This is a genomic window from Nonomuraea angiospora, assembly GCF_014873145.1.
GTDB classification, from domain to species: Bacteria; Actinomycetota; Actinomycetes; order Streptosporangiales; family Streptosporangiaceae; genus Nonomuraea; species Nonomuraea angiospora.
On record NZ_JADBEK010000001.1, the window covers coordinates 4382966 to 4437511 of the forward strand.

General features: G+C 71.2%; 59 protein-coding genes, 1 pseudogene and 1 riboswitch (1 of these 61 running past the window's edge). Of the genes and pseudogenes, 36 read left to right on the plus strand and 24 right to left on the minus strand.

Annotated elements, in window-relative coordinates; genetic code table 11:
- The 7 genes from H4W80_RS19765 to H4W80_RS19795 form a co-directional block, all read left to right on the plus strand.
- Positions 1-452, plus strand: partial view of an FdrA family protein gene (locus H4W80_RS19765; protein WP_192786450.1) — the end only. The gene continues 889 nt to the left of window position 1, outside the view; only the last 452 of its 1341 coding nucleotides appear in the window; the start codon falls outside the window, past its left edge; its stop codon occupies positions 450-452.
- A complete protein-coding gene (locus tag H4W80_RS19770; RefSeq protein WP_192786451.1) occupies positions 449-1825 on the plus strand; it encodes a YlbE family protein in 1377 nt (458 codons plus the stop codon). The genes H4W80_RS19765 and H4W80_RS19770 overlap by 4 nt, the downstream gene beginning before the upstream one ends.
- A 121-nt stretch (positions 1826-1946) precedes the next feature.
- Positions 1947-3995, plus strand: a complete 2049-nt coding sequence (locus H4W80_RS60860; RefSeq protein ID WP_225963548.1) for a serine/threonine-protein kinase — start codon at positions 1947-1949, stop codon at positions 3993-3995.
- A gap of 41 nt (positions 3996-4036) precedes the next feature.
- Positions 4037-4609, plus strand: coding sequence for a TetR/AcrR family transcriptional regulator (locus H4W80_RS19780; RefSeq protein ID WP_192786452.1), 573 nt, complete (start codon positions 4037-4039; stop codon positions 4607-4609).
- Between the two features lie 52 nt (positions 4610-4661).
- Positions 4662-5846, plus strand: coding sequence for a Cmx/CmrA family chloramphenicol efflux MFS transporter (locus tag H4W80_RS19785; protein WP_192786453.1), 1185 nt, complete (start codon positions 4662-4664; stop codon positions 5844-5846).
- Positions 5843-6658, plus strand: coding sequence for an MOSC domain-containing protein (locus tag H4W80_RS19790; RefSeq protein WP_192786454.1), 816 nt, complete (start codon positions 5843-5845; stop codon positions 6656-6658). The genes H4W80_RS19785 and H4W80_RS19790 overlap by 4 nt, the downstream gene beginning before the upstream one ends.
- Positions 6659-6774: 116 nt before the next feature.
- On the plus strand, positions 6775-7986 hold the full coding sequence (locus H4W80_RS19795) for an MFS transporter (protein ID WP_225963549.1): 1212 nt from the start codon (positions 6775-6777) through the stop codon (positions 7984-7986).
- Here the strand turns inward: H4W80_RS19795 and H4W80_RS19800 are convergent.
- Complete coding sequence (locus H4W80_RS19800) at positions 7968-9536, minus strand: bifunctional 3'-5' exonuclease/DNA polymerase (protein ID WP_192786455.1); 1569 nt, start codon at positions 9534-9536, stop codon at positions 7968-7970. The genes H4W80_RS19795 and H4W80_RS19800 overlap by 19 nt on opposite strands.
- A gap of 21 nt (positions 9537-9557) precedes the next feature.
- Complete coding sequence (locus H4W80_RS19805) at positions 9558-11000, minus strand: metallophosphoesterase family protein (protein ID WP_420540603.1); 1443 nt, start codon at positions 10998-11000, stop codon at positions 9558-9560.
- A gap of 176 nt (positions 11001-11176) precedes the next feature.
- On the opposite strand from H4W80_RS19805, the gene H4W80_RS19810 reads away from it, so the two are divergent.
- Positions 11177-11596, plus strand: coding sequence for a hypothetical protein (locus H4W80_RS19810; RefSeq protein ID WP_192786457.1), 420 nt, complete (start codon positions 11177-11179; stop codon positions 11594-11596).
- A gap of 9 nt (positions 11597-11605) precedes the next feature.
- Here the strand turns inward: H4W80_RS19810 and H4W80_RS19815 are convergent, their stop codons facing one another.
- Positions 11606-13195: an FAD-binding oxidoreductase gene (locus tag H4W80_RS19815; RefSeq protein ID WP_192793613.1), complete on the minus strand. Its 1590-nt coding sequence runs from the start codon at positions 13193-13195 to the stop codon at positions 11606-11608.
- Between the two features lie 31 nt (positions 13196-13226).
- Between H4W80_RS19815 and H4W80_RS19820 the strand changes: the two genes are divergently transcribed.
- The 4 genes from H4W80_RS19820 (at position 13227) to H4W80_RS19835 (ending at position 16636) form a co-directional block, all read left to right on the plus strand.
- Positions 13227-13736 carry a TetR/AcrR family transcriptional regulator gene (locus tag H4W80_RS19820; protein ID WP_192786458.1) on the plus strand — a complete coding sequence of 170 codons (510 nt, stop codon included), beginning with the start codon at positions 13227-13229 and terminating at the stop codon, positions 13734-13736.
- 16 nt (positions 13737-13752) lie between these two features.
- Positions 13753-15252, plus strand: coding sequence for a glycerol-3-phosphate dehydrogenase/oxidase (locus H4W80_RS19825; protein ID WP_192786459.1), 1500 nt, complete (start codon positions 13753-13755; stop codon positions 15250-15252).
- Positions 15253-15363: 111 nt separating this feature from the next.
- Complete coding sequence (locus tag H4W80_RS19830; protein WP_225963551.1) at positions 15364-16224, plus strand: sucrase ferredoxin; 861 nt, start codon at positions 15364-15366, stop codon at positions 16222-16224.
- Positions 16225-16324: 100 nt separating this feature from the next.
- Positions 16325-16636 carry a WhiB family transcriptional regulator gene (locus H4W80_RS19835; RefSeq protein WP_080036407.1) on the plus strand — a complete coding sequence of 104 codons (312 nt, stop codon included), beginning with the start codon at positions 16325-16327 and terminating at the stop codon, positions 16634-16636.
- Between the two features lie 110 nt (positions 16637-16746).
- Here H4W80_RS19835 and H4W80_RS19840 read toward each other — a convergent pair whose 3' ends face one another.
- Entirely contained in the window at positions 16747-17154 is a 408-nt protein-coding gene (locus tag H4W80_RS19840; protein ID WP_225963552.1) for an NUDIX hydrolase, read from the minus strand.
- Positions 17155-17231: 77 nt separating this feature from the next.
- Between H4W80_RS19840 and H4W80_RS19845 the strand changes: the two genes are divergently transcribed.
- Positions 17232-17873, plus strand: coding sequence for a DinB family protein (locus tag H4W80_RS19845; protein WP_192786461.1), 642 nt, complete (start codon positions 17232-17234; stop codon positions 17871-17873).
- 29 nt (positions 17874-17902) lie between these two features.
- Here H4W80_RS19845 and H4W80_RS19850 read toward each other — a convergent pair whose 3' ends face one another.
- Together H4W80_RS19850 and H4W80_RS19855 are read right to left on the minus strand one after the other, a co-directional pair.
- Positions 17903-18136: a DUF397 domain-containing protein gene (locus H4W80_RS19850; RefSeq protein WP_127935054.1), complete on the minus strand. Its 234-nt coding sequence runs from the start codon at positions 18134-18136 to the stop codon at positions 17903-17905.
- 135 nt (positions 18137-18271) lie between these two features.
- Positions 18272-19153 carry a helix-turn-helix domain-containing protein gene (locus tag H4W80_RS19855; RefSeq protein ID WP_318786955.1) on the minus strand — a complete coding sequence of 294 codons (882 nt, stop codon included), beginning with the start codon at positions 19151-19153 and terminating at the stop codon, positions 18272-18274.
- A 231-nt stretch (positions 19154-19384) separates the two neighbouring features.
- Here H4W80_RS19855 and H4W80_RS19860 point away from each other — a divergent pair, with 231 nt between their 5' ends.
- Entirely contained in the window at positions 19385-19756 is a 372-nt protein-coding gene (locus tag H4W80_RS19860) for an ATP-binding protein (RefSeq protein ID WP_192786462.1), read from the plus strand.
- Between the two features lie 48 nt (positions 19757-19804).
- On the opposite strand, the gene H4W80_RS19865 is transcribed toward H4W80_RS19860, so the two are convergent.
- On the minus strand, positions 19805-20437 hold the full coding sequence (locus H4W80_RS19865; RefSeq protein WP_192786463.1) for a phosphoribosyltransferase: 633 nt from the start codon (positions 20435-20437) through the stop codon (positions 19805-19807).
- A 56-nt stretch (positions 20438-20493) separates the two neighbouring features.
- On the minus strand, positions 20494-21591 hold the full coding sequence (rsgA, locus tag H4W80_RS19870; protein ID WP_192786464.1) for a ribosome small subunit-dependent GTPase A: 1098 nt from the start codon (positions 21589-21591) through the stop codon (positions 20494-20496).
- 352 nt (positions 21592-21943) lie between these two features.
- On the opposite strand from rsgA, the gene H4W80_RS19875 reads away from it, so the two are divergent.
- The 3 genes from H4W80_RS19875 to H4W80_RS19885 all read left to right on the plus strand — a co-directional run bounded on the left by H4W80_RS19875 (position 21944) and on the right by H4W80_RS19885 (position 24610).
- Entirely contained in the window at positions 21944-22453 is a 510-nt protein-coding gene (locus H4W80_RS19875; RefSeq protein ID WP_318786956.1) for a sigma-70 family RNA polymerase sigma factor, read from the plus strand.
- Positions 22450-23160, plus strand: coding sequence for an anti-sigma factor family protein (locus H4W80_RS19880; protein WP_192786465.1), 711 nt, complete (start codon positions 22450-22452; stop codon positions 23158-23160). The genes H4W80_RS19875 and H4W80_RS19880 overlap by 4 nt, the downstream gene beginning before the upstream one ends.
- Positions 23161-23323: 163 nt before the next feature.
- Complete coding sequence (locus tag H4W80_RS19885; protein ID WP_192786466.1) at positions 23324-24610, plus strand: CHRD domain-containing protein; 1287 nt, start codon at positions 23324-23326, stop codon at positions 24608-24610.
- Positions 24611-24912: 302 nt separating this feature from the next.
- On the opposite strand, the gene glyA is transcribed toward H4W80_RS19885, so the two are convergent.
- The 4 genes from glyA to H4W80_RS19905 form a co-directional block, all read right to left on the minus strand.
- Positions 24913-26163, minus strand: a complete 1251-nt coding sequence (gene glyA, locus H4W80_RS19890) for a serine hydroxymethyltransferase (RefSeq protein WP_225963555.1) — start codon at positions 26161-26163, stop codon at positions 24913-24915.
- Positions 26164-26187: 24 nt separating this feature from the next.
- Positions 26188-26264: riboswitch (ZMP/ZTP riboswitch) on the minus strand.
- 96 nt (positions 26265-26360) lie between these two features.
- The gene (locus H4W80_RS19895; RefSeq protein WP_221520089.1) at positions 26361-27293 is read right to left on the minus strand and encodes a YihY/virulence factor BrkB family protein; all 933 of its coding nucleotides are present in this window, start codon (positions 27291-27293) and stop codon (positions 26361-26363) included.
- A gap of 57 nt (positions 27294-27350) precedes the next feature.
- A complete protein-coding gene (locus H4W80_RS19900) occupies positions 27351-27725 on the minus strand; it encodes a YccF domain-containing protein (RefSeq protein ID WP_185077754.1) in 375 nt (124 codons plus the stop codon).
- Between the two features lie 54 nt (positions 27726-27779).
- The gene (locus H4W80_RS19905) at positions 27780-28544 is read right to left on the minus strand and encodes a TIGR03084 family metal-binding protein (RefSeq protein ID WP_192793618.1); all 765 of its coding nucleotides are present in this window, start codon (positions 28542-28544) and stop codon (positions 27780-27782) included.
- Between the two features lie 55 nt (positions 28545-28599).
- Between H4W80_RS19905 and H4W80_RS62775 the strand changes: the two genes are divergently transcribed.
- From H4W80_RS62775 to H4W80_RS19925, 6 genes are all read left to right on the plus strand, one after another.
- Positions 28600-28725 carry a hypothetical protein gene (locus H4W80_RS62775; protein WP_264085992.1) on the plus strand — a complete coding sequence of 42 codons (126 nt, stop codon included), beginning with the start codon at positions 28600-28602 and terminating at the stop codon, positions 28723-28725.
- Positions 28726-28794: 69 nt separating this feature from the next.
- Complete coding sequence (locus tag H4W80_RS64575) at positions 28795-28881, plus strand: putative leader peptide (protein WP_350723228.1); 87 nt, start codon at positions 28795-28797, stop codon at positions 28879-28881.
- A 107-nt stretch (positions 28882-28988) separates the two neighbouring features.
- Positions 28989-30677: a nitrite/sulfite reductase gene (locus tag H4W80_RS19910; RefSeq protein ID WP_192786467.1), complete on the plus strand. Its 1689-nt coding sequence runs from the start codon at positions 28989-28991 to the stop codon at positions 30675-30677.
- On the plus strand, positions 30674-30817 hold the full coding sequence (locus H4W80_RS19915; protein ID WP_185077756.1) for an Insertion element protein: 144 nt from the start codon (positions 30674-30676) through the stop codon (positions 30815-30817). Before H4W80_RS19910 ends, H4W80_RS19915 begins: the two co-directional genes overlap by 4 nt.
- Complete coding sequence (locus H4W80_RS19920) at positions 30814-31542, plus strand: phosphoadenylyl-sulfate reductase (RefSeq protein ID WP_192786468.1); 729 nt, start codon at positions 30814-30816, stop codon at positions 31540-31542. Before H4W80_RS19915 ends, H4W80_RS19920 begins: the two co-directional genes overlap by 4 nt.
- Positions 31524-32318 carry a sirohydrochlorin chelatase gene (locus tag H4W80_RS19925; protein ID WP_192786469.1) on the plus strand — a complete coding sequence of 265 codons (795 nt, stop codon included), beginning with the start codon at positions 31524-31526 and terminating at the stop codon, positions 32316-32318. The genes H4W80_RS19920 and H4W80_RS19925 overlap by 19 nt, the downstream gene beginning before the upstream one ends.
- A gap of 7 nt (positions 32319-32325) precedes the next feature.
- On the opposite strand, the gene H4W80_RS19930 is transcribed toward H4W80_RS19925, so the two are convergent.
- A complete protein-coding gene (locus H4W80_RS19930; protein ID WP_192786470.1) occupies positions 32326-33069 on the minus strand; it encodes a DUF1707 SHOCT-like domain-containing protein in 744 nt (247 codons plus the stop codon).
- A 168-nt stretch (positions 33070-33237) separates the two neighbouring features.
- On the opposite strand from H4W80_RS19930, the gene H4W80_RS19935 reads away from it, so the two are divergent.
- Entirely contained in the window at positions 33238-34575 is a 1338-nt protein-coding gene (locus tag H4W80_RS19935; protein ID WP_225963556.1) for an ankyrin repeat domain-containing protein, read from the plus strand.
- A 30-nt stretch (positions 34576-34605) separates the two neighbouring features.
- Here the strand turns inward: H4W80_RS19935 and H4W80_RS19940 are convergent, their stop codons facing one another.
- From H4W80_RS19940 to H4W80_RS19955, 4 genes are all read right to left on the minus strand, one after another.
- The gene (locus H4W80_RS19940) at positions 34606-35178 is read right to left on the minus strand and encodes an HD domain-containing protein (RefSeq protein ID WP_185079406.1); all 573 of its coding nucleotides are present in this window, start codon (positions 35176-35178) and stop codon (positions 34606-34608) included.
- Positions 35179-35282: 104 nt separating this feature from the next.
- Positions 35283-35813 (minus strand): hypothetical protein, encoded by a 531-nt coding sequence (locus tag H4W80_RS19945; protein ID WP_192786471.1) that lies wholly within the window; start codon positions 35811-35813, stop codon positions 35283-35285.
- Positions 35814-36054: 241 nt separating this feature from the next.
- On the minus strand, positions 36055-36945 hold the full coding sequence (locus H4W80_RS19950; RefSeq protein ID WP_192786472.1) for a maleylpyruvate isomerase family mycothiol-dependent enzyme: 891 nt from the start codon (positions 36943-36945) through the stop codon (positions 36055-36057).
- The gene (locus tag H4W80_RS19955) at positions 36945-37502 is read right to left on the minus strand and encodes a sigma-70 family RNA polymerase sigma factor (RefSeq protein WP_318786957.1); all 558 of its coding nucleotides are present in this window, start codon (positions 37500-37502) and stop codon (positions 36945-36947) included. The genes H4W80_RS19950 and H4W80_RS19955 overlap by 1 nt, the downstream gene beginning before the upstream one ends.
- Positions 37503-37653: 151 nt before the next feature.
- Between H4W80_RS19955 and H4W80_RS19960 the strand changes: the two genes are divergently transcribed.
- Positions 37654-38079 (plus strand): OsmC family protein, encoded by a 426-nt coding sequence (locus tag H4W80_RS19960; RefSeq protein ID WP_192786474.1) that lies wholly within the window; start codon positions 37654-37656, stop codon positions 38077-38079.
- A gap of 112 nt (positions 38080-38191) precedes the next feature.
- On the plus strand, positions 38192-40312 hold the full coding sequence (gene glgX / locus H4W80_RS19965) for a glycogen debranching protein GlgX (protein ID WP_192786475.1): 2121 nt from the start codon (positions 38192-38194) through the stop codon (positions 40310-40312).
- Here the strand turns inward: glgX and H4W80_RS19970 are convergent.
- Positions 40266-40679, minus strand: a complete 414-nt coding sequence (locus tag H4W80_RS19970) for a hypothetical protein (protein WP_192786476.1) — start codon at positions 40677-40679, stop codon at positions 40266-40268. The genes glgX and H4W80_RS19970 overlap by 47 nt on opposite strands.
- Positions 40680-40842: 163 nt before the next feature.
- Between H4W80_RS19970 and H4W80_RS19975 the strand changes: the two genes are divergently transcribed.
- The 4 genes from H4W80_RS19975 (at position 40843) to H4W80_RS19990 (ending at position 43689) form a co-directional block, all read left to right on the plus strand.
- The gene (locus H4W80_RS19975; protein WP_192786477.1) at positions 40843-41340 is read left to right on the plus strand and encodes a GNAT family N-acetyltransferase; all 498 of its coding nucleotides are present in this window, start codon (positions 40843-40845) and stop codon (positions 41338-41340) included.
- Between the two features lie 99 nt (positions 41341-41439).
- Positions 41440-42174, plus strand: coding sequence for a pyrimidine reductase family protein (locus tag H4W80_RS19980; RefSeq protein ID WP_192786478.1), 735 nt, complete (start codon positions 41440-41442; stop codon positions 42172-42174).
- Positions 42158-43315 (plus strand): ATP-dependent DNA ligase, encoded by a 1158-nt coding sequence (locus tag H4W80_RS19985; RefSeq protein ID WP_192786479.1) that lies wholly within the window; start codon positions 42158-42160, stop codon positions 43313-43315. The genes H4W80_RS19980 and H4W80_RS19985 overlap by 17 nt, the downstream gene beginning before the upstream one ends.
- A gap of 56 nt (positions 43316-43371) precedes the next feature.
- Positions 43372-43689, plus strand: a complete 318-nt coding sequence (locus H4W80_RS19990; protein ID WP_318786958.1) for a hypothetical protein — start codon at positions 43372-43374, stop codon at positions 43687-43689.
- On the opposite strand, the gene H4W80_RS19995 is transcribed toward H4W80_RS19990, so the two are convergent.
- Complete coding sequence (locus H4W80_RS19995; protein WP_192786481.1) at positions 43655-44908, minus strand: flavin-dependent oxidoreductase; 1254 nt, start codon at positions 44906-44908, stop codon at positions 43655-43657. The two genes, H4W80_RS19990 and H4W80_RS19995, sit on opposite strands and share 35 nt — an antisense overlap.
- Positions 44909-45101: 193 nt before the next feature.
- On the minus strand, positions 45102-45809 hold the full coding sequence (gene pgeF / locus H4W80_RS20000) for a peptidoglycan editing factor PgeF (protein ID WP_192786482.1): 708 nt from the start codon (positions 45807-45809) through the stop codon (positions 45102-45104).
- A 95-nt stretch (positions 45810-45904) separates the two neighbouring features.
- Between pgeF and H4W80_RS20005 the strand changes: the two genes are divergently transcribed.
- Positions 45905-47344: an aldehyde dehydrogenase family protein gene (locus H4W80_RS20005; protein ID WP_192786483.1), complete on the plus strand. Its 1440-nt coding sequence runs from the start codon at positions 45905-45907 to the stop codon at positions 47342-47344.
- A gap of 19 nt (positions 47345-47363) precedes the next feature.
- Positions 47364-48239 (plus strand): tetratricopeptide repeat protein, encoded by an 876-nt coding sequence (locus H4W80_RS20010; RefSeq protein WP_192786484.1) that lies wholly within the window; start codon positions 47364-47366, stop codon positions 48237-48239.
- 50 nt (positions 48240-48289) lie between these two features.
- Here H4W80_RS20010 and H4W80_RS20015 read toward each other — a convergent pair whose 3' ends face one another.
- The gene (locus tag H4W80_RS20015; protein WP_192786485.1) at positions 48290-48670 is read right to left on the minus strand and encodes a hypothetical protein; all 381 of its coding nucleotides are present in this window, start codon (positions 48668-48670) and stop codon (positions 48290-48292) included.
- 263 nt (positions 48671-48933) lie between these two features.
- Between H4W80_RS20015 and H4W80_RS20020 the strand changes: the two genes are divergently transcribed.
- Positions 48934-49326 carry an NUDIX hydrolase gene (locus tag H4W80_RS20020; RefSeq protein WP_225963558.1) on the plus strand — a complete coding sequence of 131 codons (393 nt, stop codon included), beginning with the start codon at positions 48934-48936 and terminating at the stop codon, positions 49324-49326.
- A 610-nt stretch (positions 49327-49936) separates the two neighbouring features.
- Positions 49937-50053, plus strand: a pseudogene (locus tag H4W80_RS64915) (acyl-CoA dehydrogenase family protein); the annotation flags it as partial.
- Here the strand turns inward: H4W80_RS64915 and H4W80_RS20035 are convergent.
- Together H4W80_RS20035 and H4W80_RS20040 are read right to left on the minus strand one after the other, a co-directional pair.
- Positions 50054-50701 (minus strand): class F sortase, encoded by a 648-nt coding sequence (locus H4W80_RS20035; RefSeq protein ID WP_225963559.1) that lies wholly within the window; start codon positions 50699-50701, stop codon positions 50054-50056. It abuts the pseudogene before it with no gap.
- A gap of 616 nt (positions 50702-51317) precedes the next feature.
- Positions 51318-51758 carry a hypothetical protein gene (locus H4W80_RS20040; RefSeq protein WP_192786487.1) on the minus strand — a complete coding sequence of 147 codons (441 nt, stop codon included), beginning with the start codon at positions 51756-51758 and terminating at the stop codon, positions 51318-51320.
- Positions 51759-51925: 167 nt separating this feature from the next.
- Here H4W80_RS20040 and H4W80_RS20045 point away from each other — a divergent pair, with 167 nt between their 5' ends.
- On the plus strand, positions 51926-52120 hold the full coding sequence (locus H4W80_RS20045) for a hypothetical protein (protein WP_192786488.1): 195 nt from the start codon (positions 51926-51928) through the stop codon (positions 52118-52120).
- A 6-nt stretch (positions 52121-52126) separates the two neighbouring features.
- Entirely contained in the window at positions 52127-52936 is an 810-nt protein-coding gene (locus H4W80_RS20050; protein WP_192786489.1) for an MBL fold metallo-hydrolase, read from the plus strand.
- Between the two features lie 50 nt (positions 52937-52986).
- Here H4W80_RS20050 and H4W80_RS20055 read toward each other — a convergent pair whose 3' ends face one another.
- The gene (locus H4W80_RS20055) at positions 52987-54384 is read right to left on the minus strand and encodes a sensor histidine kinase (protein WP_225963560.1); all 1398 of its coding nucleotides are present in this window, start codon (positions 54382-54384) and stop codon (positions 52987-52989) included.
- Positions 54385-54546 lie beyond the last annotated feature (162 nt).

Genomic DNA, 54546 nt, shown 5'->3' on the forward strand with positions numbered 1-54546 from the left:
CGGTGCCCGAGTGGCCCTCCTGGCCCGCGTGGTCGGGCAAGCAGGGCCCGGCCAAGGCCATCAAGGGCATCTATTCCGGCGGGACGCTCAGCACCGAGGCCGCGCTGGTGGCCGGCCAGGGCGACTTCGTGGACTACGGGGACGACGCCTACACCAGGGGCCGGGCGCATCCCATGATCGACCCGACCCTGCGCGTCGAGGCGCTGGCCCGCGCCCAGGAGACGGACCTGGTGCTCATGGACGTCGTGCTCGGCCACGGCGCCGACCCCGACCCGGCCGCCTCGCTCGCGCACGCCGTGGCCCGCACCCCCGCCACCGTCGTGATCGCGCTCATCGGGACCGAAGGCGACCCGCAGGACCTGCACCGCCAGGCCGCCGCCTTCCGCGAGGCGGGCGCGGCCGTCTTCACCTCCAACGCCCAGGCCGCCCGGCACGCCAGGAGCCTCGTATGAGTCCGCTGTCCGCTCCGTCCCGCGTCGTCACGGTGGGCGCGGGCCTGCTCGACGAGGCGCTCAGGGCGCAGGCCGTCGAGACGACGCCGGTGTCCTGGCGCCCGCCGCTGCCCGGCACCGCCGAGGCCCTGGCCGCGGTGCTCGCCGACCCGCGCCGGCAGGCCGCGAACGAGCTGGCCGCGAGCAGGCTGACCTCCGCCCGCCCGCACCTGGTCGGAGTGCGCCGGGCCTCGGAGGTGCTGGCGCCGGGAACGTTCCTGCACGCGGGGCCGCCCATCACGTGGGAGCGCGCGTCGGGCCCGATGCGCGGCGCGCTGATCGGCGCGATGCTGCTGGAGGGCCTGGCCGCCGACGAGCACGAGGCGGGGCGCAGGCTGGCGGCGGGCGAGATCGCACTGCGTCCGTGCCACGAGCACGCCACCGTGGGCCCGATGGCGGGCGTGGTGAGCCCGTCCATGTGGCTGTTCGAGGTGCGCGACGACGAGCACGGCGGCACCGCGTACTGCTCGCTGAACGAGGGCCTGGGCAAGGTGCTCCGTTACGGCGCCTACGGGCCCGAGGTGCTGGAGCGGCTGCGCTGGATGGACGCGGTGCTCGGCCCCGCCCTGGCGGCGACGCTGGAGCGCACGGGGCCGATCGACCTGCGCTCGCTGATGGCGCAGGCCCTGCAGATGGGCGACGAGCTGCACAACCGCAACCGCGCCGCCACCTCGCTCCTGCTGCGCGAGCTGGCCCCGGCCGTGGTCGAGGCCGTCCCGGGGGCGGCCGCGGAGGTGCTGCGGTTCATCAACGGCAACGACCACTTCTTCCTGAACGGCGCCATGGCCGCCGCCAAGGTGAGCACCGACGCCGCCCGCGACGTGCCCGGCTCGTCCATGGTCGTCGCCATGGCCAGGAACGGCACCGACTTCGGCGTCCAGGTCTCGGGGCTGGGCGGGCGATGGTTCACGGGGCCGGCTGGCGTGCCCGACGGGCTCTATCTCGGCTCGTACGGGCCGGACGACGCGAACCCGGACATCGGCGACTCCACGATCACGGAGACCTCGGGGCTGGGCGGGTTCGCGATGGCGGCGGCGCCGGCCATCGTGCGGTTCGTGGGCGGCGAGGTGTCCGACGCGGTTCGGGCCACCCGTTCCATGTACGAGATCACGCTCGCGGAGCACCCGGTGTTCCAGATTCCGGGGCTCGGCTTCCGCGGCACGCCGGTCGGGATCGATGTAACTCTCGTCGCGAGAACGGGCCTGCTGCCCGTGGTCAACACCGGCATCGCGGGCCGCGTCCCGGGAACCGGTCAAGTAGGAGCAGGCCTGGTCAAACCCCCTGTAGAGGCATTCACCACTGCATTGATCGCATTGGCGGAACAAGCCATCTGAATGGCGATATTTCTGCAGGTCAAAGCTCTTGTAAGGATGCTCCAGCTTCCCTTGCGCATGCCCCGCCGATATCGTAACGAACCACTTTTAATCGCTCGTAGCGCGGGATGGGGGCGGGATCATGGCAGCCGACCGCTTGCTCAGCGGCCCCGGCGCGGAAGGAGGCGCCCCGAGCGGCGCCCCGCAGAGCCAGGGCCGTCTGATCGGCCGGCGTTACCGGCTCATGTCGCCTGTCGGCCGGGGCGGCATGGGCATGGTGTGGCACGCCCACGACGTCCTGCTCGACCGGGACGTGGCGGTCAAGGAGCTGATCCTCCCGTTCGGGCTCGACCACTCGGGCATGCAGGTGGCCCACCGGCGCGTGCTGCGCGAGGCCAGGTCGGCCGCGCGGCTGACGCATCCCGGCATCGTCACCGTGCACGACGTGGTCGAGGAGGACGGCCGCCCGTGGATCGTGATGGAGCTGGTCCGCGCGTGGTCCCTGGAGCAGGCCGTCCGCCAGAGCGGGCCGCTGCCGGTGCTGCAGGCGGCCGAGATCGGCATCCGGGTGCTCGACGCGCTCAGGCACGCGCACTCCGCGGGGATCCTGCACCGCGACATCAAGCCCGGCAACGTGCTGCTGACCCAGGACCGGGTGGTCCTGACCGACTTCGGCATCGCGGCCATCGAGGGCGACGTGACGATCACGCAGACCGGGCTGCTCATGGGGTCGCCCGCGTACATCCCGCCGGAGCGCCTGTCCGGGCAGGCGATCACGCAGGCGGCCGACCTGTGGTCGTTCGGCGCGACGCTGTACGCCGCGCTCGAGGGGCGGCCCCCGTACGAGGGGCCCGATCCGGTGGCGGTGCTCGGCGCGGTGCTCACGCAGGATCCGATCGCGCCCCAGCGGGCCGGCTCGCTGACGCCGGTGATCGAGGGCCTGCTGCGCAAGGACCCGGCCCAGCGGCTGACCTCCGACCAGGTCATCGAGATGCTGGAGGCGGTGCTGCGCGCGCACGGCTCCGTCCGGCCGCGCCCGGCCGAGCCGCCGCCCGTCACCGGGCCCGCTCCGGGGGACACGCCGGCCTCCGGGCTGCTGGAGTCCCCGTCGGGGCCCCATCTGGCGAACATGCCGTCGCGGATCGTGGAGACGCCCTCGGGTCCGATCCGGGTGCCGTACGACCCGCTGAGCAGCCCGTCCGGCGGTCACGCGATGCCGTACGACGGCCTGACGAGCCCCTCCGGCAGCCACCGGACCGACCAGCTGGTGCCGCCGCCGCCCGAGTTCGGCGGCCCGTCGGGGGCCCGGTCCGCTTTCGGCATGCCCTCGGGCCCGCACCGGGTCCCCAGGGGCCAGGGCGACGACTCCGGCCCGCAGCCCGCGCCGATCCTGCCGCTGACCACGGACAGCCGTACGTCCTCCACCGCCACTCCGTGGCCGCTGGCCTCGGCCGAGGACCTGCGCGAGCAGTCGCGTGACCTGTCGCGCGACCTCGGCCACAACCGGCTGGCCACGCTGCCCAGCACGGCTCCGCGCACCGGCAAGAGCCGGCGCAGGCCCGACGAGGACGACGGGACCTGGGTTCGCCGCGGGCGGCCGACGCCGCTCACGATCATCAGCGCGGTCCTGGCGGTGGCCGCCGTCGTGGCCGCGGTCGTGTTCTTCATGCCGAGCGGGTCGCCCTCCCAGGTGACGGCCACGCCGCGGACCGCGACGTCCGCATCCGCCGAACCCGGGAACGCCGAGCCCTCGCCGATACCGTCGGGCTACACCGAGCACGGCACGGCCGGGTTCGCCGCCGCCGTGCCCGCGGGCTGGAAGCCGGCGACGTCGGGCGGGGTGACCACGTTCAGCGGGCCGAAGGACTCCGGCATGCGGATCATGGTGCAGAAGGTGAGCCCGCAGACCGACGGAGGGCTGTCCGAGCTGGGCCGCCAGGAGGCCAAGGGCGGCGTGGAGGGCTACATCCAGGTGCAGCTCCAGGCCGTCGGCTACCGCGGCTGGCAGGCCGCCGACTGGGAGTACACCTACACCACGGCCAGCGGTGTCCCCATGCACGCGCTCACCCGGTACGTCACGATCGACGACATCACCGCGTACAAGATCACCTTCGATCTGCCCGAGCTCAAGTGGGACGACCAGGCGGAGACCCGCAAGGTGTTCCTGGACACGTTCCGGCGGGATGGCTGACGTATTGCACCACTCATTCCAAAACGGGTAATGTGCCAGATATGGGGCGACCAAGGAAGTTCGAGGAGGAACGCGCCGTCGAGGCGGCGATGCGCGCGTTCTGGTCCGCGGGCTTCGAGGCCACCTCGACGGCGGACCTGTGCGCGGCCACCGGGCTCGGGCGCAGCAGCATCTACAACACCTTCGCCAGCAAGCACGACCTGTTCGTGAAGGCCCTGAACCGCTACACAGAGCAGCGCAACGCCGCGCTCGCCGAGACGCTGGACGCCGACCTGCCGCTCAAGGAGAAGATCAGGACCGTCCTGTGGTGGGCCGTCGACCCCGAGCCCGGCGAGCCGCCCGGCTGCCTGGTGGTCAACTCGATGACCGAGCTGGCCCCGCACGACCCCGAGATCGCCGAGCTGCTGCGGCGTGACAACGACAGGCGGCGGGAGATGGTGCGCGCCGCCATCGAGACCGGCCGCTCGCGGGGCGAGATCGGCCAGGACCGGGACCCGCTCGCGCTGGCGCACTTCGTCTTCGCCACCGTCAGCGGCCTGCGCGTGGCCGCGCGGGGCGGGACGGACCGGGACGGGCTCGAGTCGATCGCGAAAACCGCCCTGGGCGTTTTCTGATCTTTTTTTACGCCGTCGTTTTGAACTGATCAATCCAAAAAGGAGGAACGCCATGCCCTTGGCCATCTACATATTGGGCCTTTCGATCTTCGCTCAGGGCACTTCCGAGCTCATGCTGGCCGGGCTGCTCCCGGAGATGGCCGCCGACCTGCGGGTGTCCGTGCCCGAGGCGGGGCTGCTGATCTCGGCGTTCGCCATCGGGATGCTGGTGGGCGCACCGGTGCTGGCCGTCCTCACGCTGCGCTGGCCACGGCGTACGGCGCTGCTGACGTTCATCGCGGTCTTCGTCCTGTCGCACGTCGCGGGCGCGCTGACGTCGAGCTACACCGTGGTGTTCGCCACCCGCGTCGTGGGCGCGTTCGTGTACGCGGGCTTCTGGGCCGTGGCGGCGAGCACGGCGGTCGGCCTGGTGCCCGCCAACGCCCGGGGCAAGGCGATGAGCGTGCTGGCCGGCGGCCTGACGGTCGCCACCATCATCGGGTTGTCCCTGGGCACGGTCATCGGCCAGCACCTCGGCTGGCGGGCCGCGTTCTGGGCGGTCGCGGCGCTGTCGGCGCTGGCCGGGGCGGGCGTGCTCGCCACCATCCCGGGCGGCCGCCCGGACGCCTCCGCGACCCCGCGCGTCTCCGTCGAGCTGCGCTCCATGATCAACCCCCGGCTCTGGCTCGCGTACGGCACGACCGCGCTGGCCACGGGAGCCCTGCTGGCCTCCTTCAGCTACCTGAGCGTGCTGCTGGTCGACACCACGGGCCTGGAGCCGGCCTGGGTGCCCGCGGTCCTGGCGCTCTACGGAGTCGGCTCGCTGATCGGGATCACCATCGGCGGCCGGACCGCCGACGCGCGGCCGTTCCCGTCCCTGTACCTCGGCGTCGCCGGCCTGATCGTCTGCTCGGTGGCGCTGGCCCTGACCGCGTCCGTCCCCGTGGCGGCCATCGCGATGATCTTCCTGCTGGGCGCGTTCGGCTTCGGCATGAACCCCGCCCTGAACACCCGCGTCTTCTCCCTGGCCAAGGACGCCCCCACCCTGGCGGCCGCGGTGAACGTCTCCTCCTTCAACGTCGGCATCACCGTCGGCCCCTGGCTCGGCGGGCTGGCCATCGGCGCGGGCCTCGGCTACCCGTCCGTCGCCTGGATCGGGGCCGCGATCGGCGTGCTCGCCCTGGCCACCGTGGCCGTGGCGGCCGCCCTGCACCGCTCGCCGGCGCCGGAGCGCGGTCGGGTACCTTCGGCCGTATGAAACTGGCGAGCATCCACTTCTACCCCGTCAAGTCCACCGCGGGGCACCAGGTTCACGAGGCCGAGGTGCAGCCGTGGGGGCTCGCCGACGACCGCCGCTACCTGATCACCGACGAGCACGGCGAGCTCCTGACGGCCCGTCAGGAGCCCCGCCTGCTGGCCTGCGTGGCCCGGGTCGAGGGCGGCTCGCTCACGCTGACCGGCCCGCACGCCGCCCCGCTGCGGGTCACGCCGACCGCCGTCACGTCCACGGTCGCCGTGGGGCGCACCCACGTGGAGCTCACCGACTGCGGCGACGACGCGGCGGACTGGCTGTCCGGGCTGGCGGGCCGGCCCGTCCGGCTCAAGTGGCTCGACGACCCGACCCGCCGGCCGGTCAATCCGGAGTACGGGCGGCCGGACGACCGGGTGAGCCTGGCCGACGGCTATCCGCTGCTGCTCACGTCCAGCGCCTCGCTCGCCCAGCTCAACGACTGGATCGTGGAGACCGCGCTGGAGCGCGGCGAGGAGGCGCCGCGGCCGCTGCCCATGCACCGGTTCCGGCCGAACGTGGTGATCGACGGCGTCGGCACGCCGTTCGCGGAGGACGAGTGGAAGCGGGTCCGCATCGGCGCGGTGGACTTCCGGGTGAGCAAGCTGTGCGACCGGTGCGTGCTGACCACGATCGACACCTCCACGTACACGAAGGGCAAGGAGCCCATCAGGACGCTTTCGCGGCATCGCAGGTGGGACGGCAAGGTGTGGTTCGGCGTCAACCTGATCCCGGACGTGCCCGGACGCATCGTCCAGGGAGATTCAGTCACCATTCACTGAAATATCGCCCTTTGGGGTGATGTCAGGGGCTATGCGAGACTTCACACGTGACCAGTGCCCCCACTACGCCCGCTGTCTCGTCCTCTGACCGAATTCGCGGCGTCCAGCGCCGCACCTTGGCCGTCCTGTCCGCGACGCAGATCGTGAGCGGGGTGGGGGTCGCCGTCGGGCTCGCGCTCAGCTCGGTGGTCGTGGACGAGCTCTCGGGCTCCACGGTGATCAGCGGCTTCGCGGGCACGGCGACCGTGCTCGGCGCGGCGCTGCTGGCCCTGCCCACGGCCAAGGCGTCGGGCAGCGGCGGCCGCCGGGCCGGTCTGTCGCTGGCGTACGCGGCGGCGCTGGCGGGCTGCCTGATCTCGGCGCTGGCGATCAGCCTGCGTACGTGGCCGCTGCTGCTGGCGGGCCTGGTGCTCGTGGGCGGCGGGAGCGCGGGCAGCCTGGCCGCGCGCTACTCGGCCACGGACCTGTCGCCCAAGGGCCGCTCGGCCAGGCACCTGTCACTGGTCGTCTGGGCCTCCACGATCGGCTCCGTGGCCGGCCCCAACCTGGCCAAGCCCACCGACCAGATCGGCATGCGGCTGGGGCTGGTGGAGAAGGCGGGGCCGTTCGTGTTCGCGGCGCTGGCGTTCGCGGTGGCGCTGGCCCTCATCTTCTGCCTGCTGCGCCCCGACCCGCTCACGCTGGCCCGCTCCCTGAACGACGGCCCGGCCGCCGCCCGCGGCTCCAAGGGGACGATCCGCACCGCCTGGCAGACCCTCCGCACCACCCCGATGGCCCGCCGCGCCCTCGTCATGATCGCGGTGAGCCACACGGCGATGGTGTCCGTCATGTCCATGACGCCGGTCAAGCTCCACCACGACGGCTCGAACCTGGACGTCATCGGCCTCGTGATCAGCCTGCACATCGCGGGCATGTACGTGCTGTCGCCGGTGGTGGGCTGGCTGGCCGACAAGGCGGGCAAGGTGCCGGTGCTCGTGCTCGGCATGGCCCTGCTGCTGAGCGCCGCCGCGCTCGCCGGCACGGCCGGACACGGGGTCTGGCAGGTGACGGCCGCGCTGGTGCTGCTCGGCCTCGGCTGGTCGTGCGGCCTGGTGGCGGGCTCGGCCCTCGTCACGGAGTCCGTCCCGCTCGAACGCCGCCCCGCCGTCCAGGGCCTCTCGGACCTGCTGATGAACGTCTGCGGCGCCACGGGCACGATCGTCGCGGGCGCCATCGTGGGGACGCTCGGCTACGGCGTGCTCGGCCTGGTCGTGGGGGTCATGGCGGCGCTCGCGGGCGTCTGGCTGACCGTCATCTGGCGCGCCGACCGTCACTTGGCGTCGGCGTAGGACGAGACGGCCACCGCCTCCATGGGAAAGCGCACCGGCGTCGCCCCGAACAGCAGCCGGGTGGCCTCGACCGCGGCCGACGCCACCGCGGCGATCACCTCCTCCGCCTGCTCGGCCGGGCAGTGGACCATCACCTCGTCGTGCTGGAAGAACACCAGCCGCGCCGGCTCCGGCAGCAGCCCGCGCAGCACCGCCATCAGCGCCAGCGCCCACTCGGCCGCCGTGGCCTGCACCACGAAGTTACGCGTGAACCGCCCGCGGTCCCGGGCCGCCCGCGCGCCCTCGGGCCCCGACACCAGCTCCTTCCACCGCGGCGAGGGCGGCGGGCTGGTGCGCCCGAGCCAGGAGCGCACGAGCCGCCCCTCCTCCCCCGCCTTGGCCGCGTCCTCCACGAACTGGTACGCCTTGGGGAAGCGCTGCCGCATCACCGCCAGCAGCTTGGGCGCGTCACCGCTGGTGCCGCCGTACATGGCGGACAGCATCGCGATCTTGGCGTGGTCGCGCTCGCCGCCGAACGACTTCGCCAGCGCCGAGTACAGGTCGATCTCCCCGGCGGCCCGGGCCAGCCCCACGTCGCCGGCCATCGCGGCCAGCACCCGCGGCTCCAGCTGGGCGGCGTCGGCGACGACCAGCGCCCACCCCTCGTCGGCCACCACCACGCGCCGCATCACCTTGGGGATCTGCAGCGCCCCGCCACCGCTGGTGGCCCACCGCCCGGACACCACGCCGCCGACCACGTACTCGGGCCGGAAACGCCCGCCCCGCACCCACTGATCGGCCCACACCCACCCGTGGAAGCTGTAGAGCCGGGCCAGCTCCTTGTAGGCCAGCAGCGGCTTCACCGCGGGGTGGTCGATCTGCTTGAGCTCCCACGACCGGGTGGTCTTCAACGCCACCCCCGCCCCCTTGAACGCCTTGACGAGCTGCTGCACCGAGTCGGGGTTGACCGGCTGGCCGAGGGCCGCGGTCACCTCGTCGGCCAGCGCCTGCAGCTTGGCCGGGCGCATGCCGTGGACGGGCCGCGGCCCGAGCAGCTCGGTCAGCAGCTCGTCGTGCACGTCGCGCCGCCAGGGCATGCCGTCGTAGGACATCTCGGCCGCGATGAGCGCCCCCGCCGACTCGGCCGCCACCAGCAGCCGGAACCTGCCCGGCTCCGGCAGCGCCTCGATGCGGCGCAGCTGGTCGGCCAGCACCTCCGCCACGGCCTCGGCCGCGAGCGGCTCGGGCGCGAACAGCGTGCCGGGCGCGCTCGGCTGCTCCTCCGGGACCGGCAGCCCGTGCAGCCGGGCGTGGGCGGCCCTGGCCGAGCGGCTCTCGCCGTAGCGGCCCTCGTACGCGAGCAGCAGCCCCTCGGTGAGCGCGAGGTCGTGGCAGCGCGAGACCCGCGCGCCCGCGCCCAGCAGGTCGGGATAGACCTCCCGCGCGTCGGCCCACACCCACCGCGGGCGCTCGGCCTCCTCCAGCTCGCGTACGGCCCCCGCCAGGTCGGCGGGGCGCCGCGCCGAGCCGCCCACGGGCAGCAGCGTCTCTCCGGCGACCACGACATACACGTGGTCAAGGGTGCCAAAAAGCTACGACAAAGCGATGCGCACCTCGTCCTCCAGCGGCGGATCGTCCTCCTGGGCCCGGCACCCGGTGGCGGCGAAGCACCGCACGGTCAGCTCCTCGGGCGTGACCGACAGGTGCAGGAACTGCTTGAAGAACGGCGGCGTGTCCCAGTCGGACAGCTCCGACAGGTAGCGGTGGAACACCTTGTCGACCGGCAGCCTGAGCGGCCACGGCCACGCCCCGAGCAGCCGCGCCGCCCACCGCATCCTGCGGGTGATCGTGACGGGGCCCTCGGGGGATCTGACCGGCTCGTTCTTGATCTGGTCCGCCATGATGCACAGGGCCTCGGAGGGCGTCAGGTAGATCCACTTCATCCGCAGGCGGTGCGCGTACAGCTGGCTGTAGAAGGACAGGGAGTCGCCGCGCAGCGGGTAGCACCTGAACTCGTCCTCGTGCACGTCCGCGACGTCGACCCGCTGGATCGTGTGCGTGGCGTGCATGAAGGCGCCGCCGCCGCCGGAGACGATGTACTGGATCACCCGGTCGCCCACTTTGACGGGGTAGCGCTGGTAGTTGTGCACGTCTCCGCCGATGGCCGCCACGTAACGGTTCGCCGGGTCGCGCACGATGTCGTCGATCGTGCCGCCTTCCTCCAGCGGTGAGGGCTTGTAGACGTTTCCGGTGTAGATGGGCTTGCCCGTGACGAGGATCTTGGGCCGCGGATCGCGCGAGACGCGCCGCAGCCAATCGGTCTGCCCCTTGTCGATGATGTTCTTGATGCCGGTGTCGACGCCGACGATCAGCAGGCTGTCGCTCTCGATCACCCAGTACGGCCCCGGCTGCGTGACCTGCTGGGACGGCTTGCCCCTGAGCTCGCGCGCCCGGGCCAGCCGCGCCTCGTCGATGGCCTCCGGCTTGCGCCACAGCAGGCCGCGCAGCCAGCGGTCCGGTCTCGGCTTGAGCGCCGGCGCGTCGCAGAAGACCCGCATGAAACCGCCGAGCCCGTCGTACCAGTCGTGGTTGCCGGGGACGGCGTAGATCGGGGCGTCATAGTCCTTGTACGGACGGAAGAACTTGTCCCCGTACTCGTTGCCCGATCCCGTCGGATAGATCACATCACTCGCGATGACGGCGAAGGACGTCTCTTCCCCTACTTTCAACATCCCCGGAACAACGGCGTACTGGGACGCGTCCCCCTCGCCTGTATCACCGAGCAGCAGGAAACTGAAATTTCCCCCGACAGGGGGTTTGATACGAAATTCCGGATCAATCCCTCGCGCTTCCTGAGCCGCCACCCATCGCGCCCGAACCTCTCCCGACGGATCCCCGAACAACCCCGCGAGGATGTCGTTACGCGATCTCCACAGCGTCGCCAAATTCAGCCAGGTAAACCCGTGATTGTCGGGTCTGAGCTGCGCGAACGCCCCCGTCTGTGTGCAGGCCCATCCTGCCCCCTCTTCTGACACCCTTGAGGAAAGCTGCTTTCCCCGCTCGGCCGCGACTTCCACCATGACCACATACTTACCGCGATCACCCATTCGTGCACCCGGAACGCTCCGTACTGTAAGGAACACAGAAGGTTCGCAATGGTGTACCCTCAACCCCCCAAGCAAGCGGTAGGGACCGTCGAGGGGGGTGCCTCATGACCCGTAACGGCCCGGACGACACGACCCGGAGCGGCACTTCCGACGTGGAGGTCATCGAGGGGCTGCTGGCATACGCGCAGACCCGGTCGTCCCGCTGGGGCGGGGCGGCGCTGAAAAGGGTCAGCGAGGCGGTCGCGCGCAGCCGGGCCCTCGACGCGCGCGCTCCCGGCACGCACACGGCCCTGCTGGCCCGCAGCCTGCTCGCCAAGGCGAAACTCCTGCTCAGACGGGACCGGGGCGCGGAGGCGCTCCCCCTGGTCCAGGAGGCGGTGGCGCTCAGCCGCCCGGCGGGCGGCGCCCCGCTGGAGGTGGCGCTGAGGTGCCTGGCCGCCGCCCTCGAGTCCCTCCACCGCTACAGCGAAGCCGCGGCCACGCTCGCGGAGGCCGACCGGATCGTTCCCCCCGACGAACCCTGACCCACCCGCCTAAGCGGTGGGTGGGACGAGGGCGCCGGGGTTGAGGATTCCGGCCGGGTCGAGGCGGGCCTTGACCGCCTGCAGGATGCTCACGCCCACCGGCCCCACCTCGGCCGCGTAAGCGTCCCGGTGCTCGCGTCCGACCCCGTGGTGGTGGGTGATCGTGCCGCCGGCCGTCACGATGGCCGCGTTCGCCGCCTCCTTGGCGCGCTCCCACTGCGCCACCGGGTCCCCCTCCTGCGCGACGACGACCGTGAAGTACAGCGAGGCGCCGGTCTCGTACACGTGGGAGACGTGGCACATGACGAGCGGCGAGCCGAGCGCGCCCGCCAGGGCGAGCCGCACCGCGTCGTAGAGCCGCGGCAGGTTCGCCCAGAACCCGGCCGTCTCCAGGGTCTCGACGGTGGCGCCGGCGGCGAGCAGCGAGTCGCGGAGATAGGGCGCGGAGAAGCGTCCGTGCTCCCACGCCTCCCCCGGCTCGGCGCCCAGCGGCTCGCCGCCCATCCGGCTCAGCACGGCCGCGGCCCCGGCCTGCCGGGCCGCCACCGACCCCCACCCGGAGGCTCGGGTGCTCTCGTAGCCGGCGATCAGGAGGCAGCCCGAGCCGCCAGAGCCGATGGTGTCGGGCTTCGCGAGGCCGATCATGGTCTCGGTCTCGTCCGAGAGCCGCAGCACCGTCGGGAGCGGCCCCTCCTGGGCGAGCGCGCGCACGGCCGCCGTCCCCTCCGCGAACGTCCCGAACCGCCACCCCTCGTACCGCCGCTCCTCAGGAGCGCGCCGCACCCTCAGCCGCAGGGACGTGATGACCCCGAAGGCGCCCTCGGAGCCCAGCACGAGCTGGCGCAGATCGGGGCCGGCCGCCGACTTGGGGGCGCGTCCGAGGTCCAGGGTGCCGGTGGGGGTGGCCACCGTGAGGCCCACGACCATGTCGTCGAAGCGTCCGTATCCGGCGGAGGCCTGGCCGCTGGAGCGGGCCGCCGCGAAGCCTCCGAGGGTGGCGTACTCGAAGGACTGGGGGAAGTGGCCGAGCGTGAGGCCGTGCGCGGCGAGCAGCCGCTCGGCCTCGGGGGCGCGTACCCCGGGCTCGAAGGAGGCCACGAGGGACTCCGGGTCCACGGAGAGCAGGCGGTCGAGCCGGCCCAGGTCGAGAGCGACCACCCCCGTGAAGCCCGAGTCCGGCGTGGCGGCGGTGAGGCCGCCCACCACGGAGGTGCCGCCGCCGAAGGGGATCACGGCGACGCGTTCGGCGGAGCACACCCGCAGCAGCTCGGCCACCTCCTCGTGCGAGCCGGGCAGCACCACCGCGTCGGGCGCGGCCGAGCCGTCCCCCGCGCGCATCCGCAGCAGGTCGGGGGTGGACTTGCCGCGCGTGTGGCGCACGCGGGCCTCGTGCGAGGTCAGCACGTACGCGGGGCCGACCACCCCGGCCAGCGCGCCGAGCAGCGGCTCGGACAGGGCGACCGGCGGCAGGCGCACCGATTCGAGACCGACGGCGGGGGCGTCCGGGGCGCGCACGCCGAGGAAGTCGCGCAGAAGCGCGCGGACCTGCTCGGGCAGCTCGCGGGCGAGAGCCGGGTCGCCCCAGCCGGACCACAGCATCGGTTCTCCACTCACGCTTACACTGTGACACATGACGTCGATTCGTCACAACGATGGGGTGCTGGACGCGGCCCGCGACTGCGTGCTGGCCTACGGCGTGCGCAGGACGACGCTCACCGACGTGGCGCGCCGGGCGGGGGTGTCGCGGATGACGATCTACCGCCGCTGGCCCGACGTGCGCACGCTGGTCGCGGACCTGATGACCAGGGAATGGGTGCGGGTGGTCGAGGAGCTCGACCTGGCGGACCCCGTGCGCGCGGTCGTCGAGGGGGTCAGGGGGCTGCGCGCCCACCCGCTGTGGCGCAAGATCGTGGAGGCGGATCCGGAGCTGCTGCTGCCGTACCTGCTCGACCGGCGCGGCGCCAGCCACGAGGCGATACTCGAGGTCCTGGAGCGCGCCGTCGGGGACCCGGGCCGGGCGCGGGCGGTGCTGCTGGTGGCGCAGTCGTTCCTGCTGTCGGCGCCCACGATGCTCGGCCCGGTGACCATGGACGAGCTCGACGGCGAGCTCACCGCCCTGCTGGAGGCCTATCTTGGATAGCTCGCATGGAGGCACCTTGGACAACGGCTCGCTGAACGCGCGCAGGAGATCCCGTGAGCTGCGCCGGGTCGCGGAGGAGCGGCTCGACGTGCTGGTGGTCGGGCTCGGCGCGACCGGCGCCGGCGCCGCGCTGGACGCCGCGTCCCGTGGGCTCAGCGTAGCGGCGATCGACGCGCACGACCTGGCTTTCGGCACGTCCAGGTGGAGCTCCAAGATGATCCACGGCGGCCTGCGCTACCTGGCCAAGGGGCAGGTGGACGTCGCGTACGAGAGCGCGGTCGAGCGCGGCATCCTGCTCCGCACGACGGCTCCGCACCTGGTCGCGGCCCACCCGTACCTGCTGCCGCTGACGAAGGCGGTCTCTCGGCGGCAGGCGGCGCTCGTGATGAGCGGCTACCGGCTCGGCGACGGCCTGCGGGCCGCCGCGCGCACGCCGCGCCGGCTGCTGCCCGGCCCGACGCGGCTGAGCGCGGCCCGCACGCGCACGCTGGCGCCCGTGCTCGACGGCGACGGCCTGCGCGGCGCGCTGCTGTCGTGGGACGGCCGGCTGCTGGACGACGCCCGCCTGGTCGTGGCCATCGCCAGGACCGCCGCGGCGCACGGAGCCCGCGTGCTGACCCGCTGCCGCGCGCTGCGGCTCACCGGTCAGGGCGCGCTGGTACGCGACGAGCTGACCGGCGAGGAGTTCGACGTCCGCGCCAGAGTGGTGATCAACGCGGCCGGGGTGTGGGCGGGCGGGCTGGACCCCGAGGTGAAGCTGCGCCCCTCGCGCGGCACCCACCTCGTGCTGGCCCAGGGGACGCTGCCCGGGCTGATCGCCGGCATGCACGTGCCCATACCGGGAGAGACCAACCGATTCGCGCTCGTCCTCCCCCAGCGCGACGGCCGCGTGTACGTCGGCCTCACCGACGAACCGGTGGACGGGCCCGTCCCCGATGTCCCCGAAGTGCCCGAGGAAGACGTCAGAACGCTCCTGGAGGTGCTGAACGGGGTTCTTGAGACTCAGGTGACCCGGGAGGCGGTCGCGGGCGCGTACGCGGGCCTCAGGCCCCTTCTGGCGGCCGACGGCCACACGGCCGACATCTCGCGCAGACACGCCGTTCTATCGCATGACGGGATCGTCACGGTCGTCGGCGGCAAGCTCACGACATATCGGCGAATGGCGGAGGACGCGGTGGATGAAGCGGTCTCGTCCGCGAAACTCCCGGCGCGCCGGAGCCGCACCAGGAAGATCCCGCTCGCCGGGGCGGGCCCGCGGCCGTCCGGGGTGCCGCTCCGCCTCGCCGAGCGGTACGGCAGCGAGGCCGGGGCCGTCCACGAACTCGTCAAGGCACACCCGGCGGAGGTCGGGCTCGGCATCACCGAGGGCGAGCTGATCTGGTCGGTACGGCACGAGGGCGCGCTCGACGAGGGCGACCTGCTGGACCGGCGGACCAGGATCGGCCTGGTCAAGCAGGACAGGGACCGCGCGCTGCCCGCGACACGGGACGTGTTGCGCCGAACCCCCCGCGACTGACCCCACCAATCCGTTAGGTTAGTCTTACCTAATTCGGATGGGGAGGGAGAACAGGCGTTGGCGAGGGGCTGCGAGCATCCGAACGGATGCCACACCGGAGGGGTTCCGACGTTGGCCAGTGCCACCGTGGGAGCCCGGCTGTGGCTGCTCGTCGAATACACCGGCGCCTGGCCCTCACACCTGGAAAACTTCGAACTTCCTGAAAAAATCTCCGAACTGGTCCGCCGGGCACTCGAGCGCGGTATCAGGCCCCAGCTGATCCGCCGGCCGGGAAAGCGGGCCCGCCCACAGGAGCAGGGGATCCGTGTGCTACTCGCGTACGCGGTAGGAGACCGACCCTGGTTGGCGAGCGGTATCGTCGCAGGTCCCGACGATCTTGACCTGGACGCGCTCGTGGCGGGAGTGGTCCCGGAGTCCTGCATACTTGAAGACGAGCCGGTATTTCTGGTCTGCACGCACGCCAAGCGCAATGCGTGCTGCGCCCGCATTGGACTACCCCTCGCTCGCACGCTGGCCGATTCTTTGCCGGACAGAGTGTGGGAAACGTCACACGTTGGCGGCGATCGCTACGCCGCCAACCTGGTGTGCTTGCCACACGGAATTTTCTACGGCAGCATGTCTCAGGCTGCTGCACTGGCAGCGGCTAACGCGTACCGGTCGGGCGAGATCATTCTCGACCGCTACCGGGGACGCGCAGGCATCCCTGAGCCATTGCAAGCCGTGGAGCACTTCGCCCGAGCCCATACGGGAGAGTGTTCCGTCGGCGCGGTGGCCGTGGAATCCTCCAGGTCGGACGGTGACGTCACCGAAGCGCTCGTACGCTGCGGCGACGTCCGGTTCCAGGTTGTGGTTGAGCCATCGGCGTTCACAGCGCCGTGTGGTACGGCTTGCGCCGAGACGATCACCACCTACCGGCTGGTTTCGCTGGACAGGCTCACGCCTGTGCGGTACGCCACGCCCGCTCTCGCCTGAACAGGGAACATCGCGGCCCGACCTTGCGTTGGAACAGTGACGCCAAAAGCGTCCAATGCGGCCCAATTACCGAAATACCTCTCACGAAGGTGGTTTTCTCATGTCTCAGGTACGTCGGCAGCTCGCCCGCCCGCGCCCCAGCTGGGGTTGGCAGGATGATGCCGCGTGCCGGGGTGAGGACCTCGTGCTCTTCTTCGGCCCCGACGGGGAGCGGCAGCCCGAGCGTGACGTACGTGAGCGGAAGGCCAAGGCGATCTGCGCCCAGTGCCCTGTCCGCAACGAGTGCCTTGACTACGCGCTGTCCCGTCCCGAGAAGTACGGCACGTGGGGCGGTCTCAACGAAGACGAGCGCGCCTCCGAGCGTCGTCGTCGCATGCGCCGCGCGGCCAGCGCCGGCATCTCCGCCGCCTGACACACCCGGCAGCGTCACCATCATCGCGTGATCGAGCAGTTGTCCCGATGAACCGGAGCCTGGCCCTCCACGCACAGGCTCCGGCGAACCCGGTCGGGACAACTGCCTGATCAGGCAGCACCTCCGAGGACACCGGCCCGCACGAGCAGCGGCACCACGTGGTCGCGCACGGCAGGCGCCAGACGCGGCGCGTACGCGTCACGCCCGTCCGTCCACCCCAGCGCCGCCAGCTCCGCGGCCGGCCTCGGATCCCCCGAAACCCCGGCGGTGAAGACCGTCATGCGCATGGGCACGCCCTCCAGCGCCGCCACGGCCTCCACGTGGCCGAGCAGGGCCAGGTCGCGCGGGGTCACCCCGAGCTCCTCGGCCAGCTCGCGCGCGAGCGTCTCCTCCGGCTCCTCCCCCGCCTCGGGCTTGCCCCCCGGCAGGTAGAAGACGTCCGGAGCGGCCTGCTTGCTCACGACGAGCAGCCGCCCCCGGTCGACGACCGCCGCGGCGACCACGCGCAACACATCCATGCCCGACAGCATCCCACGCGGCACCGACAAACCGGGACCACCGGAGATTGTCACACCCGGCCGTTAAAGTGCCCGGCATGACAGAATCCCAGCCCTCCCCCGTGACCGCCGACGACCTCGACGAGGCCGTCCGGCTGGCCGTCGCCACCCTCCGCGAGGCGCCCGCGACCGCGTGGGACCACAAGGCCGGCACGCTGGAGTGGACGTGCTGGGAGACCGTCGAGCACCTGGCCGACGACCTGTTCGCCTATGCCGCCCAGCTCGGGCTCAGGACGCCGCCGCTGGACGTCTACGTCCCGTTCATCCTGGAAAGTCGCAGGCCGGAAGGCCCCGCCAACACCATCCACGCCGACCCCAAGGCCGGTCCCGCCGGGCTGCTGCAGGTGCTGGAGTCGTGCGGCGCGATGCTGTCCTCCATGGTGCGCACCACGCCGCCACAGGTCCGCGCCCACCACGGTTTCGGCGCGGCCGACCCCGAGGGCTCGGCGGCGATGGGCATCGTGGAGACCCTCGTCCACACCCACGACCTGGCCGAAGGGCTCGGGCTCGGGTGGGCGCCGCCGGCCGGGATCTGCGCCCGGGTGCTGGCGCGGCTGTTCCCCGAGGCCCCGCGCGACACGGATCCGTGGACGACCCTGCTGTGGGTCACCGGGCGCGCCGACCTCCCCGGCCGTGAGCGCCCGGTGAAGTGGCGCTGGTACAGCGCGCCGCGAGCCTGAGCGGCGCGCGCTCCCCTAAACGTCAGACCTCAGACGATCAGATCGTCGAATTCGCCGTCCTTGGCCCCGAGGACGAACGCGGTGATCTCCGCCTGGGTGTAGACCAGCGCGGGACCTTCGGGAAAACGTGAGTTACGCATGGCTATCTCCCCCGTGGGCAGGTTCGCGACTTCGACGCAGTTGCCGTTGGGGTTGCTCCGCTTGCTCTTGCGCCAGACGACAGGAAGGCGGCCGGCGGGCGTTCCGTTCCGGAACTCATGCATGGGGGCAGCTCCTTGCGATCTTACGGATGCACGTGCATCCGCGTTTGCGAGGAGACAATACGGTAACGCGTCGGCTTCCATATAGCGGACGACCAAAAAACCGGATATGGGGTCGGTCACAGAGATTTCAGCAGCTCATCGGGAAAGCAGGCGTTCCAGGAAGCGCCTGGTCTCCTTGGGCTCCTCGGCCTGGATGCTGAGCCGGTCCATGACTTCCATGTAGTGGTCGGAGTCGGCGGGTTTGTCCAGGTAGAGGGCGCTGGTGAGCTGCTCCATGTAGACGACGTCGGGCAGCTCGGGCTCGGGGAAGCGCAGGATGCTGAACGGGCCCCCGGCCGCCGCGTGGCCGCCGCGGTCGAACGGCATGATCTGCACGGTGACGTTGCGCTCGGCCGTGAGGTCGAGGAGATGGGCGAGCTGCCCGCGCATGATCTCGGAGCTGCCGATCGTCCGGCGCACGACGGCCTCGTCGATCACCGCCCAGACCGTCAGCCCGCTCTCCAGCCGCCCCTGCCGCGTGGTGCGCACCGCCACGCGGCGGTCGAGCTCCACCCTCGGGGCCTTCTCGTGGGCCAGCTCGATCACGGCCCTGGCGTACTCGGGGGTCTGGAGGAGGCCGGGCATGAACTGGTTCTCGTACGTGCGGATGCTGGAGGCCGCGCCCTCCAGGCCGATGTAGACCTCGAACCAGGGCGGCAGCACGTCGCCGTACTTGTGCCACCAGCCGGGGGCGTTGGCCTGCTTGGCCAGGGCGAGCAGCGGCTCGCGCTCGGCGGGGTCGGTGACGCCGTACAGGGTCAGCAGGTCGGCCACGTCCCGCTGCTTGAAGCTGACCTGGCCGAGCTCCAGCCGGCTGATCTTGGCGTGAGATGCGCGAATCGAGTACCCGGCGTCCTCGCGCGAGATACCCTTCTCCGTGCGGAGCCTGCGCAGCTGAGTGCCCAGCAGGATCCGCAGCACCGTCGGGCTTCCCGGCGAATGTCTGAGAAGCTTCCCTTCCGCGCTCTCTGCGCTCACGCTGCCGCTCCTAGATCATCTGCACGTGCAGATGCGATTCGCATCCGTAAACGACCAAAAGTCTTGCATCGGTTAGCACTCCCCGTAAAGATGGGCATTGGATCACCAGACCGCGCCTCGGGGGCCAGAATGACGACTTTCGACGCTCGGCCGCAAGCCGCCATCGGTTCCCGGCCACCAGGATGGCTTTCCTCCATTCTGGTAGAGGGGCATGCCTGGGAGTGCGACGCGGTGTTCCCCTTCCATCAGCGGGTCGCGCTCGAGCCGGCCTGCGTGGCGACGGCGCGGCGGTTCGTCGATCAGACGCTGGCCGCGTGGGGGGTTTCCGAGCCGGCCTTCGACGCTCAGCTGGTGGTGTCGGAGCTGGTGACCAACGCGATGCGGCACGGCGGCGGGGCGGCGCAGCTGCGGCTGCTGTCGCACGGGGCGGAGCTGGCGTGCGTGGTGACCGACCACAGCCGGACCGTGCCGGTGGCGACGGCTCCCGACGTGTTCTCCGAGTTCGGGCGGGGGCTGCGGCTGATCGACGCGCTCTGCACCACCTGGGGCTGGCTGTCGCCCGGCGGCTCGCGCAAGCTCGTCTGGGCCGTGCTCGCCGCCTGACAGGCGGCACGCCCCGTGTTTCCAGCCGCGAGCGCCCCCTGTACGTCCTCATCGCCGCGCCCGGTCGAGCAGTTCGAGTACGTCGGCGTCGGTGAGCTGGTCGAAGCGCTCATACCACTGGCCGACCGCCCTGAAGTCGATCGGCGTGCGCAGAACCACCACCTCGTCGGCCTCGTGCCGCAGCGAGCCGACTGTCTCGCGGGCCCCGACCGGCACGGCCAGCGTCACCCTGGCGGGCTTGGCCGCGGCGACCGCCCTGAGCGCGGCCCGCGCGGTGCCGCCGGTGGCCAGGCCGTCGTCCACCACGATGACCTCGCGCCCCTCCAGCGGGGGCAGCGGGCGGTCGCCGCGGTAGGCGAGCACCCTGCGCGCCAGCTCGCGCCGCTCCTTGTCCACCACGTCCGCCACCGACTCGGGCGTCATGCCGAGGCGGCGCAGCAGCGTGTGGTCGAACACGGGCTCGCCGCCCTCGGCTATGGCGCCCACCCCCAGCTCCGGGGTGGGCGGATAGCCGATCTTCCTCGTCACCAGGACGTCGAGGGGGGCGCCGAGCCTGCGCGCGATCGGCAGGGCCACCGCCACGCCGCCGCGGGGCAGGGCGAGCACGACGGGGTCGCGCACGTCCTCCAGGCGCTCGGCCAGCAGCTCCCCAGCCTGCGCACGGTCTGCGAAGAGCTCCATGACCAGTGCCCTACCCGCTCAACCGCGCTCCTCGCCTCACCCGCGCGGCCGGGCCGCTAGGGCCGGCTACGGCCCGAGCGGCGCATCTCCTTGGTGATGAGCTTCCACTTGTTCTGCTGCTCCTTGCGCAGGCGGGCGTCGGTCCTGGAGGCCATCCAGGCCGCCTCCCGCCGCAGCTTGCGCCAGCTGTCGAGCCGCCGCTCCGGCAGCTCACCGGTCTCCAGCGCGGCCAGCACCGCGCAGCCCGGCTCGCCGGAGTGCCCGCAGTCGCCGAAGCGGCACAGCACGGCCAGCGCCTCGATGTCGGAGAAGACCAGGTCGACGCCGTCGGCGATGTCGTAGAGGCCGATCCGCCGGATCCCGGGCGTGTCGATGACCAGCCCGCCCCCGGACAGCGGGATGAGCTCCCTGTGGACGGTGGTGTGCCGGCCCCGCCCGTCGGCGGCGCGCACCTGCTGGGTCTCCATGACGCCGTCCCCGGCCAGCGCGTTGACCAGGGTGGACTTGCCGGCTCCCGACGGGCCGAGGATCACGGCCGTACGGGATCCCTCCAGGTAGCCGGCGGCCAGCGGTACCCCGTCGCCGCGCAGGGACGAGACCGCGTGCACGTCCACGCCGGGCGCGGCCACCCGGACGTCGTCGAGCAACTGGTCGAGGCCGTCCTCGAACAGGTCGGACTTGGTGATGAGCACCACGGGCGTGCCGCCGGACTCCCAGGCCAGCGCGACGAGGCGCTCGATGCGGCCGAGGTCGGCGAAGTCCGTGGAGTGCATGGACGGCTCGGCCACGAAGACGACGTCGACGTTCGCGGCGAGCACCTGGCCCTGGCCGTCGCCGGACAGGCCGCCCACCGAGTCGCGGCTCACGCCGCCCCTGATGAACGCGGTCGTCCGCGGCAGGACCTCGTCGAGCTCGTAGCGGCCCTCCGGGAGCAGCTTGAGGGCGACCCAGTCGCCCACGCACGGCAGCGCGACCGGGTCGGCGGCCGACGCCCTGCGGACGCGGGCGCCGTACTTGACGTGAAGCTGACCCTCCGCCGCGATCACCTCGGCGGCGCCGCGGTCGACGCGGGCCACGCGGGCGGGGACGGTGTCAGCGGGCAGCTCGGCGGCGCGGAGAGCGGTCCAGCCGAGCAGGGAAAGATCGTGAGACAACGCAGTTGAACCTTTGATCGAGAAGGGAAACCCGGCAGCTCAGCGGAGCCCGGGGAGGTGGACGAACGGCATACGGAACGGGACGACCCGCATAGTCCTCACCTCCTCGATCAGTTGCGGCAGACTCTACGCACCTCTCCCGCAGGGATGCAATCGGATTAAGTATGGCGATCTGTTGAACCCTGCCCGGGCGGCCGGCCGTACCACCTGCCGACGGACCCGAGAAAGGGGAATGATGCACACCAGCACTTATCCCCCGCCCTCGGCCGAGGGAGCCGCCCCTATGGGGAAGCCGCGTTTTCGACACTGGATCCGCCGCGTACGGCCGGATGACGGGGTGCCAAATGACGGGGTGCCGAATGACGAGGCGGCAGTGTCCGCGCTCTACCGGGAGTATCACAGGCCGTTGCTGGCCTTCGTGATCAGGTTGACGGCGGGCGATCGGCAGTGGGCGGAAGACGTGGTGCAGGAGACCATGATCCGGGCTTGGCGCAGCGCGGAGCAGCTCGATCCCGAGTCGGTCTCACTGATGCCCTGGCTGGCGACGGTCGCCAGACGTATCGTGATCGATGACCGGCGGCGCCGGGGCGCGCGCCCTCAGGAGTCGGGTGACGGGCCGCTGGAGACGATGCCCGTGCCTGACGAGATGGAGGGCCTGCTGCACCAGGTGGTCGTGACAGAGGCGCTGAAGGCGTTGTCGCCGGCACACCGCGAGATCCTCAACGAGACGATCTTGCGAGACCGGTCGGTCAACGACGCCGCCGAGGCGCTGGGCATCCCGGTCGGCACCGTGAAGTCCCGGGTCTACTACGCCGTTCGCGCGCTGCGGATCGCACTTGAGGAGAGGGGGGTGACGGCGTGACTTCGAGAGTCGAGCACACGGACGTGGGCGCGTACGCGCTCGGACTGCTGGAGGAGGACGACAGGCACGCCTTCGAGGCCCATCTCCTGGGCTGCGCCCCCTGTCGCGCCGAGCTGTCCGATCTGTCCGGCATGGCCAGCGTGCTGAGCGGGATCGGCCCGATGGAGGACTACGGGGCGCCGTCCCCCGAGCCGGTGATCGACCTGCTCCAGCGCAAGAAGCGGACGGACAGGAAGACCCGCAGGGGGACGTTCGTGATCGGGATGGCGGCGGCGGTCACGCTGGTGGCCGGCGGGCTGACGATCGGCACGCAGCTCTCCGTCGGCGACGCCCCTCCGATCGCCCAGGGGCACGGCAGCCACATGGGCCCGGCCGAGCAGTTCTTCGCCGACGGTACGCCCGTCGAGGGGAAGGGCGTCGACGGGGTCACCGGCGGGCTGGTGGTCGAGTCGAAGGCCTGGGGCACGCACGCCGCCCTCAAGCTGGCCGGGGTGAAGGGGCCGCTCGAATGCGAGCTGGTCTCGGTCGGCAAGTCGGGTGAGCGCCGGGTGATGACCGGGTGGTCCGTACCTCCAGCCGGGTACGGAGTGCCGGGTTCGCCCGATCCGCTCTACATGCACGGCGGCAGTGCGACGCCGTTGAAGGACATCGACCATTTCGAGGTGGTCACCTCGGCGGGCAAGAAGCTGCTCACCATCAACGCCTGACCCGGCAGGCGCTCCAAGCCCTCCCACCGCTGGTGGGAGGGCTTTTTCGGGTCTTCGGCCTTGTGTGCAGAATTACGGATTCGCGGCTTGAACCTCCCCCGGCGCCGGGCGCGTACTGCCTGCCGTACCAACCGGAATATCAAACCGTTTAAGAGGTTTAGCCATGTTCATCCGGAAGTTCGCAATTCCTGGCACGCTGCTCGCCGCCGCCCTGCTCGCCTCCCCCGCCTCGCCGGCGAACGCCTCCGGTGACGACGTCTATCTCGCCGCCGGCCTGCGCGGCGCCAACGAGGTGGGCGTCAAGGGCGACGCCGACGGGCGCTCGACGGTCGTGATCAGGATCAGCGGGAACGAGGTCACGTTCGCGGCCCGCTGGAACGAGATCGGCACGCCCACCGCCGGCCACGTCCACCTGGGCGCGAAGGGCGTCAACGGGGACGTCAGGCTCGAGTTCTTCACCAGGCCGCTGCCCGCCGGCGTGCTCGGCGTCACCGGCACCGTCAAGGCCGACAACGACCTGGTCAAGGCGCTCATCGACAACCCCGGCGGCTTCTACGCCAACCTGCACGACGCCAAGCACCCCAAGGGCGCGCTCCGCGGCCAGTTCCACCGGCTGAACAAGCCGATCGACCTCAACGGCGTGCTGCAGGGCAGCAACCAGGCCACGCTCTCCGCGCGCGCCGACGGGGCGCAGGAGGTGCCGGAGAACGACGGCAAGAAGCGCGGCGACCAAGACGGCCAGGCCGGGTGGTGGCTGCGTCCCAGCGGGTCGTCCCTCGCGTACACGGCCTTCTGGTCGGGCCTCGGCGCGGTCACCGACGGCCACCTGCACAAGGGTTCCGCAGGCGGGAACGGTCCAGTGGTCGCCGGCCTGTTCGCGGGCGCCCTGCCCGAGAACCTGACCGGCGTCGCGGGCGAGGCCCCGGTCGCCGCCGGCGTCCTCAAGCGCATCGCCGCCCACCCCGACCGTTACTACGCGAACCTGCACACCTCCGACTTCGACGGCGGTGCCGTACGCGGCCAGCTGTCCGACCGGCCGTTCACCCACCCGCGCGCGCTCACCGCCGACGTGCTGCGCGGCGCACAGATCTACTCCTGCACGGCACAGCCGAACGGCGGGTACGCCTTCACCCAGCTCGGCGTCTCGGCCAAGCTGCGGCGCGGGATCGACCATTCGTTCGTGACGCCCGCCGCCGGACCGCCGCAGTGGATCGCTCCAGACGGGAGCGCGGTGCGCGGCTCGGTCGTCACCAAGACGCCCAACGGCGACGGCAACATCCCCGAGCTCGTGCTGGACGCCACCCAGGCGGGCAAGGCCAGCGGGCTGCTCGCGCACGCCACGCAGATCCTGCGCCTGAACACCATCGGCGGTGTCGCACCGTCCGGCGCCTGCACGCCGGGCTCCGAGGCCCGGGTCCCGTACGGGGCCGACTACCTGTTCCTGGGCTGAGGCTTCCGGGGGGCGATTCGGTCCCGTCCCCTGGAACGCCTTTCCCGGTCGATCCGGCCCCGTCCCCCGGGCCGCCGGTCGGCCGACCGCGAGCGGGGCACTCCGCCCCACTCGCACCGAACGCCCCGCCGCACTCCGGGAGCCCGTGCGGCGGGGCGTTCGCCGTCCCCACACGGTCACCCCACGCCGCCGTCCGGGCCGGGGCGGACCCAGAGGCCGCGTGCCCGACCGGCGGTGTCACCCCCTGAGGGTGACACCGGGATGGGCAGCGGCGGGTGGGATCGCCCGGGGCCGCGGTGTGGTTACAGGCCCGGGGCCGGGAACTGCGCGGTGAGTTCGCTGACCTCGTGGTGCACGCGGGCGATGACGTCCTCCGCGTCCCCCTTGGCCAGGGCCGTGACGACCTCGTCCATCCAGGCGCCGATCTGGCGCATCTCGGCCTCGCCCATGCCCCGGGAGGTGACGGACGGGGTGCCGATGCGGATGCCCGACGGGTCGAACGGCTTGCGGGGGTCGAACGGGACCGTGTTGTAGTTGGTCTCCAGCCCCGCCCGGTCGAGCGCCTGGGCGGCGGGCTTGCCGCCGATGCCCTTGGGCGTGAGGTCGAGCAGGATCAGGTGGTTGTCGGTGCCGCCGGAGACCAGGTCGAACCCGCGGGAGGCGAGCTCGTCGGCCAGGGTCTTGGCGTTGGCGACGACCTGGTGGGCGTAGTCGCGGAACGACGGCTGGGCGGCCTCGTGGAGCGCGACGGCGATGGCGGCGGTGGTGTGGTTGTGGGGACCGCCCTGCAGGCCGGGGAAGACGGCCTTGTTGAGCGCCGTGGCGTGCTCGTCGGCCGTGGCCATCAGCATGGCGCCACGCGGCCCGCGCAGCGTCTTGTGCGTGGTCGTGGAGATCACGTCGGCGTGGCCCACCGGGGACGGGTGCGCGCCGCCCGCCACCAGGCCCGCGATGTGGGCGATGTCGGCGGCCAGCACGGCCCCGACCTCGCGGGCGATCGAGGCGAAGCCCTCGAAGTCGATGGTGCGCGGGATCGCGGTGCCGCCGCAGAAGATCAGCTTCGGCCGGTGCTCGAGGGCGAGCTCGCGCACCTCGTCGAGGTCGATGCGGCCGGTGTCCTTGCGTACGCCGTAGCGGACCGGGTTGAACCACTTGCCGGTCGCGGAGACGGACCAGCCGTGGGTGAGGTGGCCGCCGAACGGCAGGCCCATGCCCATGACGGTGTCGCCCGGCTGCAGGAACGCCATGTAGATGGCGAGGTTGGCGGGCGAGCCGGAGTAGGGCTGGACGTTGGCGTGGTTGACGCCGAACAGCGACTTGGCCCGCTCGATGGCCACGGTCTCGATCTGGTCGATGACCTGCTGGCCCTCGTAGTAGCGCTTGCCCGCGTAGCCCTCGGAGTATTTGTTGGTGAGGACGGTGCCGGTGGCCTCGAGCACGGCCTTGGACACGTAGTTTTCGGACGCGATGAGCTTGACGGTGTCGGCCTGGCGCCGCTCTTCCGCCTTGATGAGCTCGGCGATCTGCGGGTCGACGCTCGCAAGAGAACTCATGATTTTCCTGTCATCGTTGACAACTGCGAAGACCCAGGCGCACGGCCTCCGCTCCTTTCGCTCCCCGGTGGTCGATCCCACCAAATGCGCCAGTCGCGTCTCCTCCTAGACGATAGCGGATGTCACGGGGCCCATCCGTCGTGTCACGATGAGGTGATCGCGACGCCGCGTCCGCCGCGCCTCCGGGCCGGGAGGCCCTATTTGGTACGGCTGACGCCCGGCCAGAGCCGGTCCACCTCGGCGTTCAGGATGGCCCCGATGAGCACGGCCAGGGCGGTGATGTAGAGCCAGAGGAGCACGGCGATCGGCGCGGCCAGCGATCCGTAGACGGAGACGGGCGAGAACCAGGCGGCCAGCACGGCCCGCAGCACCGCCGCGCACACGATCCACAGGAACAGCGCCAGGATCGCGCCGGGCAGCTCGCGGTACCACTTGGTCCGCACCGGCACGCTGACGTGGTAGAGCACGGTCAGGAACAGGACCGAGCCGATGATCACGACCGGCCAGTAGAGGATGTCGATGAGGACGCCGTACTGGGCGGGCAGGGCGTCCCTGAGCAGGGTCGGCCCGATGACCAGGATCGGCATGACGATGATGCCGATGATCAGGCCGACGACGTAGAGGCCGAACGACATCAGCCTGGTGCGGATGATGCCGCGCTCCTCGCCGAGCCCGTAGGCGACGGAGATGAGGTCGACGTACACGTAAAGGGCTCTGGAGCCGGACCAGAGCGAGAGCAGGAAGCCCACCGAGATGATCGACACCTTGCTCGCGTCGTCGCTGAGGACGTCGGTGAGGAGCGGGTTGATCACCTTGTTCACGGCCTCTTCCGTGAACAGCACGCCCGCCTGCTCGATCACCCACGCCTTGACCTGAGCGACCACGCTGGAGCCCAGCCACGTGCCGAGCTTGGCCAGCACGCCGATCAGGCCCAGCACGAACGGCGGCAGCGACAGCAGCGCGAAGAACGCCGCCTCACCTGCCAGGCCGGTGACCCGGTAGGTGACGCCGGCGTTGGTCGCCGCGCGGACGATCGCCCACGACTTCGTGTCGAGCACCCAGCTCAGCCTGGCCCTGGCGTTGGAGACGAGCCCTCTCTTCGGCCGGGGAGGCGCATCGGTGGACGTCATGGCACCCAACGGTATTCGCAGTGACTCTTCGGGACAGCTTACGTCCCGGAGACTGCCCTAGTCGTTGTCAACGATGCGTGCGCCCAGCGGGAGCAGGGAGACGGGGACGAGTTTGAGGTTCGCGACGCCCATCGGGATGCCGATGATCGACAGGAACAGCGGGATCGACGTCACGACGTGCCCGATGGCCAGCCAGACGCCGGCGACCACGCACCAGATGACGTTGCCGATCAGGGAGAACGCGCCCGCGTCGGGGTCGCGCACCACGGTCCTGCCGAACGGCCACAGCGCGTACGCCGCGATCCGGAACGACGCGATGCCGAACGGGATCGTGACGATCAGGATGCAGCAGATGATCCCGGCCAGCGCGTAGCCGGCGGCCAGCCAGAGTCCCGCGAAGATCAGCCAGATGACGTTCAGAATCGTGCGCATACTCGCAGGATGACATCCGCCTGGCCGCCCGCGTCATCCGGCAAGACCCTGACTTCACCCTGACCTGGGCGCCCGTCCCTTGCCAGGGGGCCCGGCGAATGCCTGCGCGATCTCCATCCAGGCCCGCGCGGGCTCGCCGGTCAGCTCCAGCGCGGTGTCGGACAGGTGGACGCGCTGGGTGACGGCCAGGCAGAAGTCGAGGACGGTGCCCCGGACGAGGCCGTCGGCGCCCTCGGGCCCCGCCGTCCACGTGGTCCCGTCCGGCATGGCCAGCTCGGCGCGTACGGTCTCCGCGGGCACCGGCAGGCCGCGGACGGCGAAGCTGTAGGGCCGGGCGCGGAAGCCCATCATGGCGACGTGGCGCAGCCGGGCCGTCGGCTCCCGGGTGACGCCGAGCGCGTCGGCGACGTCCTGGCCGTGCGCCCAGGTCTCCATCAGCCGCGCGGTCACGAAGGAGGCGGCCGACATGGCGGGGCCGAACCACGGCACCCGCTCGCGCGCGTCCAGCGCCGCGAACACCTCCAGGCTGCGGGAGCGGGCCGCCCGGAACCACGCGCGCAGCTCGGCCGGCGGCATCCCGCGCGCCTCGAGGGCGAGGTCGTCCACGGACGTGAAGCCCGCCAGCGAGGCCTGGAAGCCGCCGGGGTCGGTGGCCGCGCGCACGGCGGCGTCGTCGAACCAGGCCAGATGGCTCACCTGGTCACGGATCGCCCAGCCCTCGGCGGGCGTGGGCCGCTCCCAGTCCTCGTCCCCCAGCGGATCGAGCAGAGCTTCGAGGGACGCGGTCTCGGCACGCAGGTCGTCGAGCAGCTCGGCCATGAGATCCACGCCCGCCAGCCTAACCCGAACAACGTTCTAGGAGAATAATCGCCATGTGATCTGTGAGAGCTGCAAGGACAAACGCCACGAGGACTGCCGCGGCGGCTCCTGGTGCGACTGCCAGCACCAGGTCCAGGAGAAGCCCCACGAGCCCGACCTCAGCTGGAAGAGCCAGGGCTGAGCGAGCTGGACAGTCCCACACTCTGGACCCTGTCTTGGACAAACGGGACGGCCAGAGTATCTTCTAGGTATGCCAGCGGACCCCATGCTCGTCGGTCGACGCCACGTCGACCTCCAGCGTGTCCGCAGTGCCATCTGTTGCGACGCCCGCCTGTAACCCCATCCTTTTTACCGCTGAGCGCGTCGCACACCTCCTCTCCACCCCTGCCCTCGCCGACGAGGCAGGAGGAACCCTGCGCGCGCCCATGAACCGAAGGACGCGCAATGAGCACCCCTGCCAGCCGCACTCCTGCCAGCCGGCACCACAAGCGCCCGCGCGGCGAAGGCCAGTGGGCTCTCGGTTACCGTGAGCCGCTCAACAAGAACGAAGAGAACAAGAAGAACGACGACGGCCTCAACGTCCGCCAGCGCATCATCGACATCTACTCCAAGCGGGGCTTCGACTCGATCGACCCGGCCGACCTGCGTGGCCGCATGCGCTGGTACGGCCTCTACACCCAGCGCAAGCCCGGCATCGACGGCGGCAAGACCGCCGTCCTGGAGCCGGAGGAGCTCGACGACCGCTACTTCATGCTGCGGGTGCGCATCGACGGCGGCCAGCTCGACCTCGCCCAGCTGCGCACGATCGCCGACATCTCTAACGAGTACGGCCGCGGCACCGCCGACCTGACCGACCGCCAGAACATCCAGCTCCACTGGATCGAGATCGAGTCGGTGCCGGACATCTGGGAGCGCCTGGAGGCCGTGGGCCTGTCCACCACCGAGGCGTGCGGCGACACCCCGCGCGTGATCCTGGGCTGTCCGCTGGCCGGGATCGACGCCGACGAGGTGCTCGACGCGACCGAGCAGATCCACGAGCTGCAGGACCGGATCGTGGGCAACCCGGCGTACTCCAACCTGCCGCGCAAGTTCAAGTCGGCGCTGAGCGGCTGCACCGCCCACTGCACGGTGCACGAGATCAACGACGTGGCGTTCGTCGGCGTGGTCAACGAGCAGGGGGAGATCGGCTACGACCTGTGGGTCGGCGGCGGCCTGTCGACCAACCCGATGCTGGGCAAGCGGATCGGCGTGTTCGTCCGGCCGGAGCAGGCGGGCGACGTCTTCGAGGGCGTGGTCGGGATCTTCCGCGACTACGGCTACCGGCGGCTGCGGCACCGCGCACGCATCAAGTTCCTGGTCAACGACTGGGGCGTCGAAAAGTTCCGGGAGATCCTCGAGACCGAATACCTCAAGGAGCCGCTGCCCGACGGGCCCGCCCCCGAGCTGCCGCGCGCCAACCGCCGCGACCACGTGGGCGTCTTCCCGCAGAAGGACGGCAACTTCTACGTCGGCTTCGCCCCCAAGGTGGGCCGGCTCGACGGCGACAGGCTGCACCTGATCGCCGACATCGCCGAGCGGCACGGCTCCGGCCGGGTCCGCACGACCGCCGAGCAGAAGATGGTCATCCTCGACGTCGCGCCCGACCAGGTCGACTCGATCGTGGCCGAGCTGGAGGCCAACGACCTGCGGGTCCGGCCCTCCACGTTCCGCCGCCAGACGATGGCCTGCACCGGCATCGAATACTGCAAGCTGGCCATCGTCGAGACCAAGGCCGCGGCCGCCGACCTGATCGACGAGCTGGAGCGGCGGCTGCCGGCGTTCGACGAGCCGCTGACGATCAACGTCAACGGCTGCCCCAACTCCTGCGCCCGCATCCAGGTCGCCGACATCGGCCTGAAGGGCCAGCTCGTGGTGGACGAGAACGGCGACCAGGTCGAGGGCTTCCAGATCCACCTGGGCGGCTCCCTCGGCGTCAATGCCGGCTTCGGGCGCAAGGTCCGCGGCCTCAAGACCACCGCCAAGGCGCTGCCCGACTACGTCGAGCGCGTCGTCAAGCACTACGACGCCCAGAAGAAGGAAGGCGAGTCGTTCGCCGACTGGGTGCAGCGGGCCGACGAGGCGGACCTCAAATGAGCGAGCGAGCGGTCCCGTTCCACTGCCCGTACTGCGGCGACGAGGACCTCGAACCCTACGAGGGGGACGGCGGCTGGTACTGCCGCGCCTGCGCCCGCGCTTTCAAGCTCAAGTTTCTCGGGATCGGAGTGAAGATATGACGCTCGTGGACATCGAGGTCGGCCTGAAACAGCAGCGCGGCGCCCTTGACCTGCAGGACATCGTCGAGTCCGCCGCGACGTTCCTCGAGGGCGCCCCCGCCCGCGAGATCATCCGCTGGGCGGCGGCGACGTTCGGCGACCGGCTGTGCCTGACCTCCTCGATGAGCGACGCCCTCCTGATCGACCTGGTGAGCAGGGTCAAGCCCGGCGTGGACGTGCTGTTCATCGACACCGGCTACCACTTCGCCGAGACGGTCGGCACGCGTGACGCGGTGCGCCAGGTCTATGACGTCAACGTGATCGACATCAAGCCGTCGCGGACGGTCGAGGAGCAGGAGCGCGACCTCGGCCCGCGCCTGTTCGGCCGCAACCCCGACCTGTGCTGCTTCCTGCGCAAGGTCGAGCCGCTCAACCGGGCGCTGGAGCCGTACCTGGCGTGGATCTCCGGCATCCGCCGCGACGAGTCCCCCAGCCGCGCCGGCTCCAAGGTCGTCGAGTGGGACGCCAAGCGGCAGATGGTCAAGGTCAACCCGATCGCGGCCTGGACCCAGGAGGACGTCGACAACTACATCGCCGACAACGGGGTGCTGATCAACCCGTTGCACTACGACAACTACCCCTCGATCGGCTGCGCGCCGTGCACGCGGCAGGTCGCGGAGGGAGAGGATCCGCGCAGCGGACGCTGGGCGGGCCTGGGGAAGGTCGAATGCGGCATTCACCTGTGATCCCCAGCAGGGGACCCGTCCCGTTGGCAGGCGGGACGGCCCCCGGCCGCGTGCCACTGGTGGCGGTGGCGCACGGGTCGCGAGATCCGCGTGCCGCCGCCACCGTGGCCGCGCTGCTCGACCGGGTACGCCTGGCGCGCCCTGAGGTGCCCGTACGGGTGGCCTACCTCGACCACTGCACCCCGGCACTGGGACAGGCCCTGAGCGGCCTCCAGGAGGCCGTTGTGCTGCCGCTGCTGCTCACCGAGGCCTACCACAGCCGGGTGGACCTGCCGGCGGCGCTGAACGAGGTCCGGGCGCGCGAGCCGCGCCTGCGCGTGCACTACGGCACCACGCTGGGGCCGCACCCGCTGCTGCTTACGGCGCTGGAGCGGCGCCTGGCCGAGGCGGGCGTGCGGGCCGGGGACCCGGACACCGCGGTGGTGCTGGTGTCGGCGGGTTCGAGCGACGCCAGGGCCAACGCCGTGATCGCGCGGCAGGCGCGGGAGTGGCGGCGTTCCGGCTGGTGGACGGTGTCCCATGGCTACGCCTCGGCCGCCGATCCGTCGCCCGCCGAGGCCGTGGCCGCGCTCAGGCGGGCGGGCGCGCCGAAGGTGGTCGTCGCGCCGTACCTGCTGGCGCCCGGCCACTTCGCGGACAAGGTGCGGCAGACGAGCCTGGAGGCCGGGGCCGCGGTCGTGTCCGACGTGCTCGGCCCGGCGCCGGAGCTGGTGGACGTGCTCCTGGAGCGTTACGAGGCGGCCCAGCGGCAGCCGGTGTCCTCCCTGGTCGGCTGAGCCGGGGTCAGTAGCCCCGCCGGTCGCGGCTGCCCTCTCCGCGCGTCAGCCCGCCCAGGCCGCGGACCTGCCGGTTCAGCTCGCGGGTCTGCTGGCGCATCTGCCGGTGCAGCGCCCGCCAGTCCTCGCCGTGCAGCGCCCGCCAGTGCTCCCGCCAGGCCGCGAACCCGCGCTGCACCGGCTGCGCCTGCGAGTCGCCGATCACCTTGACGTCCCCCATCACGGCGTACGCGCGCACGCGCACCACGGGGACGTTCATGCCGGGGGCCGCCTGGATGACGTCCACGCGCTTGTCGCCCATGACGGCCATGCCGTCGAGGTCCACGTTCACGCCGTCGGGGACGATGATCTTGATGTCGCCCATCACGGAGACGGCCATGATGTCCACCATGTCCGTGCGCACCTCGGCCTCGCGAAGATCGAGCACCACGTCGCCCATGACGGCGACCGCGCCGAGCTCCTGGTCGATCCGCCAGGTCCCGCGCCGCTTGGAGTCGCCCATGACGCCCACGAACCACCGCCGCTTCCTGCCCGCGGGCACCGGAGCGGGAGAGGGGGCGGGCGCGGCCCCCGCCGGCAGGTCCTGGGTGAGCAGGGCCAGCTCGGCGTGCGTGGTCGCGGAATAGGCGGCCTCCGTGCGGTCGGTCAGCTCGGCGAGCGTCAGCCTGCCCTCGACCGATGCGACACGGAGCTGCTCGACGACGGCCTCGCGCTCGGCGTCCGAGGCGCGGAGCCCACCGGGATCAGTCATACTCGCAACATATCGCGTCTTGCCGGGAATGTGACTCCTCCCCGAGAAGGAAAACATGTCATCCCTTGTAGGTGTTTGAACCTGGACGCCGCTTTGGTGCGTACCAAGCGATGACACGGGGCTCTGGCTTGGCCCGGGGCGCGGCCGGACCAGGCTAGGGTCCCTGTCATGCATGAGGAACAGCTCTACCGCGCGGCGTTGAACGGCGAGACCGAGACCGTGGGCAAACTGCTCGCCGGCGGCGCCGACCCCAACAGCCCAGGTGAGGAGGGGCTGCCGCTGTGCGCGGCCGCCGCCTGGGACCGCGTGGAGGTGGCCGGCGCGCTCCTGACGGCCGGCGCCGACGTCAACGGCCGGGAGGAGGGCGGCTGGACGGCGCTGCACTGGGCCGCCTCCAACGGCCACGCCGCCACCGCCAAGGCGCTGATCGAGGCGGGCGCGGAGGTCGACGCGGCCAACGAGTCCGGCGACACCCCGCTCACGCTGGCCGTCCGGCGCGGCGCGCTGGGCGTGGTGCAGGTGCTGCTCGAAGCGGGCGCCGATCCCGAGAAGTACGACGGCGACGGCGACACGCCGCTCGAGATCGCCGCCTCCTGGGTGGGCGTGCACCTGGAGAGCGCGCTGCTCGACCAGATCGAGAAGGAGGGCTGGGAGTACGTCGTGGCCCGCCAGTACGCCAAGGACGGCACCGAGCTGGTCACGGTGGCCGGGCGCGCGGCCGACGGCTCGGAGAGCGAGCAGGTGCAGGCCCAGCGCGGCCACGCCGCCGTCGCGACCCTGCTGGAGGACGCGACGGGCACGTACACGCCGGTGGAGCAGCTCGTGGCGCGGGCCGTCGCGCACCGCGACATCGACGAGGACGCCGAGACCTGGTGGATCGTGGCCGACTCGCTGGGCCGGCGGGCGGACGACGAGACGTACGAGGCGCTGGCCCGGCTGTGCGGGAGCGAGGACGCCAGGGAGCGGGAGTTCGGGGTCGACGCGATCGCCCAGTTCGGGTTCGCGGAAGGGGAGAAGCCCTACCTCGACAGGACGCTGCCGCTGCTGCAGAAGATGGTCACCACGGAGGGCAACCCGCAGGTGCTGCGGTCGGTCCTGGCCGCGCTCGGGCACCAGGGGGACGAGCGCGCGCTGCCGTACGTGCTGGACATCATCGGGCGTCCCGGGCACAAGCGCACGATGACGGACGCGATCGCGCTGGCCGACGTGCTGCCGCCGGACCACGAGGAGGGGCTGGCGCTGCTGATCGCGATGACGGAGGACGAGGACACGGAGGTGCGCGACTGGGCCACCGCCGGGCTCGCCGGGCTGTCCGAGGACACGCCCCGCATCCGTGAGGCCCTGGCCGCCCGCCTGGCCGACGCCGACCTGCGCACGGTGGCCGAGGCCACGCGCGGGCTGCTGACGCGGGGCGACGAGCGCGCGTCGCGGGGGGTGGAGCGGGTGCTGGCGGAGAGCGACGACGAGTACGAGCGGGACCTCGTCACCCAGCCCGTCACCGGCTGACCCGCACCCGCCCGCCGGACCGAGGAGCGCTCAGTCGCCGTTGAGCACGCGCGTCACCCATTCCAGGGTGCCGGTGCGCAGGGCCTCCTCGGCCAGCCGCTTCCCGGTCGGGGTCGTCAGGGCGTCCAGGGAGCTGTCGATCCAGCCCTGGACGTTCTGGTGCCCCTGCTCCCGGTATTCGACCGCCTGGATGAGGCATTCCAGCTTGTCCGCGTCCCGGGCGCAGACGGCTTCGAGGCTGGCCTTCTCCTCGTACTCCCCCACCGCGTCGCCGACCATGTCCGCCACCTCGGCGGGCAGGCCGCGCATCTGGTCGGCGGTGACGTCCTCGTTGGAGGCCGCCTTGAGGTAGCGCTTGCCGATGTACGGGATGTCGGTGATGCGGGTCTCCTGGGTGTCGTGGAAGAGGCTCATGAACGCGGCCCGCTCCGGATTCGCGCCTTCGAGCCTCGCGATCACGCCGGCTATGACGGCCGCGCGGAACGAGTGCTCGGCGATGCTCTCCGGATCCCGTACGCCCGCCACCAGCCACCCGGTCCGCTTGTAGCGCTTGAGCAGCCCGAACTCGTACAGCAGCCCCGCCAGTCCTGTCACGTCGTCCATCACGGGAACCCTCCTCTCCTACGGCAAATGCCGTGGCCGTTTCGCCGGCCACGGCATTCGTCATCGACCGTTCTCCGAAAACGGGAGCCGTTTCAGCTCACCGGTTAATTCTCGGGCCCGAAGATGTCCCGCCAGTCGTCCCCGTTGGGCCACCAGCTGCCGTCGTCCTGCGGCGTCTCGTCCTTGTCCTCGCGGTCCTCGAACTTGTCCTCGTCCTTGACCGGCGGCTTGACCGGCTCCTGCTTGACGGGAGGCCGGTGCACCACTGGCTCCTCGTGGCGGATCGGACGGTGGATGTGGGGACGCGGAGTGCGGATGCGGATGATCTCCTCGTCGTTGTCGCGGTGGTGGCGGCGACCGCCCCAGCCACCACCCCAGCCCCACGGGCCGCACCAGGGGCGCCAGCATCCTCCCCCACCCCATCCGCGACGTCCGCAGTGCTTCCCACAGAGCGGCGGCTTCTCGCCCGAGAAGACTCCGACGCCCGCCTGGACGGCCGCGCTGCTGGGCACCGCGCTCGCCGCGGCCGCCAGGCCCGTGGGAAGAAGCAGGGAGCCGACGATGGCGCCGGCCAGCGTTAGTGTCGCGGCCCGCCCATGGCGTGGCGTCCGCGATTGCCGACTTTCAGTGTTCACGTGCATTCGTTTCCGTTCATGGGTAGATCGGCCCGAAATCCAGCACCCACTATCTCCGCAGGCACTCAGACAGGGGCAGACGTACCCATGTGAATATTCTCGCCTAACTCCGTAAACCCAAATAACCTGTCAAAACCCGGCGGGCTTATTAAACGATGGTTTTGCGCTCACTTAAAGGGCCTCGCGCTATATCCCAGGGCATTTCCCGCCCAATTCCCCCAGAAATGGACAGGACCGCCAATCAGGGACCGGAGAGCGCCGGGGCCGCGGTCAGGACGTCCCTGGCCAGCGCCAGGTCACCGGCCAGCTCGGCGGGGAACTCGGCGGGCTCTCCCCTGCCGCCCAGCAGGAAGCAGAACGCGACCACGTCCGCCGTGATGTGGGCGTCCGGCGTGCCGGGCCGGGCGTCCTCCACGCCCAGCGGCACCTGCCACTCGCCCCCGCCCGCGCCCGTCAGCGTGAGGTGGAGGGTGCGGCCGGAGCCGTCCATGCCCGACAGGAGCATCGTCCAGGGCAGCAGGCGCGCGCACAGGTCGGCGGTCGGGTGGATGTGGTCGGGGACGGGGTCGGGCAGGCGCAGCCGGGCGGTCCGGGCGGCGTCGGCCGTGTGGATCCAGGTCTCCAGGCACCGCGCCAGGAGGTGGTCGCGCACCGGGACCTCCATGCCGTCCATGGTGGCCGGGGTCGTGGGCGGCAGGTCGGCCAGGTGGCGGCAGAGCGCGTCGGCCTGGGCCCGCCAGTCCCTTCTCGTCTGCTCGGGGCTGCGGGCGCGCTCGTACGCCTGCACGTCGCTCGTACGTCCCATCGAGTCGGTCGCGCCCAGGGGCGGCCCCAGCACGGGAGCGCCGACGGCGGCGGCCAGCAGGCCGTCCTTGGCGGCCAGGTGGGCGACGAGCTCCTGGAGGGTCCAGCCCTCGACGATCACGCGCGACCAGTCGTCGTCCACGGCCGAGGTCAGCAGCGCGTCCATCGCGGCCACCCGGCCCGCGTACGGCTGCGCCCAGGCCGCGGTGGGGGCCGCGGGCCTGCGCCGGGCCCTGGCCCCGGCCAGGAGCTGGGGCCGCAACGAGCGGGCCGGCACCTGCGGGTCCTCCATCATCGCGTCCAGATAGAGGCGCTCGACGGGGTCCATTACACCTCTTCCTCCGCAAGCGCGTCCGCCAGGCGTCTCAGCGCCAGCCGGATGCGCGATTTGGCCGTGCCCTCGGGCACGCCCAATTCCTCGCTCACCTGCCGATAGGTCCTGCCGCCGAAGTAGGCGAGCTCCACCGCCTCCCGGAGGCCGTCGGGCAGCGAGGTCACCGCCTGCCGCACCCGTTTGGCCTCGTCCGAGGCCAGGACCGTGTCCTCCAGTCTGTCAGGTTCGCGCTCGAACAGCCTGGGTCCGAGCGCCGACACGCGCCGCCGCTCCTCGGCGCGCACGTGGTCGACCGCGCGGCGGTGCGCGATCGTCGCGAGCCAGGCGCGTAAGGTGCCGCGTTCCGGGTCGTAGGCCAGGGGGCGCTCCCAGAAGACCAGGAACACCTCCTGGGTGATGTCCTCGGCGATCACCCGGTCCCTGGTGACCCGCAGCGCGAGCCCGAAGATCAGCGAGGAGAGCCGGTCGTAGACCTCGCCCAGCGCGGACTCATCGCCGCCGACCACCCGCTGGTGCAGCAGGCGGTCGTCGTACGGTGCCTCCACTGGCACCACGCTCCCGTGTAATCCGGACCAGAAGGCGGCGGGGGCGCCGCGACCCGAGCATGTCATTATTCGCCGGAAAAGTAGAGCCGGATGACCGGAGGCGGGGACTTCGCCGGCTCGCGATAAGGTCGGAGGACCAATACGGAGGGAGCACGTCATGGCCACCACTCGCACCGCCACCACCCAGTGGAAGGGCGCCCTGATCGACGGTTCGGGCACCGTGTCGCTCGACACCTCGGGCGTGGGCACGTTCGAGGTCACCTGGGCGTCCAGGTCCCAGGAGGCCGGCGGCAAGACCTCCCCGGAGGAGCTCATCGCGGCCGCCCACTCCTCCTGCTTCTCGATGGCGCTCTCGCACGGGCTGGCCGGCGCCGGCACCCCGCCGGAGTCGCTGGAGACCAGCGCCGACGTGACGTTCCAGCCGGGTGAGGGCATCACGGGCATCGTGCTCACGGTGAAGGGCCGCGTCCCCGGCATCTCGGCCGAGCAGTTCCAGGAGGCCGCCGCGACGGCCAAGGCCAACTGCCCGGTGAGCAAGGCCCTGACGGGCACCACGATCACGCTCGACGCCGAGCTGCTCTGACGGTCGCCGCGACCTGCCCGGCCCGGGAGCCGGGCACGTGGAGACCCTGGTAGGGAGGGCGATCGGCGCATTGAGCGACCAAGAGCGGGTTCGCGTGCGACAATTGGGCCACATGCGCGAGGTCTGGCCGGGCGAGCCCTATCCACTCGGCGGCACCTGGGATGGCGTGGGCACCAGCTTTTCGGTGTTCTCCGAGGTCGCCGAGCGAGTCGAGCTGTGCCTTTTTCATGACGACGGCACCGAGGAGCGCGTCGACCTGCCCGAGGTCGACGGGTTCGTCTGGCACGGCTATCTGCCGGGCATCCAGCCGGGCCAGCGCTACGGCTATCGCGTCCACGGCCCGCACGACCCGTCGCAGGGCCATCGGTCCAATCCCGCCAAGCTGCTCCTCGATCCCTACGCCAAGGCCATCGACGGCGAGCTGACCTGGAACCAGGCGCTGTTCCCCTATTACTTCACCGATCCCACCCGGCGCAACACCGAGGACAGCGCCCCCTACATGCCGAAGAACGTGGTCGTCAACCCGTTCTTCGAGTGGGGCAACGACCGGCCGCCGCGCATCCCCTACCACCAGACCGTGATCTACGAGGCCCACGTGCGCGGGCTCACCATGCGCCACCCCGACGTGCCGCCCGACCTGCGCGGCACGTACGCGGGCGTGGGACATCCGGCGATCATCGATCACCTGCTGTCGCTGGGGGTGACGGCGGTCGAGCTGATGCCGGTCCACCACTACATCCCCGAGCACTTCCTGGTCGCCCGCGGGCTGACCAACTACTGGGGCTACAACACCATGGCCTACCTGGCGCCCCACGGTGGCTACTCCAGCGCGGGCACGCGGGGGCAGCAGGTGCTGGAGTTCAAGGCGATGGTGCGGGCGCTGCACGAGGCGGGCATCGAGGTCATCCTCGACGTCGTCTACAACCACACGGCCGAGGGCGACCACATGGGGCCCACGCTGGGGTTCCGGGGGATCGACAACGCCGCCTACTACCGGCTGCACGACGGCGACCGGCGCTACTACCTCGACTACACCGGGTGCGGAAACTCCCTCAACGTACGCTCGCCGCACGCGCTGCAGCTGATCATGGACTCGCTGCGCTACTGGGTCCTCGACATGCACGTCGACGGGTTCCGGTTCGATCTGGCCTCGGCGCTGGCCAGGGAGCTGCACGACGTCGACCGGCTGAGCGCGTTCTTCGACCTGATCCAGCAGGATCCGGTGATCTCGCAGGTCAAGCTGATCGCCGAGCCGTGGGACGTGGGGCCCGGCGGCTACCAGGTCGGGAATTTCCCGCCTTTGTGGACGGAGTGGAACGGCAAATATCGCGATATCGTGCGAGATTTCTGGAGAGGCACGCATTCCGCGCTCCCCGAGTTCGCCTCCCGCCTGACCGGCTCCGCCGACCTGTACGAGTCCTCCGGCCGCCGCCCGGTCGCCTCGATCAACTTCGTGACCTGCCACGACGGGTTCACCCTCAACGACCTGGTCTCCTACGACCACAAGCACAACGAGGCCAACGGCGAGGACAACCGCGACGGCACCAACGACAACCGCTCCTGGAACTGCGGCGCCGAGGGCCCCGTGGAGGACCCCGGCATCGTCCGGCTCCGCCACCGCCAGCGCCGCAACTTCCTGGCCACCCTGTTCCTGTCGCAGGGCGTGCCCATGCTCTCCCACGGCGACGAGCTCGGCCGCACCCAGCGCGGCAACAACAACGCCTACTGCCAGGACAACGAGCTGGCCTGGGTCGACTGGTCGATGCTGCACACGGAGCCGGAGCTGCTGGAGTTCGTCAGGGCGCTGTCGAAGCTGCGCCGCGAGCACCCGGTCTTCCAGCGCCGCCGCTTCTTCCACGGCCGCCATCCCGACGACGGCAAGCGCGACCTGGTCTGGCTCACGCCGGGCGGCACGGAGATGACGGCGGGCGACTGGCACATCGGCTACGCCAAGTCGCTCATGGTCTACCTCAACGGCGAGGCCATCACCGAGCCGGGGCCGCGCGGCGAGCGGATCGTGGACGACTCGTTCCTGCTGCTCATCAACGCCCACCACGAGAACATGTCGTTCACGCTGCCGGGCGAGGAGTGCGGCACCGGCTGGGTGCCCGTGCTCGACACCAGCCACGAGACGATGGAGGAGGCGCTCCCGGACGAGAGCCGGCAGGCCGGCGACGTGGTCGACGTCACGGCCCGTTCCCTCCAGGTCCTGCGCCAGCCGCGCTCGCGCTGAGCAGCATCAGCGCGAACGTCGCCACCCCCGCCAGGCCGTGCAGCGTCACCGCCAGCACCGGGAACCCGCGCCCGCCCGTCTTGTGCCGCCCGGCCCCGAGCCAGCGCGTGGACATCGTGAACCCCAGCAGCGCGGCCACCGCCAGCCCCGCGAACGCGGCCCACGCCAGTACCCTGCTCCCCGTGAACAGCCCGGCCACCCAGCACACCAGCGCCGACACGGCCAGCGTCGGGTGGGAGAACACCAGCGCGGCCGGGAAGCGGGTGACCTTGGCCCGGCGCAGCCCGTCGCCGGAGAGCCAGAAGTAGAGCAGGTACACCCCGGCCAGCGCGGCGACCGCCCATGCGACAGCAGTGATCAGACCCACAGGGCCTCCCCTCCCCGATCCCCTTCCGCCACGTAAGCACGTGACCGCCTGTGTGTCCCTGGATACACAAAAGTGCTATACGCCCCATATCCCGAAATGCCCGCTCACATCTGCTAGCTTTACCTTTCCGGCCGGAGGTTGCTCCCGGCCGGAAAGTGCTTGTATGACCATTTCTCTGGCAACCGTGCGGCCCGTGAGCGCCGCGGACCGCCCCACCGTCGAACGCCTCTGGCTCATGTTCCGCCACGACATGGCGGAGTTCCAGGGCGGCCTGCCCAGCGCTGACGCCACCTATCACAGCGACCGGCTGCGCGCGGCGTTCGAGGACGACGACTGGGCGGCCTACCTGTTCACCAGCGATGACCGCCCCGTCGGGTTCTCCTTCGTGCGCGCGCTGTCCGGCCCGGCGCGCGTGCTGAACAGCTTCTTCGTCGTACGCGGCGCACGCCGGTCCGGGATCGGGATCAAAGCCGTGCGGGAAGTGATCCTCCGGCACCCCGGCCCCTGGAAGATCGCCTTCCAGGACTCGAACACGGGGGCCGTCGCGTTCTGGCGGCGCGTCGCCACCGAGATCGCCGGTGACGCGTGGACGGAGGAGCGCCTGCCCGTGTCGAACCGGCCCGACGTTCCCCCGGACGTGTGGATCTCCTTCACCGCCTGACCAGCTCACCGACCGGGCGGGGCACGTGACGGACGTGCCCCGCCCGGGCGAGAGCTCCCGTGTGGGCCAACTGTCGGTGGGGTGTGCCAAGGTAGAGGAGTGCGGCGCATCTATCCCGACATACAGGACAACCCGGACATCGTGCAGGCGTACGCCTACCCCGAGGGGCGGCCGTGGCTGCGGCTCAACATGGTGGCCAGCGCCGACGGCGCGGCGTGGCTGAAGGGCCGCTCGGGCGGGCTGTCGAGCGCGGGCGACAAGCGGATCTTCCAGACCCTGCGCGGCCTGTCCGACGTCGTCCTCGCGGGCGCCGCGACCGTGCGCAAGGAGGGATACGGCCCGGTCCCCCCGCGTGACTCGTGGGACGAGATCCGCGTGGGCAGGCCGAAGGTGCCGCCCATCGCGGTCATCACCCGCAGCCTGGACTTCGACCTCGACGGCGAGCTGTTCACCGAGGCCCCCAGCCGGACGATCGTGATCACCTGCGAGGCCGCCCCGCTCGAGCGGCGCAAGGCGGCGGCCAGGCACGCCGACGTCATCGTGGCCGGGGCCGAGAGCGTCGACCTGGCGCCGGCCATCACGGAGCTGCACGCGCGCGGGCTCACCAGGATCCTGTGCGAGGGCGGCCCCAGGATCAACGCCCAGCTCTCGGCGCAGGACCTGGTCGACGAGCTGTGCCTGTCGATCAGCCCGCTGCTGCTGGGGGGCGGCGCGGCGCGCATACTCAACGGCGAGCCCTCGGAGGTCTCGCTGCGCCTCAGCCACGTGCTGGAAGAGGAGGGGGTCCTCTTCTGCAAATACGACAGGGAGCAGAGCCATGACCGAGCCGACTGAGCCGACCGCGCTCGCGGAGCCCGCCGAAGAGCAGCCGGTGCCCAATCTGCCGGTGCGCCCGCCGGTGCCGCCCATGCTGGCCAAGCCGGTCAAGGCCATGCCCAAGCAGAACGGCTCGCTGTTCTACGAGCCGAAGTGGGACGGTTTCCGGTGCATCGTGTTCCGCGACGGCGACGAGGTCTATCTGGGCAGCCGCAACGAGCGGCCGTTCACGCGCTATTTCCCGGAGCTGGTCGAGGCCGTCAGGGCGGAGCTGCCGGACAAGTGCGTGGTGGACGGCGAGATCGTGCTGCCGAGGGGGTCGCAGCTCGACTTCGACGCGCTGCAGCAGCGCATCCATCCGGCGGCCTCGCGGGTGAAGCTGCTGTCGGAGCAGACGCCGGCCCAGTTCATCGCGTTCGACCTGCTGGCGCTGGGCGACGAGTCGCTGATGGAGACGCCGTTCTCGGAGCGCCGCGCGCGACTTGAGGGGATATTTTCGGAAAAGGGCGAGTCCATTCGGCTGACCCCGGTCACGACCAGCGACGAGCAGGCGGCCGAGTGGTTCGAGACGTTCGAGGGCGCGGGGCTCGACGGCATCATCGTCAAGCCGGGCGACCAGCCGTACATCCCGGACAAGCGCACGATGTTCAAGGTCAAGCACGAGCGCACGGCCGACGTGGTGATCTGCGGCTACCGCGAGCACAAGACGGGCCCGATCGTGGGGTCGCTGCTGCTCGGCCTCTACGGCGACGACGGCCGGCTGCACCACGTGGGCGTGGCGGCCTCGTTCCCGATGGCGCGCAGGGCCGAGCTGGTCGAGGAGATCAAGCCGTACCTCGCGGAGCTGAGCGAGCACCCCTGGGGCCACTGGGCCGAGCAGGCGGCGGCCAACGTCGGCCAGCCGGCCGCCGGGCCCGCCACGGGCGGGCAGCGGGTGCCCGGCGCGGTGTCGCGGTGGAACGCCAAGAAGGACCTGTCGTTCATCCCGCTCAGGCCGGAGCTGGTGATCGAGGTGGCCTACGACCAGATGGAGGGCGACCGGTTCCGGCACACCGCCCAGTGGCGGCGGTGGCGGCCCGACCGCACGCCGGAGTCATGCACGTACGAGCAGCTCGAACGTCCCGTGAGTTACAACCTGGACGACATCCTTGCCCGGTAGCCACGCGACCCGTTATATCTCGACATATGAGTACAGGGGATGAGTTAAAGGCAACCGTGTCCGCCCGCCGTGACCTCGGGCCGGAGTTCGAGGACGCCCTGGTCGAGTCGTTCCTCGACAAGATGGGGCAAGAGGTCGACCGGCGGGTGGACGAGCGCATCGCCCAGCGGGCGTCGAAGGCACCCGCACGCGACCGGGCGCCCGACGGGCAGCGGCTCGCCCTGGCGATCGTCTCGGTCTGCCTCGGCACCGTCTCCACCCTCCTGCTGGTCCTGCTGGGGAACAAGGCTGCCTATCTGGTGCCGATCTGGGGCGGCCTGATCATCATCAACGCGATCTTCAACTCGGGGAGGTCGAGCGGCAAGAGCGGCTGATCCCGGCGGCCGCGCCCGTCGTTCCCGCCAGGGAGGCGCCGGCCGCCACCGACCAGCTCCGGCGCGCGTTCAGCGTGGCAGGCTCGAAGCCGGCCAGCTGCTTGTAGCGCAGGGCGATCTCCTCGCGCTCGGCCAGCGGCAGGACGTCCTCGATGTCGGCGAAGCCCCGCGGGGCGCGCTGGTGGGCCAGCTTCAGGACGACCTCGGGGCCGTCCTTGCGGTTGGCCAGCACGACGTTGTTCGTGACGGGCCGGCGCTGCTCCTCGTAGAACTCCAGCCCGCGGCCGGTCGCCAGCGCGTAGGCCAGGACGCGGGCGTCGATGACGGCCTGGGTGCCGCCGTTGGAGCCGGTGGGATACATCGGATGCGCGGCGTCGCCCATCAGCGTCACCTTCTCCGCCGACCAGGAGGGTAAGGGATCCCGGTCCACCAGCGGATACTCGAACACCTTCACCGCCGCCGCGATGAGCCCGGGGATGTCGAGCTCGTCGCAGTGCCAGTCCGCCACGTGCGGGAGGACCTTCTCCAGGCTCACGGGCCGGTTCCAGTCGCCCCGGTGCGCGGCCTCCGTGGCCTTGTGCTGGATGCCCCAGTTGATCAGCTGCCTGCCGTCGGGGTCCGGCGGCGCGATGGGATAGATGACGATCTTCTGGATGCCGTCACCCGCCATGATCATGGACTTTCCGGTCATGAACGGCGTGCTGTACGAGGTGCCGCGCCACAGCACGTCGCCGCTCCACAACGGCTCCCCCTCCTCGGGGAACAGCGCCCGCCGGACGCCGGAGCGGATGCCGTCGGCGCCGATGAGCAGGTCCGCGTCATGGTCGAGCCCGGTGACGGGCGACCCTGTCACCACCGCCTCCGCGCCGAGGCGCTCCTGGACCGCCCGCAGGAGCATGAACTGCAGCCGGCCCCGGTGTATCGAGTACTGGGGCCAGGTGTAGCCGGCCCGCAACCCGCGCGGTTCGGACCAGATGCGCTGGCCGTACCGGTTGATGAAGGTGAGGTCGGCGGTCTCGACGCCGATCTCCGCCAGGCGGTCGCCCAGGCCGAGTTCGATGACCTCGCGCACCGCGTGCGGCAGGATGTTGATGCCCACGCCCAGCGGCTGGAGCTCCTCGACCGCCTCGTGGATGACCACCTCGGTGATTCCGGCGGCGTGCAGGCTCAGGGCCGCGGTGAGCCCGGCGATCCCGGCACCGGCGATGACGACGCGCATGGAGCGACCTCCTCGTGAAGGATCCGTCTTCATGACGTGCCTCCCGGGAGCGGCAGCGAGGAGACGTCGGAAGTGGCCGGCCCGGCGGCGCTGCCGAAAGGGCGGGAGGGATCCGGCGCACGATGACGCCCCCGCGCCGATCGCGATGCCGCTAACTCATGCGACATTAACCGAAGAAATGCGAAAAAAGGCCCTATGCGAGCCAGATGAGCCCGGCGAAACGACCGCCCGGCTGCTCCCTGCGGTGCGAGTAGAGCTCCGCCGACTCGATCGTGCAGCGGGCGTCGTGGCGTACGTCCTGGATCCCGGCCGCGCGGAGCTGGGCCTCGATCCCGGCCCGCAGGTCGAGCGCGGGCGTCTCCCACGACGTCGTGGACCACGTCTCGGGGACGCGGGAGGCCACCCGCTCGCGCAGCTCGGCGGGCACCTCGTAGCAGCGGCCGCACGCGCCGGGCCCCACCAGCGCGACCATCCGGCCCGGCGCGGCGCCCTTGGCCGCCATGGCCGCCACCAGGGCGCTCGCGATGCCCGCCTCGGTGCCGGGGCGGCCGGAGTGCGCGGCGCCCACCATGCGCGCCACCGGGTCGGCCACCAGCACCGCCGGGCAGTCGGCCCCGAGCGAGGCCAGCGCCAGCCCCGGCTCGGTGGTGAACACTCCGTCGAGCGCCGGCGGATCGTCGCCGAAGGGCTCGCTCACGTACGCGACGTCGGCGCTGTGGATCTGGCGCATGAACACGATGCCCCGCACGCCCAGCTCGGCCGCCACCCCCGCCCGGTTGGCCCGCACGGCCTGCGGGTCGTCGCCGACCATCCCGCCGAGGTTGCGCGACCCGTACGGCGGGACGCTGATCCCCCCGTGGCGATCGGTGACGGCGACACGCACTCCAGGGGCCAGCTCCATGGCTCGATCTTAGAGCGCGAGGCTCACCGGCCCGGCCAGGTGCCCCGCTCCTTGGCTTCGTAGCCAAGGATGACAAGCAAGCATATGCTTGGTACGTGCCTGACTATCGCAATCTCATCGGCGGCGAGCTCGTCCCCGCAAGCGACGGCAGAACCCTCGACTCGGTCAACCCGGCCACCGGGGAGGCGTGGGCGCGGATCCCGGCGAGCGGGCCGCCCGACGCCGAGGCGGCCGTGGCCGCGGCCCGGCGCGCCTTCCCCGCCTGGTCGGCGCTGCCCGCCCTGGCCAGGGCGGGCTACCTGCGCAAGGTGTCGGAGGTGTTCGCCCGCAACGCCGAGGAGCTGGCCAGGCTGGAGACGCGCGACAACGGCCGGATCCTGCGCGACACGCTGAAGAAGGACCTGCCCGGGATGGCGTACCTGTGGCAGCTGGCCGCCGGGCAGTGCCTGGACGCGGCCAAGGGCGACACGGTCATCCTCGGCCCGGACACGCTCGGGCTGACGCGGCGGGAGCCGTACGGGGTGGTGGTCTGCATCATCCCGTGGAACTCGCCCATCTCCACGTTCTCGGCCAAGGCCGCCTACGCGCTGGCGGCCGGCAACACGGTGATCGTCAAGCCGGCCGAGCAGGCGAGCGCGTCGGTGCTGCGGCTGGGCGAGCTGCTGGCGGAGGTGTTCCCGCCCGGGGTGCTGAACATCGTCAGTGGCCTCGGCGAGGAGGTGGGGGACGCGCTGGTGCGGCACCGCGACGTCGCCAAGATCAGCCTCACCGGCTCGACGGCCACCGGCCAGGCCATCACCCGGGCGTCGGCGGACGCGCTGAAGCCGCTGACGTTCGAGCTCGGGGGCAAGTCCCCGAACATCGTCTTCCCCGACGCCGACCTGGACGCGGCCGCCCAGGGCGTCACCGTGAACTCCGTCTACACCGGCAACGCCGGGCAGGTCTGCGTGGCCGGCTCCCGCATCCTCGTCCACCACTCGATCTGGGACGAGCTGCTGGACCGCATCGCGCGCATCTGCGCCGAGCTGGTCCTGGACGACCCCCTCGATCTGCGGACGACCATGGGCCCGATCGTCTCCTCGGCCCAGTACGAGCACGTGCGGTCATACCTCGAGCTGGCCGAGAAGGAGGGCGCGAGCCTGCTCTTCGGCGGGCGGACGGGGGCGGAGGTGGTGCCCGGCCTCCCGGGCGGCTACTGGGTCTCCCCCACCCTCTACACGACCACGGACAACTCGCTGCGGCTCTGCCAGGAGGAGATCTTCGGCCCGGTGGCGGTGGCCATGCCGTTCTCCTCCGACGAGGAGGCCCTGGCGATCGCGAACGACTCCCGCTACGGCCTGGCGGCCGGCGTCTGGACGCGTGACCTGGGGCGGGCGCACCGGTTCGTGCGCGATCTGGAGAGCGGGACGGTATGGGTGAACACGTTCCGGCAGATGCCGCCCGGCCTCCCGTTCGGGGGCGTCAAGGACAGCGGGTACGGGCACGATTCGGTCCTCGAGTACACCCGCGAAAAGGCGGCCATCATCCAGATTTAGTCGGATAGATTTACGCCTCATGAGCGAGGGGATCAAGGACGCAGCCGAGCTGCCCGACGCAGCCGCGCAGTCCCGTGCGTCCGTGCTACGCAGTCGTGCCGAATCGTACATCGCCCTGTCGAGGTACGACGCCGCGATCGCGGATCTGACGGAATCGATCGCGTTAGTGCCGGACAACGCGCGCGCCTGGCGGCTGCGCGGCGAGAGCCATCGCGTCATCGAACGCTACGAGACCGCGCTGGAGGACTTCGACGAGGCGCTCAAGCTGGAGCCGGACAGCGCGTACGCGCTGGGCTCCCGGGGCCAGACGTACGCCGCGATGGGCCGCCTGGACGAGGCCATGACCGACTTCGAGCACGCCCTCACCCTCTCCCCCGACTCCCTGTGGATCCTGGAGGCGAAGGCCGACGTCCTGGTGGACCTGGACCGCCTGGACGAGGCCCTGGAGGAACACGCCAAGATCATCGCCCTGAACGAGGAACTGCCCTACTCCTGGGCCGCCCGCGGCGACCTGTACCAGCGCATGCACCTGTACGCCGAGGCCATCGAGGACTACACGAAGGCGCTGGCGGCGAACCCCGAGTACGTGCGCGCGCTGAGCCGGCGGGGCGAGGCGTACCGCATGATCGACCGGTACGAGGAGGCGCTGGCGGACCTCAGCCGCGCGGTGGAGCTGGACCCCGAGAACGACCGGGCCTACGGCAGCCGGGGCGCGGTGCTGAGCGAGCTGGGCGACAACGAGGCGGCGCTGAGCGATCTGAACCGGGCGATCGAGCTGGACCCCGAGTACATCTGGGCGTTCCGCGTACGCGGGGAGATCCTCCAGGAGATGGACCGCCACGAGGAGGCGATCTCCGACTTCAGCCGGGCTCTGCACCTGGAGTTCGGGGACTGACCTCGCGGGCGGGAGTGGCGGCCAGGTGCGCGACCTGGCCGCGCCCCCGTCTATGCGTTGCGGGTCTCCAGCAACCGATCGAGCCTGCGGCCGAGGTCGACCATGTCGTGCCGCAAGGAGTCGAACACTCCGAGGATCTCCGCGCGGGCGGAGATGAACTGATCGTTGGTCTGCCGTCGAAGACCTGTGAGTTCGTCGCCCAGGGCCGCGAAGTCCTGGGAGATCTCCAGCTGAACATCCGCGATCTCGGCCCGCATCTCGGCGACGGCGACCTCCGCCGAGGTGATCTGCGAGCCTTTCACGCGAGTACGTCTCCCCGTTCGCAGGTGGGCATGGCTGTAGTCGTCAGAATCTGCGTCATCGGAACGCACGATCGCTTCGAACGCGTCGATGCGGAGCTTCAATGCGCGGATCTCCGCCTCTATGTCCACGTACTCCTGCCTTTGCATGTACTCGGAAGGGATTCCGTGCCCCGATGACGCGGATCTCCGCTTCCTCTGAGCACATCGTCGCAGGTAGTTCGAGATCGCGCGGATCGGCGAGAACGCTCTGGGTGTGGTTTTCTCTGTCTCGGGAGTGCCAGAGATCTCTGCGGGGATGACGTATGTAAGCCGCGCCGTCACAGGAAAAGACCAACCATCCGATGACTCTCCAAGGGGGAGAAATGCGGATGGATCCGTGCATGATAGTCGGCATGATTGACAAGATCGCGTGGATCCTCCTGGCGGACGGCAAGATCCTCAGCACCCGGTCGCGGGGCAAGATCGTCTACTACCTCCCCGGCGGCAAGCGCGAACCCGGCGAGAGCGACCTCGACACCCTCGTCCGCGAGATCGACGAGGAGCTGTCGGTCGCCATCGTCCCCGCCACCGCCGTCCACCTGGGCACGTACCAGGCTCAGGCGGACGGCCACGCCGACGGCGTGGCCGTGAAGATGACCTGCTACACCGCCGACCACCAGGGGACGCCGACGCCCAGCAGCGAGATCGAGGAGGTCGTCTGGCTCACCTACGCCGACCGCGACCGCGTGGCGCCCGTGGACCAGATCATCTTCGACGACCTCCACCGGGACGGCCGGCTCCGCTGACCGCGCGGGTTCTTCTGGCCGTCCGGTCTTCCTGGTCATCGACCGAATGATCTTCTAGGTTCGGACTTATGGGCATCGGGACCACCGAGGAACACCAGGCGCTGGCCGACTCCGTGCGGGGGCTCACCGCGCGTACGACCGAGCACGCGGCTCTGGCGGGCAGGGGATTCTGGGGCTGCATCTGCCCGAGGAGTGGGGTGGGCAGGGATACGGGCTGCTGGAGTTGTGCGTGGCGTTGGAGGCGCTGGGTGAGCGTCGGGTCCCGGGGCCGTACCTCCCGACCGTCCTTGCCTCAGCCGCGCTCACCTGGCCCGGAACAGACCACCCGGCCCCGACCAACTCCAGGCTGTCGAACTTCGGGCCATCCGACTCCAGGCCGTCGGACTCCAGGTCGTCGGACTCCGGACTGTCGAACTCCGGGCCGTCCGACTCTGGGTCGTCGGACTCCGGGCTCCCCGGCGGCGGTTTGGGGGGCTCCGGACGGCCCGTCTCAGGGAGCGCGGAAAAGCCCGGCGCCGACGCCGCGACCGCGTCCAGCGTGCGGAAGCTGCTCGGCATGCGGCACGCTCAGGCGATCTCGGAGTTCTGCTGGTCGCTGGCCCCGGCGAGCCGCCACTGGAACCGCATGATCCTCGCGACGCGGGCGTTCACGATCGGCGGCGGCACCACGGAGGTGCAGCTCAACATCATCGCCGAACGCGCCCTCGGCCTGCCGCGCGACCCGTGATCAGCTCTTGGGGTAGTACGGCGCCGCCAGGTGCGCGTACACGATCGTGTTGTCCCGGTAGCTGTGCGCCTGCCGGTCGAACGCCCCGCCGCAGGTCACCAGCCGCAACCCGGGATAGGCGAGCTTGCCGTACACCTTCTTGACGGGGAAGCTGCGCTTCGGCGTGTGCTCGACCTTGTCGACGACGAACACGGCCACCGAGCGGTCGGCACGCAGCACCTGGACCTGGTCGCCGCGCTTGACGTCCTTGAGGTTGGCGAAGACGGCGGGGCCGGACCTGGTGTCCAGGTGGCCGGTGATCACGGCGGCGCCGCGCTGGCCGGGCACGGGGCCGTAGCGGTACCAGCCGGCCAGGTCCGGGGGGTCGAACGGCGGGTTCTCGATGGCGCCCTCCGCGTCCAGGCCCAGCTCCATGAGCGGGGCGGCCACGCCGATGGACGGGATGTAGACGGCGGTCGGCTTGGCGGCCCGCATGGGCGCGGCGACCTTGCCGAGCGGCAGGCCGGTGACCGGGGCCGCGCCCTCGACGGGTCCGCGCCGCGTGGCGGCGACGGGCTCCGGCCCGGGTTCGCCGCCGACGATGCCACTCAGCCCTAGCCCGATCAGCAACGCCCCGGCCAACGACACCGCACCGGCCACGACCAGCATCACCCCTTGCCCGGATCTTCGGCCACCGCCCAACTCCCGCCCCTCACCAGGCTCCGGGCCCATGCGGGGCTCACGGCTCACAGCAGACACCGGCCCACGACCGGCCCCTTCCCTGCGGGCGCTCCCGGCTCATGCGGGGCGCACGGCTCATAGCCGACACGACCCACGACCGGCCTCTCTCCAGCGGACGCCCTCTGCCCATGCACGACTCCTGATCCTCAGTAGCCACCGGGCCCGCGACCTGCTCCCGGGCTCTGCGCGATACCTGGCCCTCAGCCGAGCCCCGGCGCGCGACTGGGTCCCGGCGGGCCGGGGGGTCCCGGCGGGCCGGGGGGTCCCGGCGGGCGGGTGGACCCCGACGGGCGGATGGGTCCCAAGGCTCGGGTGGGTCACGGCGCTCCGGTGCATCCCGGTGCTCGGGTGCATCGCGAGACTCGCCTGCGTCCCGGCACTCGGTGGGTCCCGGCGCTCCGGTGCATCCCGGCGCTCGGATGTATCGCGAGACTCGGCTGCGTCCCGCGACTGGGCTGCGTCCCGGTGCTCGGGTCGGTCCCCGTGCTCGGGTCGGTCCCGGTGGTCGGGTGGGTGCCGGTCCTGGGTTGATGCGGCGGTCAAGCTAGGCGACACCCCTGCGGCGTCGTACCGCGGCTCCGGCCAGCCCCGCGCCCGTCAGCAGCGCCGCCCCGCCCAGCGCGAACGGCCACATCGGGTCGTCCGGGGCGAGCCCGCCGCCGCCGGTCTCCGGGTGCCCCCTCGGCACCCGGTGCTCGTCCTCGGCAGCGGGCCGCCACGGCCGGGCGGACTCCTCCGGTCCCGGCCAGGAGTCGCGGGGGCCGGGCTCGGCGGAGGGTGGCGGGCTCGGCTCCTCGGGCTCGGGTTCGGGCTGCTCGTCGCAGAGCAGCGGCAGCGGCAGCAGGCAGGTGGGCAGATCGACCGGTAGGTCAACCGGCAGGTCGGGACCAGTGCGGGCGGAGGCGTAGGACGGGCCCGCCGCCAGGGTCACTCCTCCGGCCACGAAGACGGCCACCAGCGCCGCGAGATGTCGCGCTTTTGCCATGAGAGAAGGCTCCAGAATCGGTTGTCGCCCCCCGATACACAAGAGAGCCTTGCGAATTATTAGATAACGAGTCAAGTAATGTGACCGAAGTGAAACCAGCCAGACACGGAGGGTTTAAGCACGTCCCAATGTGGCAGGAAATAACCGTATAAAGGGGGACAAATGCCATGAGCAATCCACAGCAGCCCGAGATTCGCAGATCAGGCAAATCGCCCACCGAGTTCAAGTCCGCCCACCTCGTTCCCGACAAGCAGCGCGGCGCCAGGCGCGCCGACCACCCGCACGCCACGGACAAGGGCAACAAGGGGGGCGGCAAGGGCGGCGGCGTGCCTCCCGACCAGCGCTCTCCGTACCCGGGGTGAGCCGACGTGAAAGGCAGCCTGCAGTTCATCGGCAACGCGACCACGCTGATCCGCTACAACGGCCTCACGCTGCTGACCGACCCCAACTTCCTGCACCGGGGCCAGCGGGCGTACCTGGGCTACGGCCTGTCCTCACGCCGCCTCACCGACCCGGCCGTGGAGATCGAGGACCTGCCGCCGCTCGACGGGGTGGTGCTGTCGCACCTGCACGGTGACCACTGGGACCGCGTCGCCCGCAGGAAACTGGACAAGGACACGGTGATCGTCACGACGACCGCGGCGGCCCGCAGACTCCGCCTCCAGGGCTTCCGCCGCAGCGTGGGGCTGGCGGAATGGCACACGCACGAGCTACGCGGCGCGCACGGCACGGTCAGGATCACCGCGCTGCCCGCCAAGCACGCGCCGGGCCCGGCGGAGGCGCTGCTGCCGCCCGTGATCGGCACGATGCTGGAGTTCCGCAACCTGGACGAACGGGTGGAGCTGACCGTGCACGTCAGCGGCGACACGCTGCTCGACCGCCGCCTGGACGCGATCCCGCGCCGCTTCCCCGACATCGACCTGGGCATCGTGCACCTGGGCGGCACCCGGCTGCTCGGCCTGCTGCTCGTCACGATGGACGGCGAGCAGGGCGCGTCGTGGTGCGACCTGATCAACCCGCACGCGGTCGTACCGGTGCATTACGACGACTACGCCGCCTTCAGCTCACCGCTGGACGACTTCCGCCACCACATCGAGCAGAACGGCCTGGCCGATCGGGTGGTCTACATGCGGCGGGGCGAGATCCGCGAGCTCGCCCCGCACCACCTCGTCCGCTGACCAGTGCCGCGGCAGAGAGCCTTGGCCGACGTCGCCTGAATCGGGCCCGGTCAGACGGGTTCGATGACCTCCTGTGGCACTGGGCAGGCAACGGCCCTCATGCGTTCAGTCTGATCGGCCGGAGGGGCGTCGAGACGCGGGAGCCGCAGGACGAAGCTGGCGCCGCGCGGCGCGTCCTCGGCCTTGAGCGTCCCACCGTGGCTCCGGGCGATGTCGCGGGAGATGGCCAGGCCAAGCCCGCTGCCCCCGGCGTCGCGGTGGCGGGCGTCGTCGAGGCGGGTGAACCGCTCGAAGACCCGCTCGCGGTCGGCGGGCGCGATGCCGGCGCCGTCGTCCGCCACCGTCACCACGACCTCGCCGTCCGAGGCTGCCACGAAGACGTCCACGGCGCTGCCGGCGTGCCGGATCGCGTTGCTCACCAGGTTGGCGAGCAGCCGGGCGAGCTGGATGTGGGACCCGCGGACCCAGACGTCCGAGGCCGCGTGGACGCGTACGGGCACGCGGCCCGCGCGCGGCGCCTCCTGGCTCACCAGCCGCCCGAGGTCGATGAGCTCGGGCGGCGCCGGGTCGCCGGCCCCGAGCCGCGCGAGCGCCAGCAGGTCGCCGACGATGGCGTCGAGCCGGTCGGTGACCGACAGGGCCGAGCGGATGGTCTCGTGCGGATCGATCTCGCCGGGGTGGAGCAGCGCCTCCTCCAGTTGCGCCCGCAGGCCGGCGATCGGGTTCCTGAGCTCGTGCGACGTGGTGGAGGCGAACCTGCGCTGCTGCGCCACCGCCTCGTCGAGCCGGTCCAGGGTCTGGTTGGCGGTACGGACGAGCCTGGCGACCTCGTCGTCGCCCGGCGGCACGGGGATGCTCAGGCTGAGGTCGCTGACGGTGATCTCGGCCAGGCGCGTGCGGATCTCCTCGACCGGCCGCAGCGTGCGGCCCACCGTTCTCCAGGAGGTCCAGGAGACGATCGCGAGGAGGACGAGGGCCGCCGCCGTGAGCGCGTACTCCAGGTTGTGGCCGCGCAGCAGGGCCGGCTCGCGGCCCTCCGCCAGCAGGACCCGGGCGTCGGCCGCCGTGCTGATCCGGATGGCCACCAGGAGGCGGCACCCGTCGCTCCGCCGCTGGACGCGGTCGTCGGCGGGTGGTCGCAGCGTGCTCAGCGCCCAGCGCGTGAGGGCGGAGTGGCTGGCGGCGAGGACCCGGCCGCGCGGGTCGACCAGCTGAATGAGAGCCAGGTCGCCCGAGGTGGGTATCACCTTGGGGATCGTGCCGGTGCGGGCCGCCGCACTCCACCGGCCGGCGACCTGTTCGATCTGGTTGTAGGCGGCCTCCTGGACGCGGTAGCGGATGGCCAGCGACGAGGTGACGCCCACCACGGCCAGCGCCACCAGGGCGAGCAGGGACGCGGCCAAGGTGCAGCGCGTTCGGATGGACCGGGGGCGAGGAATCACGGTCATCGTCTCCTTTTCCGTCACTTTGACGGTAAGGCGGGACGATGCTGAGGAGGGTGGGCGCGTGACACCCAGGAAATTCGCAAGCCTGCATGAATGCCGACGGATGCGGCGGTGCCGTCTCGGCCTGGTAGTGACGCACCCACCCTGACCCTCAAATCCCGACAT

Coding starts and splice junctions, on each gene's coding strand:
- H4W80_RS20035 (WP_225963559.1), bottom strand. CDS start 50,701: ATGCTGGTCGTGGCCGGTGCGGTGTCGTTGGCCGGGGCGTTGCTGATC.
- H4W80_RS19865 (WP_192786463.1), bottom strand. CDS start 20,437: ATGGAGCTCTTCGCAGACCGTGCGCAGGCTGGGGAGCTGCTGGCCGAG.
- H4W80_RS19915 (WP_185077756.1), top strand. CDS start 30,674: ATGAGCGAGCGAGCGGTCCCGTTCCACTGCCCGTACTGCGGCGACGAG.
- H4W80_RS60860 (WP_225963548.1), top strand. CDS start 1,947: ATGGCAGCCGACCGCTTGCTCAGCGGCCCCGGCGCGGAAGGAGGCGCC.
- pgeF (WP_192786482.1), bottom strand. CDS start 45,809: ATGGAGCTGGCCCCTGGAGTGCGTGTCGCCGTCACCGATCGCCACGGG.
- H4W80_RS19895 (WP_221520089.1), bottom strand. CDS start 27,293: ATGACGTCCACCGATGCGCCTCCCCGGCCGAAGAGAGGGCTCGTCTCC.
- H4W80_RS19935 (WP_225963556.1), top strand. CDS start 33,238: ATGCATGAGGAACAGCTCTACCGCGCGGCGTTGAACGGCGAGACCGAG.
- H4W80_RS19835 (WP_080036407.1), top strand. CDS start 16,325: ATGTCTCAGGTACGTCGGCAGCTCGCCCGCCCGCGCCCCAGCTGGGGT.
- H4W80_RS19900 (WP_185077754.1), bottom strand. CDS start 27,725: ATGCGCACGATTCTGAACGTCATCTGGCTGATCTTCGCGGGACTCTGG.
- H4W80_RS19780 (WP_192786452.1), top strand. CDS start 4,037: ATGGGGCGACCAAGGAAGTTCGAGGAGGAACGCGCCGTCGAGGCGGCG.
- H4W80_RS19995 (WP_192786481.1), bottom strand. CDS start 44,908: ATGCGCGTCGTCATCGCCGGTGCCGGGATCGCCGGGCTCACCGCGGCC.
- H4W80_RS19940 (WP_185079406.1), bottom strand. CDS start 35,178: ATGGACGACGTGACAGGACTGGCGGGGCTGCTGTACGAGTTCGGGCTG.
- glgX (WP_192786475.1), top strand. CDS start 38,192: ATGCGCGAGGTCTGGCCGGGCGAGCCCTATCCACTCGGCGGCACCTGG.
- H4W80_RS20045 (WP_192786488.1), top strand. CDS start 51,926: ATGAGCAATCCACAGCAGCCCGAGATTCGCAGATCAGGCAAATCGCCC.
- H4W80_RS19960 (WP_192786474.1), top strand. CDS start 37,654: ATGGCCACCACTCGCACCGCCACCACCCAGTGGAAGGGCGCCCTGATC.
- H4W80_RS20010 (WP_192786484.1), top strand. CDS start 47,364: ATGAGCGAGGGGATCAAGGACGCAGCCGAGCTGCCCGACGCAGCCGCG.
- H4W80_RS19820 (WP_192786458.1), top strand. CDS start 13,227: ATGACGTCGATTCGTCACAACGATGGGGTGCTGGACGCGGCCCGCGAC.
- H4W80_RS19930 (WP_192786470.1), bottom strand. CDS start 33,069: ATGACTGATCCCGGTGGGCTCCGCGCCTCGGACGCCGAGCGCGAGGCC.
- H4W80_RS19815 (WP_192793613.1), bottom strand. CDS start 13,195: ATGCTGTGGTCCGGCTGGGGCGACCCGGCTCTCGCCCGCGAGCTGCCC.
- H4W80_RS19910 (WP_192786467.1), top strand. CDS start 28,989: ATGAGCACCCCTGCCAGCCGCACTCCTGCCAGCCGGCACCACAAGCGC.
- H4W80_RS20020 (WP_225963558.1), top strand. CDS start 48,934: ATGATTGACAAGATCGCGTGGATCCTCCTGGCGGACGGCAAGATCCTC.
- H4W80_RS19985 (WP_192786479.1), top strand. CDS start 42,158: ATGACCGAGCCGACTGAGCCGACCGCGCTCGCGGAGCCCGCCGAAGAG.
- H4W80_RS19770 (WP_192786451.1), top strand. CDS start 449: ATGAGTCCGCTGTCCGCTCCGTCCCGCGTCGTCACGGTGGGCGCGGGC.
- H4W80_RS19810 (WP_192786457.1), top strand. CDS start 11,177: ATGACCCGTAACGGCCCGGACGACACGACCCGGAGCGGCACTTCCGAC.
- glyA (WP_225963555.1), bottom strand. CDS start 26,163: ATGAGTTCTCTTGCGAGCGTCGACCCGCAGATCGCCGAGCTCATCAAG.
- H4W80_RS19850 (WP_127935054.1), bottom strand. CDS start 18,136: ATGCATGAGTTCCGGAACGGAACGCCCGCCGGCCGCCTTCCTGTCGTC.
- H4W80_RS64575 (WP_350723228.1), top strand. CDS start 28,795: ATGCCAGCGGACCCCATGCTCGTCGGTCGACGCCACGTCGACCTCCAG.
- H4W80_RS19785 (WP_192786453.1), top strand. CDS start 4,662: ATGCCCTTGGCCATCTACATATTGGGCCTTTCGATCTTCGCTCAGGGC.
- H4W80_RS19905 (WP_192793618.1), bottom strand. CDS start 28,544: ATGGCCGAGCTGCTCGACGACCTGCGTGCCGAGACCGCGTCCCTCGAA.
- H4W80_RS19845 (WP_192786461.1), top strand. CDS start 17,232: ATGACAGAATCCCAGCCCTCCCCCGTGACCGCCGACGACCTCGACGAG.
- H4W80_RS19975 (WP_192786477.1), top strand. CDS start 40,843: ATGACCATTTCTCTGGCAACCGTGCGGCCCGTGAGCGCCGCGGACCGC.
- H4W80_RS19920 (WP_192786468.1), top strand. CDS start 30,814: ATGACGCTCGTGGACATCGAGGTCGGCCTGAAACAGCAGCGCGGCGCC.
- H4W80_RS19950 (WP_192786472.1), bottom strand. CDS start 36,945: ATGGACCCCGTCGAGCGCCTCTATCTGGACGCGATGATGGAGGACCCG.
- H4W80_RS20055 (WP_225963560.1), bottom strand. CDS start 54,384: ATGACCGTGATTCCTCGCCCCCGGTCCATCCGAACGCGCTGCACCTTG.
- H4W80_RS19840 (WP_225963552.1), bottom strand. CDS start 17,154: ATGGATGTGTTGCGCGTGGTCGCCGCGGCGGTCGTCGACCGGGGGCGG.
- H4W80_RS19925 (WP_192786469.1), top strand. CDS start 31,524: ATGCGGCATTCACCTGTGATCCCCAGCAGGGGACCCGTCCCGTTGGCA.
- H4W80_RS19790 (WP_192786454.1), top strand. CDS start 5,843: ATGAAACTGGCGAGCATCCACTTCTACCCCGTCAAGTCCACCGCGGGG.
- H4W80_RS20040 (WP_192786487.1), bottom strand. CDS start 51,758: ATGGCAAAAGCGCGACATCTCGCGGCGCTGGTGGCCGTCTTCGTGGCC.
- H4W80_RS19885 (WP_192786466.1), top strand. CDS start 23,324: ATGTTCATCCGGAAGTTCGCAATTCCTGGCACGCTGCTCGCCGCCGCC.